Source organism: Sanguibacter inulinus (assembly GCF_013415325.1).
Classification (GTDB): domain Bacteria; phylum Actinomycetota; class Actinomycetes; order Actinomycetales; family Cellulomonadaceae; genus Sanguibacter; species Sanguibacter inulinus.
The window spans coordinates 1-57,671 of record NZ_JACBYE010000022.1 but is presented as its reverse complement, the minus strand read 5'-3'; the positions used below and the strand labels follow the sequence as shown (position 1 = coordinate 57,671).

47 protein-coding genes and 2 pseudogenes (1 of these 49 running past the window's edge) are annotated in these 57,671 nt (G+C 70.0%); 24 read left to right on the top strand and 25 right to left on the bottom strand.

Annotation, left to right across the window (positions count from 1 at the left end; genetic code table 11):
* The 4 genes and pseudogenes from HZZ10_RS10440 to HZZ10_RS10430 all read left to right on the top strand — a co-directional run.
* Window positions 1–315 carry the 3' end of a polysaccharide biosynthesis protein gene (locus HZZ10_RS10440; protein WP_179913453.1) on the top strand. It extends 729 nt beyond the left edge of the window, so the window shows 315 of its 1,044 coding nt (coding positions 730–1,044); its start codon lies off the left edge, out of view; it ends in the stop codon at window positions 313–315.
* The gene (locus HZZ10_RS19165; protein ID WP_218928651.1) at window positions 312–1,415 is read left to right on the top strand and encodes a polysaccharide biosynthesis C-terminal domain-containing protein; all 1,104 of its coding nucleotides are present in this window, start codon (window positions 312–314) and stop codon (window positions 1,413–1,415) included. Before HZZ10_RS10440 ends, HZZ10_RS19165 begins: the two co-directional genes overlap by 4 nt.
* A gap of 4 nt (window positions 1,416–1,419) precedes the next feature.
* Window positions 1,420–2,559 carry a non-hydrolyzing UDP-N-acetylglucosamine 2-epimerase gene (wecB, locus tag HZZ10_RS10435; RefSeq protein WP_308507549.1) on the top strand — a complete coding sequence of 380 codons (1,140 nt, stop codon included), beginning with the start codon at window positions 1,420–1,422 and terminating at the stop codon, window positions 2,557–2,559.
* A gap of 172 nt (window positions 2,560–2,731) precedes the next feature.
* Window positions 2,732–4,024, top strand: a pseudogene (locus HZZ10_RS10430) (ISL3 family transposase).
* Between the two features lie 4 nt (window positions 4,025–4,028).
* On the opposite strand, the gene HZZ10_RS10425 reads toward HZZ10_RS10430, so the two are convergent.
* Window positions 4,029–5,207, bottom strand: coding sequence for an O-antigen ligase family protein (locus tag HZZ10_RS10425; RefSeq protein ID WP_179913451.1), 1,179 nt, complete (start codon window positions 5,205–5,207; stop codon window positions 4,029–4,031).
* 158 nt (window positions 5,208–5,365) lie between these two features.
* Window positions 5,366–6,667: a lipopolysaccharide biosynthesis protein gene (locus HZZ10_RS10420; RefSeq protein WP_179913450.1), complete on the bottom strand. Its 1,302-nt coding sequence runs from the start codon at window positions 6,665–6,667 to the stop codon at window positions 5,366–5,368.
* Between the two features lie 567 nt (window positions 6,668–7,234).
* Here HZZ10_RS10420 and HZZ10_RS10415 point away from each other — a divergent pair.
* The gene (locus tag HZZ10_RS10415; RefSeq protein WP_179913449.1) at window positions 7,235–8,125 is read left to right on the top strand and encodes a glycosyltransferase family 2 protein; all 891 of its coding nucleotides are present in this window, start codon (window positions 7,235–7,237) and stop codon (window positions 8,123–8,125) included.
* Window positions 8,126–8,172: 47 nt separating this feature from the next.
* Here the strand turns inward: HZZ10_RS10415 and HZZ10_RS20055 are convergent, their stop codons facing one another.
* The 7 genes from HZZ10_RS20055 to HZZ10_RS10380 all read right to left on the bottom strand — a co-directional run bounded on the left by HZZ10_RS20055 (window position 8,173) and on the right by HZZ10_RS10380 (window position 17,346).
* Window positions 8,173–9,339 carry an O-antigen ligase family protein gene (locus HZZ10_RS20055; RefSeq protein ID WP_179913448.1) on the bottom strand — a complete coding sequence of 389 codons (1,167 nt, stop codon included), beginning with the start codon at window positions 9,337–9,339 and terminating at the stop codon, window positions 8,173–8,175.
* A gap of 318 nt (window positions 9,340–9,657) precedes the next feature.
* Window positions 9,658–11,754 carry an acyltransferase family protein gene (locus tag HZZ10_RS20050; protein ID WP_179913447.1) on the bottom strand — a complete coding sequence of 699 codons (2,097 nt, stop codon included), beginning with the start codon at window positions 11,752–11,754 and terminating at the stop codon, window positions 9,658–9,660.
* A 37-nt stretch (window positions 11,755–11,791) separates the two neighbouring features.
* Window positions 11,792–12,628, bottom strand: a complete 837-nt coding sequence (locus HZZ10_RS10400; protein WP_179913446.1) for a glycosyltransferase — start codon at window positions 12,626–12,628, stop codon at window positions 11,792–11,794.
* Entirely contained in the window at window positions 12,625–13,584 is a 960-nt protein-coding gene (locus HZZ10_RS10395) for a glycosyltransferase (protein ID WP_179913445.1), read from the bottom strand. Before HZZ10_RS10395 ends, HZZ10_RS10400 begins: the two co-directional genes overlap by 4 nt.
* Window positions 13,581–14,882 carry a nucleotide sugar dehydrogenase gene (locus HZZ10_RS10390; protein WP_179913444.1) on the bottom strand — a complete coding sequence of 434 codons (1,302 nt, stop codon included), beginning with the start codon at window positions 14,880–14,882 and terminating at the stop codon, window positions 13,581–13,583. The genes HZZ10_RS10395 and HZZ10_RS10390 overlap by 4 nt, the downstream gene beginning before the upstream one ends.
* Window positions 14,883–15,085: 203 nt before the next feature.
* Complete coding sequence (locus HZZ10_RS10385; protein ID WP_179913443.1) at window positions 15,086–16,225, bottom strand: glycosyltransferase family A protein; 1,140 nt, start codon at window positions 16,223–16,225, stop codon at window positions 15,086–15,088.
* Complete coding sequence (locus tag HZZ10_RS10380) at window positions 16,222–17,346, bottom strand: glycosyltransferase (RefSeq protein ID WP_179913442.1); 1,125 nt, start codon at window positions 17,344–17,346, stop codon at window positions 16,222–16,224. The genes HZZ10_RS10385 and HZZ10_RS10380 overlap by 4 nt, the downstream gene beginning before the upstream one ends.
* A gap of 93 nt (window positions 17,347–17,439) precedes the next feature.
* On the opposite strand from HZZ10_RS10380, the gene wecB (HZZ10_RS10375) reads away from it, so the two are divergent.
* Both wecB (HZZ10_RS10375) and HZZ10_RS10370 read left to right on the top strand, forming a co-directional pair.
* Window positions 17,440–18,510, top strand: a complete 1,071-nt coding sequence (gene wecB / locus HZZ10_RS10375) for a non-hydrolyzing UDP-N-acetylglucosamine 2-epimerase (protein ID WP_179913441.1) — start codon at window positions 17,440–17,442, stop codon at window positions 18,508–18,510.
* A 272-nt stretch (window positions 18,511–18,782) separates the two neighbouring features.
* Window positions 18,783–19,676, top strand: coding sequence for a M15 family metallopeptidase (locus tag HZZ10_RS10370; RefSeq protein WP_179913440.1), 894 nt, complete (start codon window positions 18,783–18,785; stop codon window positions 19,674–19,676).
* A 98-nt stretch (window positions 19,677–19,774) separates the two neighbouring features.
* Here HZZ10_RS10370 and HZZ10_RS10365 read toward each other — a convergent pair whose 3' ends face one another.
* The 10 genes from HZZ10_RS10365 to HZZ10_RS10320 all read right to left on the bottom strand — a co-directional run bounded on the left by HZZ10_RS10365 (window position 19,775) and on the right by HZZ10_RS10320 (window position 31,709).
* Window positions 19,775–20,905 carry a glycosyltransferase family protein gene (locus HZZ10_RS10365; RefSeq protein ID WP_179913439.1) on the bottom strand — a complete coding sequence of 377 codons (1,131 nt, stop codon included), beginning with the start codon at window positions 20,903–20,905 and terminating at the stop codon, window positions 19,775–19,777.
* On the bottom strand, window positions 20,902–22,053 hold the full coding sequence (locus tag HZZ10_RS10360; protein ID WP_179913438.1) for a glycosyltransferase family protein: 1,152 nt from the start codon (window positions 22,051–22,053) through the stop codon (window positions 20,902–20,904). The genes HZZ10_RS10365 and HZZ10_RS10360 overlap by 4 nt, the downstream gene beginning before the upstream one ends.
* A complete protein-coding gene (locus HZZ10_RS10355; protein WP_179913437.1) occupies window positions 22,050–23,228 on the bottom strand; it encodes a glycosyltransferase in 1,179 nt (392 codons plus the stop codon). The genes HZZ10_RS10360 and HZZ10_RS10355 overlap by 4 nt, the downstream gene beginning before the upstream one ends.
* Window positions 23,225–24,361: a glycosyltransferase gene (locus HZZ10_RS10350; protein ID WP_179913436.1), complete on the bottom strand. Its 1,137-nt coding sequence runs from the start codon at window positions 24,359–24,361 to the stop codon at window positions 23,225–23,227. Before HZZ10_RS10350 ends, HZZ10_RS10355 begins: the two co-directional genes overlap by 4 nt.
* A complete protein-coding gene (locus tag HZZ10_RS10345; protein ID WP_179913435.1) occupies window positions 24,358–25,842 on the bottom strand; it encodes a glycosyltransferase in 1,485 nt (494 codons plus the stop codon). Before HZZ10_RS10345 ends, HZZ10_RS10350 begins: the two co-directional genes overlap by 4 nt.
* On the bottom strand, window positions 25,839–27,647 hold the full coding sequence (locus HZZ10_RS10340; protein WP_179913434.1) for an ABC transporter ATP-binding protein: 1,809 nt from the start codon (window positions 27,645–27,647) through the stop codon (window positions 25,839–25,841). Before HZZ10_RS10340 ends, HZZ10_RS10345 begins: the two co-directional genes overlap by 4 nt.
* Before the next feature lie 130 nt (window positions 27,648–27,777).
* Window positions 27,778–28,971, bottom strand: coding sequence for a glycosyltransferase family 4 protein (locus tag HZZ10_RS10335; protein WP_308507548.1), 1,194 nt, complete (start codon window positions 28,969–28,971; stop codon window positions 27,778–27,780).
* A 31-nt stretch (window positions 28,972–29,002) separates the two neighbouring features.
* Window positions 29,003–30,001: a Gfo/Idh/MocA family protein gene (locus tag HZZ10_RS10330; RefSeq protein WP_179913433.1), complete on the bottom strand. Its 999-nt coding sequence runs from the start codon at window positions 29,999–30,001 to the stop codon at window positions 29,003–29,005.
* The gene (locus HZZ10_RS10325) at window positions 30,001–31,113 is read right to left on the bottom strand and encodes a DegT/DnrJ/EryC1/StrS family aminotransferase (protein WP_179913432.1); all 1,113 of its coding nucleotides are present in this window, start codon (window positions 31,111–31,113) and stop codon (window positions 30,001–30,003) included. The genes HZZ10_RS10330 and HZZ10_RS10325 overlap by 1 nt, the downstream gene beginning before the upstream one ends.
* Window positions 31,113–31,709, bottom strand: a complete 597-nt coding sequence (locus tag HZZ10_RS10320; RefSeq protein WP_179913431.1) for an acyltransferase — start codon at window positions 31,707–31,709, stop codon at window positions 31,113–31,115. The genes HZZ10_RS10325 and HZZ10_RS10320 overlap by 1 nt, the downstream gene beginning before the upstream one ends.
* 88 nt (window positions 31,710–31,797) lie before the next feature.
* Between HZZ10_RS10320 and HZZ10_RS10315 the strand changes: the two genes are divergently transcribed.
* From HZZ10_RS10315 to HZZ10_RS20165, 5 genes and pseudogenes are all read left to right on the top strand, one after another.
* On the top strand, window positions 31,798–32,508 hold the full coding sequence (locus HZZ10_RS10315; RefSeq protein ID WP_179913430.1) for a glycosyltransferase family 2 protein: 711 nt from the start codon (window positions 31,798–31,800) through the stop codon (window positions 32,506–32,508).
* 55 nt (window positions 32,509–32,563) lie between these two features.
* The gene (locus tag HZZ10_RS10310) at window positions 32,564–33,010 is read left to right on the top strand and encodes a DUF2304 domain-containing protein (protein WP_228087386.1); all 447 of its coding nucleotides are present in this window, start codon (window positions 32,564–32,566) and stop codon (window positions 33,008–33,010) included.
* 10 nt (window positions 33,011–33,020) lie between these two features.
* A pseudogene (locus HZZ10_RS10305) lies at window positions 33,021–34,028 on the top strand (LCP family protein); the annotation flags it as partial.
* Window positions 34,029–34,034: 6 nt separating this feature from the next.
* Window positions 34,035–35,234, top strand: a complete 1,200-nt coding sequence (locus HZZ10_RS10300; RefSeq protein ID WP_308507547.1) for an LCP family protein — start codon at window positions 34,035–34,037, stop codon at window positions 35,232–35,234.
* Window positions 35,235–36,102: 868 nt separating this feature from the next.
* The gene (locus HZZ10_RS20165) at window positions 36,103–36,972 is read left to right on the top strand and encodes an LCP family protein (RefSeq protein ID WP_373367328.1); all 870 of its coding nucleotides are present in this window, start codon (window positions 36,103–36,105) and stop codon (window positions 36,970–36,972) included.
* A gap of 93 nt (window positions 36,973–37,065) precedes the next feature.
* On the opposite strand, the gene purE is transcribed toward HZZ10_RS20165, so the two are convergent.
* A complete protein-coding gene (gene purE / locus HZZ10_RS10290) occupies window positions 37,066–37,596 on the bottom strand; it encodes a 5-(carboxyamino)imidazole ribonucleotide mutase (protein ID WP_056136735.1) in 531 nt (176 codons plus the stop codon).
* Window positions 37,597–37,654: 58 nt separating this feature from the next.
* The gene (locus HZZ10_RS10285) at window positions 37,655–38,791 is read right to left on the bottom strand and encodes a 5-(carboxyamino)imidazole ribonucleotide synthase (protein WP_257152696.1); all 1,137 of its coding nucleotides are present in this window, start codon (window positions 38,789–38,791) and stop codon (window positions 37,655–37,657) included.
* A gap of 132 nt (window positions 38,792–38,923) precedes the next feature.
* Between HZZ10_RS10285 and HZZ10_RS10280 the strand changes: the two genes are divergently transcribed.
* Window positions 38,924–39,550 (top strand): GtrA family protein, encoded by a 627-nt coding sequence (locus HZZ10_RS10280; RefSeq protein WP_218928650.1) that lies wholly within the window; start codon window positions 38,924–38,926, stop codon window positions 39,548–39,550.
* On the opposite strand, the gene HZZ10_RS10275 is transcribed toward HZZ10_RS10280, so the two are convergent.
* Both HZZ10_RS10275 and HZZ10_RS10270 read right to left on the bottom strand, forming a co-directional pair.
* Entirely contained in the window at window positions 39,528–40,853 is a 1,326-nt protein-coding gene (locus tag HZZ10_RS10275) for a sensor histidine kinase (RefSeq protein WP_056136731.1), read from the bottom strand. The genes HZZ10_RS10280 and HZZ10_RS10275 overlap by 23 nt on opposite strands.
* Window positions 40,854–40,932: 79 nt before the next feature.
* Window positions 40,933–41,616 carry a response regulator transcription factor gene (locus tag HZZ10_RS10270; protein ID WP_012865871.1) on the bottom strand — a complete coding sequence of 228 codons (684 nt, stop codon included), beginning with the start codon at window positions 41,614–41,616 and terminating at the stop codon, window positions 40,933–40,935.
* A 257-nt stretch (window positions 41,617–41,873) separates the two neighbouring features.
* Between HZZ10_RS10270 and HZZ10_RS10265 the strand changes: the two genes are divergently transcribed.
* The 4 genes from HZZ10_RS10265 (at window position 41,874) to HZZ10_RS10250 (ending at window position 47,495) form a co-directional block, all read left to right on the top strand.
* Window positions 41,874–43,133, top strand: a complete 1,260-nt coding sequence (locus tag HZZ10_RS10265; RefSeq protein ID WP_179913426.1) for a sensor histidine kinase — start codon at window positions 41,874–41,876, stop codon at window positions 43,131–43,133.
* Window positions 43,130–43,843, top strand: coding sequence for a response regulator (locus HZZ10_RS10260; protein WP_056136728.1), 714 nt, complete (start codon window positions 43,130–43,132; stop codon window positions 43,841–43,843). Before HZZ10_RS10265 ends, HZZ10_RS10260 begins: the two co-directional genes overlap by 4 nt.
* A 212-nt stretch (window positions 43,844–44,055) precedes the next feature.
* A complete protein-coding gene (locus HZZ10_RS10255; RefSeq protein ID WP_179913425.1) occupies window positions 44,056–44,883 on the top strand; it encodes an ABC transporter ATP-binding protein in 828 nt (275 codons plus the stop codon).
* The gene (locus tag HZZ10_RS10250; RefSeq protein ID WP_179913424.1) at window positions 44,883–47,495 is read left to right on the top strand and encodes an FtsX-like permease family protein; all 2,613 of its coding nucleotides are present in this window, start codon (window positions 44,883–44,885) and stop codon (window positions 47,493–47,495) included. The genes HZZ10_RS10255 and HZZ10_RS10250 overlap by 1 nt, the downstream gene beginning before the upstream one ends.
* A gap of 115 nt (window positions 47,496–47,610) precedes the next feature.
* Here the strand turns inward: HZZ10_RS10250 and HZZ10_RS10245 are convergent, their stop codons facing one another.
* Window positions 47,611–48,081, bottom strand: a complete 471-nt coding sequence (locus tag HZZ10_RS10245) for a hypothetical protein (protein WP_179913423.1) — start codon at window positions 48,079–48,081, stop codon at window positions 47,611–47,613.
* 331 nt (window positions 48,082–48,412) lie between these two features.
* Between HZZ10_RS10245 and HZZ10_RS10240 the strand changes: the two genes are divergently transcribed.
* Complete coding sequence (locus tag HZZ10_RS10240) at window positions 48,413–48,661, top strand: WhiB family transcriptional regulator (protein WP_012865865.1); 249 nt, start codon at window positions 48,413–48,415, stop codon at window positions 48,659–48,661.
* A gap of 393 nt (window positions 48,662–49,054) precedes the next feature.
* Here the strand turns inward: HZZ10_RS10240 and HZZ10_RS10235 are convergent, their stop codons facing one another.
* Entirely contained in the window at window positions 49,055–50,527 is a 1,473-nt protein-coding gene (locus HZZ10_RS10235) for a sensor histidine kinase (protein ID WP_056137130.1), read from the bottom strand.
* 152 nt (window positions 50,528–50,679) lie between these two features.
* On the opposite strand from HZZ10_RS10235, the gene HZZ10_RS10230 reads away from it, so the two are divergent.
* The 6 genes from HZZ10_RS10230 (at window position 50,680) to HZZ10_RS10205 (ending at window position 57,645) form a co-directional block, all read left to right on the top strand.
* Entirely contained in the window at window positions 50,680–51,192 is a 513-nt protein-coding gene (locus HZZ10_RS10230) for a DUF2505 domain-containing protein (protein ID WP_056136720.1), read from the top strand.
* A 372-nt stretch (window positions 51,193–51,564) separates the two neighbouring features.
* On the top strand, window positions 51,565–52,881 hold the full coding sequence (locus tag HZZ10_RS10225) for an ABC transporter substrate-binding protein (RefSeq protein WP_056136718.1): 1,317 nt from the start codon (window positions 51,565–51,567) through the stop codon (window positions 52,879–52,881).
* Window positions 52,882–53,009: 128 nt separating this feature from the next.
* Window positions 53,010–54,146 carry a carbohydrate ABC transporter permease gene (locus tag HZZ10_RS10220; RefSeq protein WP_056136716.1) on the top strand — a complete coding sequence of 379 codons (1,137 nt, stop codon included), beginning with the start codon at window positions 53,010–53,012 and terminating at the stop codon, window positions 54,144–54,146.
* Window positions 54,143–55,054: a carbohydrate ABC transporter permease gene (locus HZZ10_RS10215; protein WP_056136714.1), complete on the top strand. Its 912-nt coding sequence runs from the start codon at window positions 54,143–54,145 to the stop codon at window positions 55,052–55,054. The genes HZZ10_RS10220 and HZZ10_RS10215 overlap by 4 nt, the downstream gene beginning before the upstream one ends.
* Window positions 55,051–56,538 carry a GH1 family beta-glucosidase gene (locus HZZ10_RS10210; protein ID WP_179913422.1) on the top strand — a complete coding sequence of 496 codons (1,488 nt, stop codon included), beginning with the start codon at window positions 55,051–55,053 and terminating at the stop codon, window positions 56,536–56,538. The genes HZZ10_RS10215 and HZZ10_RS10210 overlap by 4 nt, the downstream gene beginning before the upstream one ends.
* Before the next feature lie 48 nt (window positions 56,539–56,586).
* Window positions 56,587–57,645 (top strand): LacI family DNA-binding transcriptional regulator, encoded by a 1,059-nt coding sequence (locus tag HZZ10_RS10205; protein WP_056136710.1) that lies wholly within the window; start codon window positions 56,587–56,589, stop codon window positions 57,643–57,645.
* Window positions 57,646–57,671 lie beyond the last annotated feature (26 nt).

Sequence of the window (57,671 nt, the reverse complement as noted above, 5' to 3'; positions counted from 1 at the left end):
CGCGCGGTGTCCGAGCTCTTCGGGGCCGGGCCGGACATCCAGGTGATCGGGACGCGGCACTCGGAGAAGCTCTACGAGTCGCTCGCCACTCGTGAAGAGCTCGCCCGGGCAGAGGACCGCGGGGACTACTTCCGCATCCCGGCAGACAGCCGCGACCTCAACTACGCGCCGTACTTCGACGAGGGCGAGAAGATCAGCCCGTCGATGACCGACTACGACTCCCACTCCGCGGAACGCCTCGACGTCGCTGGCGTCAAGGATCTGCTGCTGACCCTGCCTGAGGTCCGGCGCGAGCTGGAGGCATGGCCCGTATGACGACCACAGCCATCACGGGCAGCCGAGGATTCCTCGGTTGGCACACGCGCGCCCGGTCCAGGGCGCTGCACGGCGAGACACCTGCAGGCATCCAGCTGGGTGACGGCTACGACGCTACCCAGGCAGCGGGTGCTGTCGACGGCATCGACCACCTGATCCACATCGCCGGAGTCAACCGGGGTACGGACACAGAGGTGCTCGACGGCAACGTCCGTGCGGCGGAGCGTGCGGTCGCAGCTCTCAGAGCAGCCACCCAGGTGCCGCGCACCCTCACGTTCGCCAACTCTGTACAGGTCGGCAACGGGTCGGTCTACGCCGAGGGCAAGCAGCGCGCCGCGGAGATCTTGGCTGCCGCAGCAGACGATCTCGGTATCCGCTTCCGTGACGTCCTGCTCCCGAACATCTTCGGCGAGCACGGCGTCCCGTTCTACAACTCGGTCGTCGCGACCTTCTGCCACCTGGCTGCTCGCGGAGACGCGCTGACGGTCGCACAGGACAAGCCGCTGACGCTCCTGCACGCCCAGAAGGCCGCGGCGGTCCTCCTCGACCCGGAGGCCCCGGCAGACGCCGGACCTGCCCAGGGGGCGCACGTCCGCTCAGTCATCGAGATCAAAGATACGATCGAACGGTTCGCCGCGATCTACCGCGCGGGGGACATCCCACCTCTGTCCGGCTCCTTCGACGTCGAGCTGTTCAACACGTACCGCTCCTTCGCCTTCGACTCTCAGACTCCGATCGCGCTGGTCAAACGCACAGACGACCGGGGCTCGCTCGCCGAGACCGTCCGCGTCATGGGCGGCCAGAGCCACACGTTCTTCTCGACGACCAAGCCCGGGGTCACCCGCGGCCAGCACCACCACCTCCGCAAGATCGAGCGGTTCGTGGTGCTCGCGGGGACGGCAAAGATTTCGTTGCGGAAGGTCCTCACCGACGAGGTCCGCACGTTCCAGGTGGATGGTGAGAACCCCGTGGCGATCGACATGCCGACACTGTGGGCGCACAAGATCACGAATACCGGAGACACTGTCCTGTTCACGCAGTTCTGGGCCAACGAGATCTTCGACCCCGAGGACACCGACACGCACCCTGAGGAAGTCTGATCCTGTGAGAGACCGCCTGAAAGTTGTCACTATCGTCGGGACCCGTCCCGAGATCATCCGTCTTGCGCGCGTCATCGCCGCGCTGGAGGAGCACACCGAGCACGTCCTCGTGCACACGGGCCAGAACTACGACTACGAGCTCAACGAGGTCTTCTTCGAGGACCTTGACCTCCGTCGCCCAGACCACTTCCTCAACGCCGACACCTCGTCCCTCGGTGCAGTCCTTGGTGACATCCTCAAGTACACCGAGAAGGTGCTCCGAGAGGAGCAGCCGGACGCGGTCGTGGTGCTCGGAGACACTAACTCGTGCATCGCCGCGCTCATGGCACGACGGATGAAGATCCCCGTGTACCACCTGGAGGCAGGCAACAGGTCCTTCGACCCGAACATCCCAGAAGAGATCAACCGTCACCTGGTGGACCACGTCGCGGACTACAACCTCGTCTACAGCGAGCACTCTCGACGCAACCTCCTCGCGGAGGGTCTGCACCCGAGCCGGATCATGCACATCGGGTCACCGATGAACGAGGTGCTCGGCCACTACCGAGGGCAGATCGACTCCAGCGACGCTGTCGAGCGGCTCGGGCTCAAGCCGCAGAAGTACTTCCTCGCCAGCCTGCACAGGGAGGAGAACGTCGACGACGCCGAACGGCTCGCAGCAGCGATCGAAGCGCTCTCCGCGGTAGCGACGCACTACGAACACCCAGTCCTGCTCTCCACCCACCCCCGGACCCAGAAGCGCATCGACCTCCTGGGGATCACCGAGGTCGCAGGTGTGATCTTCCACCGCCCCTTGGGCTTCCATGACTACAACGCGCTGCAGCTCTCGGCACGCTGCGTCCTCTCAGACAGCGGCACCATCAGCGAAGAGTCGACGATGCTCGGGTTCCCGGCAGTGACTCTCAGGGACGCCATCGAGCGCCCCGAGGCGATCGACACCGGAGCGATTGTGCTCGCTGGGGTCCGCCGTCAGTCGATCCTGAGTGCGATTCATGTGACTCTCGAGCAGTGGTCTACTCAAGGTCGCCCTGCGCTCCCGGCCGACTACCAGGTTGTCGACTCAGCACGGCGCACGGTCAACTTCATCCTCTCGACCGCTCCGACGCATCAGACGCGCGCTGGAATCCGCCGGACCGAGGGATAGGCGGACGCTCCCAGGCCAGAATCGCTGAGCTGGCGGGCCCCGTACTCGATGACTCACCTATACGGGCGCATCGCATTTGAGGATGTAGCAGCGACGGCGCGTCGCTCCGCGGGTAGGCGTCGAGGCCTTCCGAGGATGGGAGTTCTCACGCTGCCAGCAGATAGATCTCGACGTGCTTGACGCTACCTTCGCCTGCCCTGACCTGGCCACGCTCGGCCGCCTGGATGAGCTCGGCCTTGAGGTCGACGGCCAGCGCCTCGAACCTGGCCGCGCCGAACTGGCCTGCCGCGTTGTGCGGCAGACCAGTGGGGCTGGTGGTGCCGCTGTGAGGGCTCACCGCGCGACACGTTGACCTGACGGCTGGCGCACGAACCGCTGGGCTGGCGACCCGCGACGCCGCTGGTCACAGTCCGCCGGTGTCGGTGCGCCGGGGTAGGGGCACGTCCGCCGCCAGGACACCAGCCGCGCCGCCGGACCCCGGGCGAGGCTGTCCCGGCGGGCGATGCGGTGGGCACTGGAGGGCCTCGCGGTCCAGCACCTCACGGTCGCGCGGCTCGCAGAGGCCCTAGCGAGTGTCCTGGAAGACCGTCAACGACGCCGTCCTGGACGAGGGCCGACGCGTCCCCATCGACGGGCCCGGACCGCTTCGACGGCGTTGCGGTGATCGGCGTCGACGAGCACGCCTGGCGACACACCCGCCGCGGTGACACGCATGTCACGGTGGTCATCGGCCTCACCCCAATCCGCTACCGGACCGGAACCTCACGGCTGCCGGACCTGGTTGAAGGTCGCTCCAACCAGGCTTTCAAGGCCTGGCGCAAGGGCGTCGAGGTCGTGGCCATGGATGGGTTCTCGGGCTTCAAGACCGCCACCGCCGAGGAGCTACCTGACGCCGTCGCGGTCATGGACCCATTCCACGTGGTCCGCCTCGCCGGCCACGCTCTCGACCACTGCCAGCGGGACCAGCAGGGCCTTAACGGGCACCGCGACCGCGCCGGCGACCCGCTCTACCGCGCCCTGCGGACACTGCACACCGGCCACGACCTGCTCACCGACCGCCAGCGACAGCGGCCGACCACGCTGTTCGCAGCCGAGGACCACGTCCAGGTTGAGGCCACCAGGGGCATCTACCAGCGCATGATCAGCGCCTACCGTGAACCCGACCCGCACCCGCACCCGCGGAAAGCAGGTCATGACTAGCCTCAGCGAGTCCGTCACCACCGGCGTCCCGGCCGTGCTGACCGGGCTCCGCACACTCGTGCGAACCCTGGCCAAGCGGGCCGTGCGCGTGCTGGCCTACTTCGACCGCCCCGGCACTAGCAACGGCCCCACCGAAGCGATGAACGGCCGACTCGAACACCTACGCGGCTCGGCTCTGGGCTTTCGCAACCTGACCAACTACAACGCCAGAGGCCTGCTCGAGACCGGAAGGTTCAGACCACGACTGCACCCTGGCCTGCGATGAGCCCCTATGGCTCGACAGCTGCGGCATGCTCTCCTCGCCCCAGGCCCTTCTTGCCCTTTCGGTACCACCGTGACACCAGGAAGCCCAAGGTCAGAAGGAAGAAGAACGTTCTCGCGTTGAGGTCTCCCGAGAGGTTGACAGCGACGAGTTCCGAGCATAAGAGAACCACTATCAGCATCGAGGCCCGGCTCAGCTCCGAAATCCGGTAGAGCGAAATTAGCACATAGGCGATCAGACAGACGAACGCGATGGTGATTGGAATGCCCAGCTCGCTGGCGATCTCCAGGAAAAGGCTGTGGGGGTAGCTGTACTGCTCTGGAGCACCAGCAGCGGAGGCCCAGTTGCCAAAACCCACCCCTAGTGGATGTTCGACGACTACTGGGGGTGTGATCTCCCAGAGGAGACGCCTGTAGTAGTTGGACGCGCTCGCCGAGTCCGGATTAGTCAGTCTGCTCTGCGAGAAGATCGGGAGGAGCCGCATCATCGCGACGCCGACTGCGGCGACCCCGAACAGCAGGAGCAGGCGAAAGCCCCTGCCCGAACGCCCCAGGAAGGCCAGCACCACGCAACCGACCGCAAATCCGAGCACAGGTCCGCGCGAACCCGTCACAAAAGCCCCCGCGAGCAGCAACACGATCACAGGAATACAAGCCCACCGACTGTAGACGCGCGTCCGCCAGAACCAGAGGACCATCAGGGCGGCCGCTACGAGGGCTCGAGCCAGCCAGATCGGACTTGAGTCGAACCCGCCGGCCCGCCCGCTCCCGCTGTACTCGAAAAGAGCCATCACGGAGAGCAACGAAGAATACAGCACCCACGTCTTCGCGAAGATCGAGACACTCTCTTCGTCACGCAGAAGGCATGCAGACATGGCGGTGGCCAACGTCAGAGTGACGAATTTCAGCAGTTTCTCGACACCGTAGTCGGCGCCAGGAGCGACGAAGATCGCATGCGCTGCGAAGATTCCGAAGACAGGCACGACGATATAGATCACCTCGTGCACCCTCGGCAAGGCGCGCCACAGGTCATAGACCACCAGTGGCGCCGCCACGACCGCAGCCGCTACGACCACATTGAGGCCCATGAACTCTGGGAGCAACCCTCCGAGCAGGAGGATAATGATCACCAATGATCGAAGCACCCGGTCTCGCGTCGTCAAGGCCTGTAGGTGGATGGATCGCATAGAGGCAATGGTACGGGACCCACTGTAGGGCAGCCGAGAAGGTGCCACCGTGCGAGCCAGCCCGGCAGGCAGGCGGTTGCGGACAGGCGGCCCCTACATCCCGGGTCCGACCACGACGCCGACACCCTGCAGACTGACGACCTCGAGGACGGAGCTACTCAGTTCTGCCGTGGTCGTTCGTCCTCTGACGAGTCGGCGACGGGCCTGGAGGCGGCAGCCAGACAGAGGAACCAGAGGGCCCCATAGCACATCACCGACGCGATGCTGAAGGCCCACGTTGCGTCGACAGCAGAGCCGCCGTAGGCATGCACAGCGATGATCGCGGAGGAAACGATGATCACCCGTGAGACGTCCCACATGAGCTGCAGCCGCTGACGGCCGGCGATGATCAGTGTCTGAGAGACCGGAGCGACGACGAACTGCGCAACGAACGCCGGAGCGAAAGCACTCAGATATGCAGAGGCGCCTTCCCACTCGGTGCCAAAGATGGCGCCGAGCAGAGATCCAGGAATCAACGCCATCCCGACACCGATGGGCAAGGCAATGATGACGAGCCAGGACGTCGCCCGCACGAATGGTCTGCGGCTGTCCCCTGCGCCACCCCGGAGGCGCGCAGCAGCCTCCCCCACGTAGACCTGTCCAATTGCCTGACCCACCAGCGCCTGGGGTGCCGCAACCAGGCGCTGGATCAGCCCCAAGAAGCCGATCGCCGGAGCGCCGAAGACAGCGCCGATCATCAGATAGGGCGCCTGGGTCCCCAGGACGTTAAACAACGAGGAAGGCGCGAGAAAGAGCGGAAAGCGCTTGTACTTCTTGAAGATTTCCCGCAATTTTGGCACCCGCCCGAGATCACGCGACTCAGTACGCACGAGTGGAGCGAGGAACCCGACTGCCAGCAGCTTCCCGAGAATCTGACCCCAGATCAAGCCCGACCCCACACCCAGTACACCGAAACTCAGCTGACCCAGCGCAGTCCCTCCACTCTGGATCAAGCTTCTCGCTCCAACGGCACCATACCGTTGGCGCCGGATGGCAAACTGAGTACCTAGCTCGTACAACCCGAACGCGATCACAGCGGGAACCAAGACCCAGAGCTGCGCTCCGCCTCCGTCCGGGAGGAGCTTCCAGGGGATGACCAGCTCCACCGCGATCAGAATCGGGATCACGAGGAAGGAGAAGAAGAGCGTCGAGGCGACGCCGGCCCGCGCGACCCCGAGAGCGTCTTCGGCGGTCATGGCCAGTGGGATCGCAGCTTCGAACCGGAGCGTCGCCGCGACTGACATCACGGCGATCACAGATATCAGGATCGTGTAGTGGCCGAACTCTTGCGGAGTGAACAGTCGTGTCAGGACCGGAGAGATGGCAATGAGGATCAGCTGGCCTGCACCCACCCCAGCGGTGATCGAGAGCGACGCCCGAGCGACGCCAGAGATCTTCTTCCCAACTGCGGCTCGCTTCACGAGACACCGCCTTCCTCATCCGCCGCGCTCGACGGGCTCTCACCCAGGACCGTCACTCCTCGCACCCGAGATCTACAATGAACACGAAATACACAACGCCCCTCGTCTCCCACAATAGTTCTGGCGGCACGTCCGCGCTTTGACAAACCCTGCCGACAGCGAACCCTCGCCTCGCTCGACTGAAGGTCCGTAAAGATCGCGGACACCGCGCACGTGAAAATGATACCTGCGCGTTCACGAGGGTTTCGGCCCATACCGCTCGTTCCCCGCCAGGATCCGACGCCACATGGCTACCGCTGAGCGGCCGTCCATCGCGGGGTCGCAGCAGAGGAATGATGCCCGTCGTCGATCGCACACTCCGATCCGCGGACAGTCCGACCCGCCAGCACTCCGTCTGCCACCCGCAGCCTTCCGCGGTGAAGTATCGCACAAGGCGCTACCCGCCGCCGTGGACCCGGTCCTCGGGAACCGGGCCCTTCTGGGCCGTGGGCTGGACGCCGATTCGGGTAGTCTCTGTCAGGGCCGAAACGTCCAGACCAGACACTCGCAGAGAGCAGACGATCGCCCATGACCACCATCTCCATCCTCACCGCTGTCTATAACGAGTCGCTCTACGTGGCAGACATGATCGCCAGTGTCCTCGCTCAGACGCACGAGGACCTCGAGCTCGTCATAGTGGACGACGGCTCGACGGACGACACCGTGGCGCGAGCGCGAGCGGCAGCGGGTTCGGACCCGCGGGTGGTCATCATCGCCGAGGGAGAGAAACTCGGGAAGGTCGGAGCCTTCAACCGTGCGTACGCCGAGAGCTCGGGGGGGGCTGTGGTGCTCCTCGGAGGGGACGACATCGTACCGCCAGACTCGCTGGAGCACCGGCTCGACGTCCTCGACGGCGCGGCCGAGGGAACCCCGGCCGATGCCGCGTTCTTCAGGCTCAAGACCTTCTCGACCAATCCCAAATTCGACGGCATGGTCCTTCCGCGAAAGGACACCGGGAACCGCTCGGGGGGCACCGTCATCATGCGCCGAGAACTGGCCGACAGCGTCTTCCCCATCGACGAGAGCCTGGTAGCAGAGGATATCTGGATCGCCCTAGTGATCGATCATCTGGCTCAGACGGTCCGCTCTTCAGGGCATGTGGTCCTCAACTATCGGATTCATGCTCACAACTCGAACCCTCGCCATCTCCCGTTCGACAAGATGACTCAATCCTTGCACCGGCGCATGCTCCCGTATCGGCTCATCCGCGAAAGTTCCAGATTTTCGCTCAGCCGCGAAGAAGAGCAGCGATTCCGTGTCCGCGAACAGCTGGAGGCTCTGCGCGTCGACGGACGAGGCCTGGCAATCCTCCGCCTCGGATCGGCACCGCTCGTGGAGAGGCTTCGGGCCTTCTCGTCCAGCGGTCCGCGTGTCCACGCCCTGAGGTCCCGCCTGTACAGGCTCTTCTCCGGCTGGTGAGGGCAGTTTTCTCGCCCGGCTGCACGGGAGCGCGAGCCGAGGTCCACTCAGCCGCCGACGGCTCTGCGTCGGCCGATGCGTTGGGTGGCCGCCGCCGCCGAGACCACGACGAACCACCCGACCGGCACGGCGAGCATCGGCTCGGTGAAGCCGGATAGGGCCACACCGAGCACACCCAGCAACCCCCACCTCGCCGCGCTGTACTCAGTGTCGTCCACGGGTGTGAAGATCCACCGACCTGACAGGGCGAAGATGGCGACCACGGCGACGACTCCCAGCACTCCGAGCTGAGGAAGAAGGTCGAACAAGATGCTGTGGCCGTGCGCGAGCCTCTGCCCTGACAGCTGGTCGATCTGCGCCTTCACGGCGCTTGGGCTGGCGGAGAACCAGGAGTAGCTCCACACGGCACCGAAGCCATAGCCTCCCCAGGGCGACTGCGACCAGACCTCCACGATGGCGTCCCACAGCGGTCCTCGCCCCGAAAGATCTGATCGCCTCCCGAGCAGCGCGGCCACGCTGCTAAGCGTCGCAAGCGCCGCCGCGGCGGAGGCGACCACGACAGCGTATGCCGCCATCTTCGCCCACTTGCTCCCGAAGGGGTCCCATCGCCGTGCGGCGGTCAGCATCACGGCCGCGACAGGTAGGACGACGGCCGCGACGATGCCCGTCCCGGACCGGGTCGTCAGGAGCAGGAAGACCATCGACGCGAATGCCATCGTCCACCGGACCCGCGCAAAGAGCCCCCTTGCCTGGAAGCAGAGGAGAGCGCAGATCCCTAGGACCAACGTGTACGAGATCACGTTCCGATTGCCGTGGAAACCTGCCACCGGGGTTGCGGCATTCGGCACCTGCGCCCCCGTCTCCTGCAACCACAACGTCCAGAAGGTCGCTCCCGCCACGAGGAGGGCACCCCACACGATCCCACGGACGAGAGTCTGCACCGTCGAGTTCGCCACCGCCAGGCAGGCGAAGACGGCGATCAAGCAGTACAGACGCACTGCCCGAAGCGTGTCCGACGGTTCTACGGACCAGAGCGCGCTCGCAAGACAGATCCCCAGGAAGGCTGCGACGGTCCACGGAACCGCAGGGAACTTCACACGTCGGAGATCGAGAACCACGACCACGAGGCTCAGAGCGGCCAGCCGCCAGAGTGATTCTGTGAGACTCGGGAACAGCTCGCGAGGATGCGAGAGAAGGAAGAACCCGATCGCCACGAGCGAGGACCACACCCATCCGCGTAATGATCCTGTATCTGCGGGCTGGCGGATGCTGCGAGTCGTGTCGCGGCGCGGTCCCACGTGTCGGGCGCGCTCGGCCAGGCCCGGTCGACTCAGGCTCACCGTTCACGACGCACTGAGAACTCAGTGCCGACGCGCAGGTCTCTCATACCGTCCACGGTCCTTCCATCGCATTTCCTCCTGATCTGCTCGACCGACGAGTCCTCTGCCGGCAATTTGCCGATCCTACGCGATGGTGTGCCGGCGCACTGTCGGCTCTGCCCCGAGGACGTTCTTCGTTGGTCCAGAGGTCTCTCACCACCACCCCGTAGCCCTCCCCCACGTCTCGTCGAGCGGTGTCGAGAGCGTGCGTCCGAAGGTCGCGGTCAGGTGGTTGCTGTCGATGTACGCCTGGACGTTCCCGATCACGGTGTAGCAGGTGAGGTCGTCGCAGAAGGAGTCGCTGAGGTCTAGGGCGTAGAGGAGGTCGATGCTCTCGGCGAGCTCGCTGAGCGGGTCGGGCGTCGACAGCACCTCGTCTCTCGGGACCGTGCACTCGGTGGCTCCGTCTGCTTCGACGCACTCGGCTCCGTCGAAGGGCAACCAGGGGTTGTCGCGGATCGCTATGACCATGACCTCGTTGTCGAACAGCTCGTCCCAGGCAGCCCGGTAGGAGACCGGGACCTCGTCGCCGTCCGCGTCCCCCGCCACCGGACGGGTTCCCGTGAGCATCACGGCATCGACGCCCGAGTCGATCACCTCCTGGACCACCTTGCGCGACCAGACATCGCAGGAGGACTCTTCCTCTCGGTCGTCGTCCTCGCCGAAGAACTGCACGGGGCAGCCCTGCTTGAAGTACGTCTGGACCTCGACGTCTCGTGCTGCTGCGACGGCGTCGACGGCGGGCAGGAAGTTCACGGAGTGCGACCCTCCGACGAGAGCGACGGAGAGCGCACCGCCCTCGCTGCCGAAGGTGCACGAGAAGAGCCTGCTCTCGTCGGGCCCTGCGGCACACCCTTCTCGATCGCTGGCTGGCCAGTCCTCCCGCGCGACGACAGCGTCGGGGAACGGCGCGACGTCAGCCTCGGTCGGCCAGAGCACGGGGTCGAGCCTCGTCAGGGCGCCCGGGTACACCTGCGCGTCGATCGTGCCTCCTCCGAGAACGGCACGGCGCTCGGCCGCCATGTGCGCCAACCAACCCCCGGCAGCGCCGACGACGAAGACGAAGCTCGCCGTGCCAACGACGAGGGCCGTGGTGAGTCGGGCAGGCCTCCACCTGCGGCGCCCACCAGCGCCCTGCGGGACACCTCGGCCCTCTGGACCCCTCGCCCGCCAGGAGAGGCCTTCCCGAGTCGCCCAGGCCAGCGCCGCAGAGAGCACGAGAACACCTGCCCCGGCCAACCAGCCCGGAGACCGCCCGTCGCGCAGAGCGACGACCAGCACGAGCACGGGCCAGTGCCAGAGGTAGAAGTGGTAGGCATACGCCCCGGCGGTCACGAGCGGGCGCGACGACAGGACGGCGCCGACAGCCGTAGGTCGCTCTCCTGCGCCGCCGAGGATGATGCCTGCCGCCCCGAGCAGCGGGAGCAAGGTCAGAGGCCCGGGGAACACCGCCCCACCATCGACCAGCACACCCGTGGCGACGATGAGCGTGAGCCCGGCCGCCGAGAGGACGGACCGGAGCCAGAAGGCCATGTCCCGGACGGGACGGGTGACGATCACGAAGGCGAGGAGCGTCCCCGCCAGGTACTCCCAGAGCCGTGCTCCGGTGTCGTAGTAGGCAGAGGCCTGGTCGACCGCAGTGATGTAGGCCGCGTACGCGAAGGACAGGGCGAAGAGCCCGATGACGACACCGAGGTAGACCTTGGGGGTCGCCCTGCGGCCGAGCACGAGGGTCAGCACGAGGAGCACGAGCGGCAGCGCGAGGAAGATCTGCCCCTGGACGGACAACGACCAGAAGTGCTGCGTCATGCTCTGCGAGACGTCCGCCGCACCGTAGGCCTGGCCGGTCGTCGCCAGGTACCAGTTCTCGACGTAGAACAAGGAGGCGAGGGCCTGCTCGGCCGTGTCGGACATGCGTGTCCTCGGGAGCACCAGCCAGGTGCTCACGACGACGGCTACCAGGACGATCGCCGCAGGTGGGACGAGCCGTCCGAGCACGCGGCGGTAGTACGGCAGGAGCGAGGGTGGCCGTCGTTGCGCGTACGACCGGACGACAGACGCACCGACGAAGAACCCCGACACCATGAGGAACACGTCGACACCGCCGGAGACCCGCCCGACCCAGACGTGGTAGACCGCGACGAGGACTATCGCGACGGCCCGCAGGCCTTCGATGTCCGCTCGGAAGCCTGGCTTCTCACGGCCTGCGCGGGCCTCTGGACGCTGGGCAGTGGCAGCGGGGTCGGTCACTGGTCGATTCTCCGGGCTCTGTTCCGCCGATGCGCAGCTACCCGGGCCCCCGCCGGACGAACGCCCGGTAACCGGTCTTGCGGATCGACTCTGGTACGAGTCTGTAGATCCCCCTGATCGCGCAGTTGCGCAGATACTGGGTGCGGGTGAGGAATCCGACCGAGAGCAGACGGCGTTGCAGACCGAGCTCGGACCGGAGGATGCCCCGTCCGCCACGACGAGCATACGCGCCGGCGCCGATGCGGTAGAGGACGAGGGGCTCGGCGAGGTTCGCCGGAGCGGCTCCGGCGAGCAGCATCCGCGCGAAGAGCCAGTAGTCCTCCATGAGGGCGAGGTCCTGGTAGCCGCCCGCGTCCGCGACGGCACCGCGGCGGTACACCACCGTCGGATGGTTGAAGGGCGACACGAAGCGTGCGCGCTGCTGGATCTCCTCCGCCCCGACAGGCGGGACCCGGACCAGGCCTGGTTCGTGCTCGTCCTCGAACTCCTGGATCGCCGACCCGACGATGTCCAGCCCTGCCTCCACGAGAGGCACCTGTGCGGCGAACCGTCCCGGCCGTGAGATGTCGTCTGCGTCCATCCGGGCGACGATCTCGTGCGAGCACTCGGCGAGCCCGGCCTCGAGCGCCCCCGCGAGCCCGACGTTCTCGGGGAGCTCGACCACGCGGGTCGGGACCACGGGCGACCCGGCGGCCGCGAGCAGCTCCTGGCGCATCGCCTCGCCGACGGGACCGTCTCTCACGATGACGACCTCCGCCGGCCGCAGGGTCTGCTCGACCGTCACAGAGTCATACGCCCGCCTGAGGTACTCGGGGCGGTCGCCCGCGTAGACCGGCAGGAGGACGGAGAAGGGTGCGGCGCCCGCTGCGGTCACGGTCGCCGACCCTGGAGTCTCGCGACTGCGCCGGAGACCGGGAGGCCCGACAGCACCACGGTGGTGCTCCGGGGTGCCTTCAGCACACCGTCTCGCAGACCCTGGAGAGCCGCCCGGGCGAGCACACCGCGCTGGGTCGACCGGCCGAAGGTCCGGACCCACCGGCGGACGGCAGCTCCCGAGTAGAGGATGCGTTCCGGCCCGGAGAGCGCCGTCGACCGCGTGATCATCCAGATCTTGTTGCGGACCTCGTAGTAGAACCGGGGGCCGGGGTCGGCGTCTGTCGCTCCGAAGGTCTTCGTCCGGTGCTCGACGACGCTGCCCGGGACGTAGAGGCCGGTCCCGTGGCGCAGCAGGCGGCACGAGTACTCGAAGTCGTCGTTCCAGATGAAGTAGTCCGCGATCGGCAGCCCGTGGTACCGGACGGCCTTCGTGTTGACGAGCATCGAGACGAAGGACGACGACCGGACGGGGCGCGCCCCGGCACGGTCTGCGACGTCCATGAGCTCGGTCGACACGCGCGGTCGCTTCCGCGGGGTGTTCATCGGGTGGTCGCGCCCGTCGTGCCACACCACACGGCTGCCGAGCAGCGCGACTGGCCCTTCGTACGAGTCAACGGCCCGGAGCAGCTCGGCGAGGGCGTCTGGGGTGGGGATCGTGTCGTCGTCCATGAGCCACACCCAGTCGGGGGCCCGCTCGGTCGGCACGTCGAGCGCGGCCGCCATGCCTGCGGCGAACCCGCCGGCACCGCCGGTGTTGCGGTCGAGAGTGATCACGCGTGCTCCGACCGGGTGCTCGGCCGCGACACAGGCGGAGTCATCGTCCGAGCTGTTGTCGAGCACGACGACCTCGTCGGCCGGTCGAGACTGCGCCGCTAGAGCATCTAGGGCCGCGATGAGCAGGTCGCGCCGGTTGTACGCGACGAGGACGACGCTGACACGAGGTCGCTCGCTCAAGCTGGGACCCCGGTCCCGATGACGATGCGGGGCACACCCGTCCACAACGCGGCGTCGGTCGACCGGCGTCCGTCGACGAGGAGCCGCAGCCCCGGGACCTGCACGGGCGTCAGGGTCGTGTACTCGGCGTGGTCGGCCTGGACGATCGCCACGTCGGCGGCCTCTCCGTAGTGGTACGCGTCGAAGCCGAGCGCGACGAGCTCCTCGTCGCTGTACAGCGGGTCGTGGACCACGACCCGGGCACCCCGGTCGCGGAGGGAGTCGACCGTCGCGAAGATGCCGGAGAACGCGGTCTCCTTCACACCGCCGCGGTACGCGGCGCCGAGGACGACGACGCGCAGCCCGTCGAGCGACCCGAGCAGGCTCTCTGCCTGGGCGACGACACGCTCGGGCACCGCGGCGTTGACCGCACGGGCCTCCCGGACGATCGACGCGTCGGGGTCGACCGAGAGGTACAGGCGCGGGTACACCGGGATGCAGTGCCCACCGACCGCGATCCCCGGACGGTGGATGTGGCTGAAAGGCTGCGAGTTGCACGCGTCGATGACGGAGTACACGTCGATGCCGACCTTCTCGGCGAAGGCTCCGAACTGGTTGGCCAGCCCGATGTTGACGTCGCGGTAGGTCGTCTCGGCGAGCTTGGCCATCTCGGCGGCCTCGGCCGACCCGAGGTCCCAGACGCCGTTGGCGCGAGGGAGGTCGGGGCGCTCGTCGAAGGTCAGGACCGCCTCGTAGAACTCGCGTGCGCGGCGCGCACCCTCTTCGCTGAGCCCGCCGATGAGCTTGGGGTACTTGCGCAGGTCGGCGAAGACCCGTCCGGTGAGCACGCGCTCCGGCGAGAACACGAGGTGGAAGTCCGTGCCCTCGGTGAGCCCGGAGCCCTCCTCGAGCATCGGCTTCCAGCGGCCCCGGGTCACCCCGACAGGCAAGGTCGTCTCGTAGGAGACGAGCGTGCCGGCGGTGAGGTGCGCGGCGAGCGACCGAGTGGCGGCGTCCATCCAGCCGAAGTCGGGCGCTGCGGTCGCCTCGTCGACGAACAGCGGCACCACGAGCACCACGGCGTCAGCACCGGGGATAGCGTCGGCGTAGTCCGTGGTGGCGCGCAGACGACCGGAGGGCACCAGCTCGGCGAGCTTCTCGGCGAGGTGCGCCTCGCCCGGGAACGGCTCGGTCCCGGCGTTGACCAGGTCGACCACGGTCTGGTTGACGTCGACACCGATGACGTCGTGCCCCTGGTCGGCGAACTGGACGGCCAGCGGGAGACCGATCTTGCCCAGGGCGACAACTGCGATGCGCATGCAACATCCTCACGACGAGCGGCTTGGCCCCGCGCAGGATGGCGGCAGGGCTCCCAGCAGGATACTGCTGCACACCCTCCGGGCATCATCGGGCCTGCGGACTCCCGGGTCTGCAGGGCTCCCCAGGGCCGCGGCCCCCCGGGCGCGAGCGTCGTCTGCAACGGCGACATCATCGCAGGGGGCGACTCCCTGGTCGCGTCGGCTCAGACGAGGACCGACGCCGCCATGAGCCGGATCGGCGCCTCGCGCGCCGCGATCCTGCGCAGGTCCCGCGGGACGAGCGTCGCCGGGCGACCGTGGCGACGCCGGGCACGCCCGCGAGCGAGCATCTCGTCGACGGGGACAGACACGTCGAGGACCGCGTCGAGGACTGCCCTGTCAGCCCGCGACAGGACGGCTTCGCACCCAGGGGCAGCGTCGAGGACAGCCCTCGCGACGCGGGCCAGCGCCGCCCGCTCGGCACGGTCCCAGAACTCCGCCTCGCGGTTGCCGAGGACGCCGAACACGTGGATGCGCAGCATCTTCGTGCAGACCGCAGCCCGTTGCCTCGCCGTGTAGCCGTGGAACCAGTCGGCCTGCACGATCCGCAGCACGAACTCGAGCTCGTCTGCCACGGGCCGGGAGACGTAGGTGATCCGGTCACCGGCATCGTCCTGGACGAGGTAGGCCGGGCCGCGCCTGTCGAAGGCGATCGGGGCGCCGCTGAACCAGAGCCGGGTCACGACCTCGACGTCCTCGCCGACCTCGAGCCCCGGCGTGAAGCGCAGGGCGAGGCGGTCGAGGGTCGCTCGCTCGATCAGCCCGAGCGGTGCGGACCTGTAGCTGAGGCGGTCCCGCACACCGTCGAGCCCTGTGCTGCGGAAGGGTCTCGCCGGAGGCGTGGGGACGACGGCACCCGTCCCGGCCCCATCGGCCCCGGCGTGGGCGAGCCGCGCGACGACGACGGCCGCTCCGGTGCGCCTCTGGAGGGCGACCCACGAGTCCAGGGCCCCCGGGGCGAGCCTGTCGTCCGACCCCATGACGGCCACGAAGGGCGCGGTCGCGGCGTCGAGCCCGAGGTTGAACGGCCCGGCCGGGCTCCGGGTGCCATCGCTCAGCGCGAGCACCCGCACGCTCGACCAGGGTGGCACGACCACGGGCTCCAGGTTCGCCTGGATGAGCGCTGGTTCCACGTGGTGAGCGACGACCGTGACCCGGACCGGCGTGCGGCAGTCGAGGACCGACGTCACGGCCCTGGCGACGGGGCGCTGTGCGGTGTGCACAGCGATCACGAGGTCGACCACTGGCTCTGTGCCGTCGGCTGTGCTCGCATCGTCCGGGCTCGAAGGCTCTGTCGGGCTCATCGGCTGCGCTCCTGGACCGCGAGCGCGTACGCGTCGGTGTAGCCGCGCTGGACGGCCTCGGCGGAGAACCTGTCGCCGATCGTCCCGGCGATGTCCTCGGCGCTCAGACCGGCCGTCACTTCCGCTACCCGCTGGACTGTCGAGGCGTAGGCGTCGACGGTCTGCTCCGCGACGAGCGCTCCGACGTGCGGCTCGATGTACTCGCCCTGGCCACCCGTCGCCCCGACGACCACGGGGCGACCGTGCACGAGCGCCTCCGCGGCCGAGACGCAGAAGTTGTCCGCCTTGGTCGGGAGGAAGAACAGGTCGGCGGCGTCGAGGGCTGCGCCGACGCCGGCTGTGTCGACCGACCCGAGGAGGGTCACCTGGTCGGAGACCCCCAGGCTGGCCGCGAGCGCCAGCACGTCCTCGCGCAGAGGTCCGCTGCCTGCCCAGGTGAGCCGCGAGGCGAGACCGCGGCGCCCGAGCTCCGCGACCACCTGGACGGCCAGCAGCGGGTCCTTGCGGTCGACGAGCCCGCCGACCCCGACGAGCTCGAGCGGTCGCCCTTCGAGCGGCCGTCGCGGTGCTAGGTCGTCGACGGGCGGGACGATGCAGGGCACGAGGGACGTCGGTCCTCGCCGCACAGCGCGGACAGGTCGCGCGAGATAGTCGCAGACCGCGGTGACGACGTCGGGGCGGCGCAGCAGCTGCTTGAGCCCTGGGAGCGCGAGCCGCCACGCGCGAGGCAGCGTGGAGGGGGTGGTCAGACCGGACCAGTGCTCGGTGTGCACCCAGGGGCGGTCTGGACGCCGGACCGTGAACGGCAGGAGCGTGGGGAACGCCATCGTGTGGACGAGGTCTGCGCGGTCGATCATCGGGTCGAGGGCACGCCGGGCGGCTGCCACCTGGTCCGGGCGCTGGGGCGACATGACGAACCTGCGGACGGTGATCCCGTCGCGGTCGACAGTGTCGGCGCCGCCGGCCTCGACGGTCGAGCGGTCGGCCAGGTGCGGTGCGACGAGGTGCACGACCTCGACGTCGTCGTGCCGGGCGATCGCCCGGACGTCCTTGTCGACGAAGGTGCCCATGGTCGGGGAGGCGTCGCTGGGGAACCAGGTCGTCACGGCGAGGATCTTCACGTCGGCGACGCTACCAGCGGGCTCGGTTGCTAGAGCCCGTCGCGCGTCGGTCGGCGCGGGTACGGGGAAGGCCCCTGCGTAGACTCGTCGACCGTGAAGATCCTCTCCGTCGTCGGTGCCCGTCCGCAGTTCGTCAAGCTCGCCCCGATCGCGCACGCTGCGGCCGCGCGCGGCGTGGAGCACGTGATCGTGCACACCGGTCAGCACTACGACCCCATGCTCTCGGACGTGTTCTTCACGGACCTCGGCATCCCGGCACCTGACGTGCACCTCGGCGCCGGGTCGGGCTCGCACGGCCAGCAGACGGGTGCGATCCTCTCGGCGATGGACGCCGTGCTCGAGGAGGCACGCCCCGACTGGGTGCTCGTCTACGGAGACACCAACTCGACGCTCGCCGGGACGCTGTCTGCCGTGAAGATGCACCTGCCCGTCGCGCACCTCGAGGCCGGGCTGAGGTCTTTCAACCGCGCGATGCCCGAAGAGCACAACCGTGTGCTGACCGACCACGCCGCCGACGTGCTGCTGGCCCCGACCGAGGTCGCACGCCAGCACCTGGCCGCTGAAGGTCTCGCCGAGCGGACCATCGTGGTCGGTGACGTGATGACCGACGTCCTGCACACGGTGCGCGACTCGCTCACCGGTGCCCCTGCCTCGGTGCTCGCGAGCGCCGGCGTCGAGGCCGGCGAGTACTACGTCGCGACGATCCACCGCGCCGAGAGCACCGACGACCCCGAGCGTCTCGCGGAGATCGCGCGCAGCCTCAAGGCGCTCGACAAGCCTGTCGTGCTGCTCGCGCACCCGCGGCTCGTGGCCCGTTCCGAGTCCTTCGGCATCGACTGGTCCGGCGGCTCGGTCCGCCTGCACGCCCCGCTCCCCTACCCGGAGCTGCTCGCGGCGACCATGTCGAGCGCGGGTGTCGTCACCGACTCGGGCGGCCTGCAGAAGGAGGCCTTCCTGCTGCGCGTCCCGTGCACCACGGTCCGCACGGAGACCGAGTGGGTCGAGACCGTCGACCTCGGGTGGAACGTGCTGGCGATCACCGCGGAGGAGATCCTCGCGGGCGTCCAGCGGCCCGCGCCGACGCCGACCGACGAGACGCCGTACGGCGACGGGCATGCGGCGGAGCGAGTCGTCGACGAGCTGCTGCGCCGTACGCACGGCTGACCTTCAGGTCTCTTCGCCGGCGTCGCCGCATCACCCGACCTGGCGTTCCGTCACCTCCTCGGAGACCTCGCGACCCTGTCGGCTCCGTCGGCCCCGTCGATCTCGCAACCAGACGCCCTGCAGCCCACGCCGGCTGCGGGGCGTCTGTCGTCCCCGGACCAGCCCCGGTCGCAGGGCCGAAGTAGGGCCTCGGACTTCGAACGCATGTTCGACATGATTCAGGAGTCAGAGCCGGTGGGACCACCACCGGCACCCACACCTGAAGGAGTGAGATGAACGATCTCCACAGAGCCGCGGCGACAGCCGTCCTCGCGGCAGCAGGACCCTGGGGCGGCCACAGCAACGGGAACATCCCGCTCTCAGCGCTCACCACGCTGAGCTGGGCACCAGGACACCGTCTGCGCAGCGACGCTGCCGCAGCGTTCGAGTCGCTCAACCAGGCCTACCGCGCCAGGTTCGGGACCAGCATCTCGATCACCGACTCGTACCGGACCCTCGCCGCGCAGCAGCACCTCTACGAGACCAAGGGCCCAGGCCTGGCAGCCGTGCCCGGCACCTCCAACCACGGGTGGGCCCTCGCGGTCGACCTCGGCGGAGGCATCAACAGCTTCGGCACCGCCCAGCACGTCTGGATGGTCGCCAACGGCCCCGCCCACGGATGGATCCACCCCCCGTGGGCCCGCCAGGGCGGCGGCCGCGAAGAAGCCTGGCACTTCGAGTACGAAGGCACCACAACCACCCCACCTACGTCCGAGGAGGACGACATGACACCCGCACAGGCAGCACAGCTCACCACCATCCTCGACCTGCTCACCCCCGGCGTGGAGGGCGTCAAGTTCGACGGCGACATCTTCAGCCGCATCAAGGCGATCCAGTCCGACGCCTCGACGGCACGTGCGCAGACCGGGCCGGTCAGCCGCGGCGGCAAGGACGTCTCGATCCGCCAGGAGATCGCCGACACGAAGACCACCGTCCTCGGGCTGGTCTCCGACATCTGGGGCGTGAAGCCGACGGGCACCTCGACCTTCGGCGAGATGCTCATGCACATCAAGATGCGCCTGAGCAACGGCACTGCTCCCCAGGCCGCCGGTCTGTCGGAGGTCGCCGACCTGCGCAAGGAGATGCTCGCGGGCTTCGCGGAGATCAAGAAGTCCCTCTCCGCCTGACGCTCTCCCGGTGCGCCTAGCCGCCGGGCGGGCGCACCGGGGCAGCTCTACCTCTTGATGGGGAGCATCTGCCCGGCGGAGCTCTCAGAGAGACACTGCTACGAGGGTCCCTGCAGGAGCCTCTCGACGGCGTCGGTCCACCCCTGAGACTGGACCTCGGCCGAGAGCTCCCGCGCACTCGTGGCGGACGCCTGCCGCCACCGCCCCACGGCGGCAGGCGAGAGCCCGTCCAGCACCGCGGCGAACCCCGCCGCGGTGAAGTCAGCCGTCACCGCACCGAAGCCTCGTGCCTCGACCTCGCGAGCCATCTCTGGGCTGGGTCCGACGATCACGCCGAGCCGGGCCTGGACGTAGTCGAAGAACTTGTTCGGCAGAGTCCACTCGTAGTTGACGTTGACCGGCGGGAGCACGAAGACCCCGATGTCGTAGCCGTTGAGCGTCCGCACCAGGTCGCGGTACGGGACAGGGTCGAGCACCCGCACACGCGTCGACCCCGCGCACCGCGCACGGAGCTCGTCGCGGTAGGCCTCGTCGTTGGGCATGAGCAGCAGGTCGAGCGTCACGGGCGTCGTGGACTGCTCGACGCCGTCGATCATCACCTCGAGGTGCCTGTTGCGCTGCGCGTTGCCCGAGTGGACCAGCCTGACGGGCGAACCCACGACACCCGGGGCGAGCTCCGCGTACGGCGCGGCGTTCGTCACGACGCCGACGGGGAACCCGAACTCCCTCGTGTACCGCTCCGCGATGCCCTGCCCGACCGTCGTCACCGACGCCGCCCTCGACACGAACCTCCGGCAGATCCACCGGATGTACGGCGCGACGAACCAGCGCCAGCGCGGCAGCTCGCTGTTCTGCCCGGGGGCGTACTCGTGCAGGTCGGCGTGCACCCCTCGTCGTGGCTCGAGCGACAGGGCGAGCGGGACCGTGTCGACGTCGTCGGCGAGCACAGCGTCGAACTCCCCCACGGGGAGCACGCTGCGTGCGTAGGCGACAGCAGCGTTGCCCCAGTACACGCGCGAGTACTGCCGGGCCAGCAACCACCGCGGGTCTTTGCGCCAGGCCAGCAGGCCGGCCGGGACCTCGTGGTGCTCGACGACCCCCTCGGGTGCCGGGCCGTAGCCGCAGGTCGTCACGTCGTAGCGGTCGGCGAAGAGCCGCACCTGCTTGAGGACGCGCGCGTCGTCGGCGATCGGCGAGAAGGACAGGATGAGCAGGGACGGGCGGCTCATGCGGCACCTCCCTCGACGAGCGCGTCGACAGCACGCTCCCACCCGGCGACCTCGATCTCGGCCGAGAGCTCTCGGGCGCGGGCGTGCGCCGACTCCTTGAGTCCTCGGACCGTCTCGCGGTCGAGGGACGTGAGCACCTCCGTGAGCGACTCGACCGAGAAGTCGGGCGACACGACCCCCACCCCCCACTGCTCGACGCGTCCCGCCATCTCGGGCGACGGCCCTACGACCACCCCGAGCCGCGCCTGCACGTAGTCGAAGAGCTTGTTGGGCAGCGACCACCGGATGTTGAAGTTGACGAAGGGGAACACGGCGAGCCCCACGTCGTAGCGGTTGAGAGTCTCGACCAGCTGCGCGTAGGCGACGGGCTCGTGGAACCTGACGCGCCCGCGAGGGTCGGCGGCGGCGCGCTCGCGCAGCTCGAGCAGGTGCGCGGGGTCGTTCGGCATGAGGAACAGGTCGAGCGTCACGTCGGCCGGTGTCGCGTGCACGGCGTCGACCAGCAGGTCGAGCCGCCTCTTGCGCTGCGCGACACCACTGTGGACGAGCCTGAGCGGGCCCTCCTCAGGTGCTGGCACAGCGCCGGGCTGGAGGTCGTGGAACGGCGCCGCGTTGGTCACGACACCTGGCTCGACGCCGAAGACCCGCCGGTACTCGGCCGCGATGCCGTCGGCCACCGTGGTGACCGACGCCGCACGCGTGACGTACCGGCGGCAGATCCACGCCTTGTACGGCGCGATCCGCTTCTTCCACGCCGCGTTCTCGTCGTGCTGGGCCGGTGCGTACTCGTGCAGGTCGGCGTGCACGCCGTAGGTCGGCGCGAGGCCCACAGCGACGGGGACCGCCTCGACGTCGTTGGCGAGCACGACGTCGAAGCGCCTGCCGCGCAGCGACCGGCGTGCCCACGCGACCGCAGACGTCGACCAGTACGCCCTGCTGTACCAGCGGGCGGTGATGAGCCTGCCGTCGACGTCGGTCGCCGAGAGCCCAGCAGGGACCTCGACATGGTCGACCACGCCCGCAGGAGCCGGCCCGAAGCCGCAGGTCGTCACGTCGTAGCGGTCCTTGAAGAGCTCGACCTGCTTGAGCACCCGGGCGTCCGCGACGATCGGCGAGAAGGACAGGACGAGCAGAGTGGCTCGGGTCACGGTGACTCCGTCCGAGATCGGCGGGTGAGGGAGGCGTAGCGCTCGGAGAGCTCGGCTGCGCTGCTGCGGATGCTGCGGCGTGCCACGGTGAAGTCGCGCGCGGCGCGGGACAGGCGCCGCCGATCGGTGGCCGCCAGACGCAAGATGTCGCCGACGGCACCGGCGAGCGCGTGGGTGTCACGCTCGGGGACGAGAGTCCCCGTCGTCCCGTCGTCGAGCATCTCGGGAGCGCCGCCGCTCGCGTAGACCACGACAGGCACACCGCAGGCCTGGGCCTCGAGCGTCACCAGACCTGCTGCCTCGCGCCACTCACCGTCCTGCTGCGTGGGCAGGACGAACACGTCCGCCCGGCGCATGGCGTCGCGGACGCCGGCGCGGTCTCGCATCCCCTCGAGGGCGATGTGCGGGTGCTCGGCGGCGGCCGCGCGCACGAGAGCCTCCTGAGACCCGGCGCCGACCACCCGGAGCCTGTGCGGGACGCTGCGCGCGAGCTCGACCGACGCCTCGATCGCGTCAGCCACACCCTTGCGCCGCTCGAGAGCTCCGAGGAACAGCACCTCGGGGAGGTCGTCGCGCCCATCGTGGCGCCGTTCGCCGCCGGTCGCCCCGAGAGGCTCGGCGGCGTCGGGGCCGGCCGGGGTGAAGAAGTCGGTGTCGACGCCCTGGTAGTGGACCTCGATCTTCTCGGCCGGATAGCCGCGGCGCACCGCCTCCCCCGCGAGCCACCCGCTCACGGCCAGCAAGGTGGTGGCCCGCTCCCCGCAGGTACGCAGGTTGCGGGCCGTCACCCAGGTCCAGAAGTCTCGGACTGCATCGGACCGGCGGAACACGTCGTAGCCGTGGAGTGTCGCCACGAAGGGCAAGCCCAGGTCGCGGGCGGCGCCGGAGCCCGCGAGGCTCCACGTGCCGAAGTGCTGGTGCACCAGGTCCGGGGCGAAGTCTCGCACCGCGCGGCGCTGGCGGCGCACCGCCGCGAAGGCCGCCGCGCTCCCCCGCAGGCCCGGGACCCCGTAGGGGGTCGAGGTCTCCACGAGCGGCTCGACAGCAGGGTCGTCGACCTCGGCCGAGAGCGCGAACAGCCGCCCGTCGACGTCAGGCATGTGCAGCAGGTGGTTGACCACGAAATAGGTCGGTGGGATCCGCACGGGTCCCGTCGTGACCGCGACCCGCGTCATCGCCAGAACCTGTCGGCGACGTAGTAGCGCAGCGTGCTCTCACGGTCGAGAGCACCGAGCACCCCGGGCGGCAGCAGGCGCGCGACCCGACCCGCGCGTGTGCGGGCCGCCGCAGCGGCGACGAGCGACTGCGGGGTCGAGGCCGGGTCGAGGCAGGCGTCGAGGACCAGCCGGTCCGCGGCCGAGAAGGGGCGCAGCACCCGCGGGGCGACGGCGACGAGGCTGCTCACGACGTCGCGCAGGTAGTCGGCCTCGCCGTCAGCCCAGAGGTCGACCGCGTCGCGCCGCCCGACGTTGTCGAGCACGTGGATGCGCAGCACCTTGATCGCGACAGCACGCTGGTACGCCCGTGGGAGCCTGGCGAACCAGTCACGGGCCAGCAGCGCCGTGTAGGGCGCCAACGACACCGCGAGCGGGCGGACCGTCGTGGTCACGCGCGTCTGGGCGTCGACGCCCACCACGTACGCCGGGTCGTCCCACGCGAGGTCGATACGCTCGGCGAGGTCCCACAGACGCACGGTGAACGCGATGTCTCCGCCCACCTTCATGCCCTCGTCGAGACGCAGCCCGAGGTCGCTGAGCGACTCCCGACGCATGAGCCCGAGCGGGGCCGTGCGGTAGGCCATCCGGTCCTTGACGGCGTCCAGCCGGGTCGTCCGGCGGGGACGGACCCGCGGGGTGTTGATGGGCGCCCCGCCCTGCATCGTCATCCGGGCGAGGACCATCTCGGCGCCCGACTCCTCGGCGCGGGCGCGCCAGGCCAGCAGCGCACCGGGCTCGAAGAAGTCGTCCGAGCCGATGATCGTCACGTAGGGCGCCGTCGCCGCGTCGATCCCCGCGTTGTACGGACCTGACGGGCTGCCGAGACCGTCGCGCACCTCGAGCAGGCGCACGGAGCCACGGAGGTCTTCGGGGAGCACGGCGGCGACCTCGGACGCGTCGAGCTCGTGGCACGCGACAGTGACGCGCAGACGCCCGTCCGGGACGACCTCGTCCCCGGGCAGCGCGAAGACCGACCGGACGGTCCGGGCCACGGGTCTGCTGAGGTCGTGCAGCGCGACGACGACGTCGACGAGCGGGGTCGGTGCTCCCGCAGCGTCGAAGCCCCCGGCCGCCACGAGCCGAGCGGTCACGACCGGCCCGGGCGCTCGAGCGCCGCGACGGCCAGGCGGAGGAGCCCGTCGACCTCGTTCTGCCAGGTAAGGGTCCGGGCAGCGGCCGCCGAGGCCGCGCGGTACGTGCCGGCGTCCGCGATGACGGCGGCGATCGCGTCGGCGGTGGTCTGCGCGTCGTCGATGTCGAAGACCTGACCTGCACCCGTCGCACTCACCACCGAGGCGATGTCCGGCAGGTCCGACGCAGCGACGGGCAGCCCCGCGTGGATCGACTCGAAGAGCTTGTTGGGCAGGCTGAACCGCTGGTTGAGCGTCACGGGGCGGCTGAAGATCACGGAGGCGTCGGCGTCGCGCAAGGTCGCGGGGACCTCGTCCGACGGCACGATGCCGACGAAGTGCACCCTGTCTTCCAGTCCCGCCGCGGCCACCCGGGCGTCGAGCACCGCCCTGTAGGCCTGAGATCCGCGTCCGAGGAGCACGAGGTGCGTCGAGGGGTCGAGCAGCTCGAGAGCGTCGAGGGTCTGCTCGATCCCGCGGTTGATCGTCACGGCACCGCAGTAGGCCACGACCCGCGTATCGGCGCCGAGCCCGGCGAGCTCGCGCAGGCGACCCGTCGCCGCGGGGTCCGAGACCACGGGCGCCGGTCCCACCGGGACGTTCCGCACGAGGGTCGGGGCTGCCGCGAGCCTGAGCTCACGGTGGAGCCAGTCGACGATGCTGCCCGACACCGTCGTCACCCCGGACGCACGCGGGGCGAGCCGCTTCTCGACCCAGGCCTCCCACCGACGAGCCACCGGCCGGGAACCCGTCTTGACACGCGCGGTCCAGATCTCATGCGCGTCGAAGATGTACGGCGTCCCGAGGGATCGACCGGCGAGCCACGCGGGGAGCAGGGTGTCGGCGTCGTTGGCGTGGACGAGGTCTGGGCGCCAGCGCCGCAGAGACCGGACCGCACGCAGCTGGAAGGACCCCAGCCGGACCGTGTAGTGCATCCGCATCCACAGGCCGACCACCCGTGCCTTGAGACCGGCGGGGACGGCGGGCGTCGAGCGCGGCGTGCCGTGGGTCGTCGACCCTGCCGACGGACCGAGGTCACCGTCCTGAGGGTTGCGGGTCTGAGCGGTCGCCTCAGACCGCGCGTCGCTGGTCGTCGGAGCGGTCGGCCCGGCCGTCGCCGATCCTCGGGAGCCTCGACGGAGAGCACCGCGGGCACGCGCCACGACCTGGCGAGCCGTGCTGCCCAACCGTGGCAGCGTGTGGTCGAGCTCGACCAGGGGCAGCCGCTCGACCTCGATCCCGCCGTCGAGCACGGTCAGGCCTGGCTCCATCCCCTCGAAGGTCCCGAAGGCCACGACCCGCACCTGAGCGCCGGCAGCGGCGTAGCTGTACGCCGTCTTGAGCACCCGGGTGTCGACCGAGAAGTCGTTGTAGACGAGCAGCGCGACGCGCGGGGCGCGCCCGTCGACGCTCGGCAGCTGGCGCAGGTTCTCGAGCCTCACAGGATCCCTCCGCCGACCTCTCCGGCCAGCCCGGCGAGAGCCGCCTGGGCTGCGAACTCAGGGACCGCAGCGACGAGCTCGTCGAAGGTCCCCCGGGCGACGATCCGCCCGTCTTTCATGAAGCACACCTGCTGGCTGGTCCGGATCGTCGAGAGCCTGTGGGCGACCGAGATCACCGTGATCTCCCCCGCCAGCTCGGCGATGGCCTGCGACACGTCCGACTCCGTCTTGGTGTCGAGCGCGCTCGTCGCCTCGTCCATGACGAGCACGAGCGGGTCGACGTAGAGCGCCCGCGCGATACCGATGCGCTGGCGCTGCCCTCCCGAGAGCGCCATGCCCCGGTCGCCGATACGCGCGTCGAGACCTCCCTCACGGGCCTCGATCACGTCGAGCAGCTGGGCACGGCGCAGCGCGTCCCGCACCCGCTCGCGGTCGTAGTCCTCGGTCCACGTCAGGGCGACGTTCTGCGCGACGCTCGCGTCGAAGAGCGACACGTCCTGCGGCACGTATCCCACGCGCGAGCGCCAGGCTGCGAGGACGTTCTCGAGCGGCTCGCCGTCGAGCTCGATCTCCCCCTCCGACGGGACGAGCAGACCGAGCAGGATGTCCACGAGGGTCGTCTTGCCCGAGCCTGACGAACCGACGAGGGCGAGCGAGCTGCCCATCGGCAGGGACAGGTCGACCCCGGTGACCGCTGGGGTGCTCGAGCCCGGGTAGGTGAACTGGACACCGCGCAGGTCGAGGCTCAGCGGCTGCTCGGCGATCGGGTCCTTGCCGACCCGCTCGGCGTTCTCGATGTAGGACTTCGACGCGGTGATGTCGTTGATGACAGCCCGGACGTGCGGGATCGTCGAGGCGGTCTGGGTGACCACGGCCTGGAAGGCCGTGAGCGCTGGGACCATGCGGAAACCGGCGACGCCGAAGAAGGCCACAGCACTGATGGCTGCGGCCTCGCCGCCGGTCGCGTAGGTCACCGCTCCGATGAGCAGGAAGCCCCCGACGAGCGCAGCCTCGAGCACGTAGCGCGGGAGCCCGCCGAGGAACGAGAGGTTCGAGCGGGCCCGCGTCGTGTGCAGCCTGTTCGAGTGCACCACCCGAGCCACCTCGGGAGCCTGCCCCCGCAGGGTGATCTCCTTGAGGGCGCCGACCATCTCGGTCATGAGGCTCGCGACCCTGAAGGAGTAGTCCCGGTTGACACGTCCGGCGATCAGCGCACGCTTGGACACCCCGAAGTACAGCGTCCCGGCGATGACGCCGAGGTACAGCAACGTGATCCCGGCGGTGAGCGGCTGGACGATGATGAGCATCGTCAGGACCGCGAGGAAGGTCGTCACGAGCGACGGGAGCGTCGACACCGGGAGCAAGAACCCCGAGGTCGCGTTGGCGATCCCGACGTCGGCGAGCCGGACGAGCTGCGCGGTGTTGCGCTTGAGCCGCTCTGTCCACGGCGCACGGATGTAGGCGTCGAAGAGCTGGTCCCCGATCTCGAGCTCGTAGACGGCGAAGCGACGTGTCGCGACCCACTGGAGCGCTACAGCGACAACTCCCTTGAGCACGATGAGCAACGAGATCGCTGCGAGCACCCAGACGACAGAGTCGCGCTGGATCTCGCCGACCAGGGGCAGCGGGATCCCCGAGCCGTCGGTGTCGACCATCGCCGCGAGGGTGATCGCGAGCAGACCGAGCGCGGCGATGTCGAGGAGCGCGAGAGCGCTCGTGGCGACCACGTAGAACCCCAGGAAGCGTCGCGCCTTCGCCGGCAGCAGAGGCAGCACGTCCTGCAGGGTGCGCCAGATGAGTTTCACTGTGCTGGGGTCCTTCGGGTGAGGGCTGGTGGCCGGGGCTCGCTGTCAGGTGGGACGTCCGGCCGTCGACCAGACGCTGCGACGGAGGCCGTCGAGGCACGGTCGGAGCCCCACCATGGTCACACGCCGCTCAGTCGGGACGGGTCGCAGACCGTACGACGGCGGCTGCGAGGTCGCCGGCCCTCTCGGACGACGCGTTGCTCCGGACCCACTCTCCAAGACGCCGCCGGGTGCCAGCGTCCGGACCTCCCGCGACGAGCATCGCCGTCATCGCCGCAGCAACCTCCTCGACGTCGTACCCGGTGACGGTACCGAGCCGGTTCTCGCTGATGACGGGTCCCGCCGGCCCAGGTCCGGCGTACAGCACAGGGGTCCCGCAGGCGACGGCCGCGAAGACCTTGGTCGGGAAGGCGAAGTCGTAGCCCTGGCCAGGGCGCAGGCTCACGAGCGCACCGTGCGCTCCTCGGAGCCACGCGGCGGCGCCCTCGGGTGGCGCGGCCTCGACGAAGGACACGGCGCCGGTGCTCTCCGGCCCCAGACCGAGCGCCTCGGCTGCCTCTCGCATCGCGGGCCACGCGCTGCCCTGACCGAGGAACACCACACGGGCGTCAGGGACCGTCTGGCGGACGCGGGCGAGGGCGTCGACGAAGATCTCGGCCCCCTGCCACTCCGAGGCGGTCCCGGCGTACAGCAGGTAGGGCGCACCGTCGGCCTGCGGCTCGACGGGCCCGTCCGGGGTGAAGACCTCGGTGTCGATGCCGTTGCGCACCACAGTGATCCGGGAGTCTTCGACGCCGAGCACCCGCAGCCTGTCGGCCACGCCCTCGGACACGGCGACGGTCGCACGGGTACCCCGCAGCGCCCAGCCCTCGAGAGCCGTGAGCAGCCGGACGACCACGCGAGGCGCGCCGGTGCTGGCGGCTGCGTCGGACCAGACGTCCGCCGCGTAGTAGACGTAGGGGACGCGGCGCAGCGCGCAGACCGCGCGCACGACGACGCCTGTCGTGGGCGGCGGCTCGCTCACCACGACGTCAGGGCGTCGCGCGACGAGCAGGCGCAGGACCAGCGGCAGGTCGAAGCTCATGTACTGCACGTAGCCGCGCACCACACCTGAGGCATCACGCAGCACGGGCCAGCGAGACAGCGTGACGCCGTCGGGCAGGTCGACCCCTGGGCCCGAGGGCGCGGACCGCGCCACGGCGTCGGTGGGCCGGACCGTCAGGACCGAGACCGTCGCCCCGAGACGGCGCAGCGCTCCGGTCAGCGCCCACAGCCGGAACGACGCCGCCGCCGGCTCGGGAGCGAAGATCCTGCTCGCGAGCACGACGTGCGGACGTCGTCTGTCTGTGTGCCGTCTACCCAAGGTCGATGCTCTGCCCAGTGCGGGCCGACTCGACCATCGCCTCGGCGACACGCAGGGTCTGGAGGCCTTCTTCGAGCGTGACGACGTCCTGTCGGATGCCCAGGACGGCATCCCGGAAAGCCTCGTGCTCCACACGCAGCGGCTCACGCTTGTGCAGCGCGAAGCGCACGACGTCCCCCTCGGAGACACCGCGGAACGCCGCGATCGAGTCCCAGGCCGTGGCGATGGTGCCGTTGGCGTAGAAGGTCAGGTCGGCGCTGCCGGTGTCCACGACGAAGGCGCCGCGCTCACCGGTGACCACGGTGACCCGCTCCTTCATCGGGGAGAGCCAGTTGACCGTGTGGTTGACGATCACACCGTTGGCCAGGCGCCCTGTCGCGAGCACCATGTCCTCGAACTCGCGTCCGCTGCGGTGAGCGGTCTGGGCCGAGATCGACGCGTAGGTGCTCTGCGCGACCCAGGCGGTGAGGTCGATGTCGTGCGTGGCGAGGTCCTTGACGACGCCCACGTCGGCGATGCGGGCAGGGAACGGGCCCTGACGGCGGGTGACGATCTGGTAGATCGCCCCGAGCTCGCCCGCAGCGAGCCGCTTGCGGAGCTCCTGGAGCGCGGGGTTGAAGCGTTCGATGTGCCCGACGGCACCGACCAGCCCTGCCGAGACGAAGGCGTCGACGATCCGCTGCCCGGCCTCCCCGGTGCTGGCGATCGGCTTCTCGATGAGCGTGTGCACACCCGCCGCGGCGAGCGCCAGGGCGATGTCCTCGTGGTAGACCGTCGGCACGGCCACGACAGCCGTGTCGATGCCCGCCGCGATCAGCGACTGGATGTGGGGCAGCACCTCGAGGCCGCCGGCCACGCCGTGCGGGTCGCCCGCCGGGTCGGCGACAGCGACGAGGTCGACGCCCTCGGTCTCGCGCAGCACACGGGCGTGGTGACGCCCCATCGCGCCCAGGCCGATGAGCCCTGCGCGCAGCGTGCGCTGTGCGCTCATCAGGAGCCCGCCTTGACCGTCGCGGTGACCGCGGCGACGACGCGCTCGAGGTCTGCGTCCGTCAACGAAGGGTGCACGGGGAGCGAGATGACCTGCTGGGCCGCCTCTTCGGTCTGCGGCAGGTCGAGCCCGGGCGCGAAGTGCGCGAGGGAGGGGAGGCGGTGGTTGGGGATCGGGTAGTAGACGCCCGAGCCGACCTGGTGCTCCTCGCGCAGCGCGGTGACGATGCGGTCGCGGTCCTCTGCGACGCGGATCGTGTACTGGTGGTAGACGTGCACGGCACCCTCGCGGACCGTCGGCACGGTGACCCCCTCGAGCCCGGCGAGACCGGCGTCGAGGTGCGCGGCGTTGGCCTGGCGCTGAGCCGTCCAGCCCTCGACCTTGGTCAGCTGGACGCGGCCGATCGCCGCGTGCAGGTCGGTCATGCGTGCGTTGAACCCGACGACCTCGTTCGCGTACTGCGTCTCCATGCCCTGGTTGCGCAGCAGGCGGACGTTCCGCGCGATCTCGTCGCTCGCGCACGAGACCATGCCACCCTCGCCCGAGGTCATGTTCTTGGTCGGGTACAGGCTGAACATCGCGAAGTCGCCGAAGGCGCCCACGGGCGTCCCGTGCAGCTGCGCACCGTGCGCCTGGGCCGCGTCCTCGTACAGCGCGATGCCGTGCTCGTCCGCGATCACGCGCAGCTCGTCCATCGCGGCCGGGTGCCCGTAGAGGTGCACGGGCATGATCGCCTTGGTGCGCTCCGTGATCGACGCGCGCACCGAGGCGGGGTCGAGGCAGAAGGAGACCGGGTCGATGTCCGCGAACACCGGGGTCGCTCCGGTCAGCGCGACAGAGTTGCCCGTCGCGGCGAAGGTGAAGGACGGGACGATGACCTCGTCGCCCGGGCCGACCCCTGCGGCGAGAAGGCCGAGGTGGAGTCCGGAGGTGCCGGAGTTGACGGCGACGCACTGGCGTCCGCCCACGAGCCTGTCGGCGAACTCCACCTCGAAGGCCTTGACCTCGGGGCCCTGGGCGACCATGCCCGAGAGCAGCACACGGTCGACCGCGGCCCGCTCGTCGTCCCCGATGATCGGCTTTGCTGCTGGGATGAACTGAAGGCTCACCATCACACGACCTCTCTCAATGTCTCGTCCTCGACAGCCTGGTACACACGTCCGGTGACGGGGCAGGACCATCGTCCGTCGCCGTCCTCGACCAGGGGGTGGCCGGCGTGCCCGACCCAGCCGCGCCGCTTGGCAGGGACACCCGCCACGATCGCGAAGTCGGGGACGTCCCGCGTCACGACGGCTCCGGCGGCCACCGTAGCCCACGCGCCGATGCGCAGCGGGGCGACGCAGACGGCCCGGGCCCCGATGGACGCACCCGTCCCGACGTCAACGCCGACGGCGTGCCAGTCCGACGTGTCCTTGATGGAACCGTCAGGGTTGACGGCCCGGGGGTACTGGTCGTTCGTCAGGACTGCGGCCGGGCCGACGAACACACCGTCTGCCAGCGTCGCAGGCTCGTAGACCAGCGCGTAGTTCTGGATCTTGCAGTCGGAGCCCACCTGGACCCCGGAACCGATGTACGCACCACGTCCGACGACGCACCGTTCTCCGAGGACGACACCGTCACGCACCTGTGCGAGGTGCCAGACCTGCGAACCGTCTCCGATCACCGCCGTCTCGTCGACGTCTGCGGTAGCCAGGATCTTGGTCGCCATACATAGTCCCCGTCTGTCCAGGAATGGAGCGCGAGTGCTGTTCACGCGCGTCGTGAGCCTATCGGAGATCGGGTGGGAGACTGGTGCCATGCAGGAAGCCCCCGCGGACCTCGTCGCGCCAGTCCTCCGTCGCTACGAGGACGCATGGCTCGTCATCCCCCTCTACAACGAGGCCACCGTCGTCGCCGACGTCGTCGCCGGGGCACTGCCGACCTTCCCGAACATCGTCTGCGTCGACGACGGGAGCACCGACGGCTCCGCGGCTGCGGCGCGCGCGGCAGGCGCGACGGTCCTCAGCCACGCAGTCAACCTCGGGCAGGGGGCCGCGTTGCAGACCGGCATCTCCTTCGTCTGCCAGCAGCCCGGCGTCCGCGCGCTGGTCACCTTCGACGCCGACGGTCAGCACCAGGTGCAGGACGCCGCAGACATGGTCGACCTCATCGCCTCGGGCGAGACCGCGATCGTCTTCGGTTCCAGGTTCCTCGACGGACGGACGAAGCCGGGTCTGGTCAAGAAGGTCGTGCTGACCTTCGCGGTGTGGTTCACCAAGCAGAGCACCGGCATGCGGTTGACCGACGCGCACAACGGGCTGCGGGCCATGCGGGTCGACGCGGCGAAGAAGGTCGACCTCCGTCAGGACCGCATGGCCCACGCGAGCGAGATCGTGCTGCAGCTGGGACGGACCGGCCTCCCATGGCGCGAGCATCCCGTCCACGTCCTGTACACCGACTACTCGCGCGGGAAGGGGCAGTCGATCTGGAACTCGGTCAACATCCTCGTCGACCTCCTCTTCAAGTAGAGGCCCCCGAACCCCGCACGGACCTGCACCCTCCCGACCCGACCGAAGGAGTCTCATGGGCGGACAATCGATGCTCATCCAGCTGATCCTGCTGCTCTCCGTAGGAGTGGTCGCGGCTCTGCTCACCCGCTCGACCGCTGGCGCGCGCCACCAGGCGATCCGCCGGCTGGCCCTGCTGGCATTCGTCCTCGCCGCCGTGCTGTCGATCGTGTTCCCCGTGTGGCTCTCGAGAGCCGCGAACCTCGTCGGCGTCGGGCGAGGGACCGACCTCCTGCTCTACGGCCTGGTCATCGCCTTCCTCAGCTACATCGCGACCAGCCATCGACGGATGAACCAGATGTCGCGGAGCATCACGTTGCTCACCCGTGAGCTGACCCTGTCCGAGGCCCGCGCCGAGCACCTCGGCGACCACGGCTGCACCTCCGCACCAGGCGAGCCTCCCTCTTCGACCTCACCTTCACCCGCGTCCGCATCCTCCTCCACGCCACCTCCACCGTCCTGACCCCAGGACTCCGGTGACCTTCCTCGTCATCGCCTCCGACGACCGCAGCGGAGAGAACGCCGCGCTCGGGGGCGAGAGTCCCGGCATGCGCTCGGACACGACGATGCTCGTCCACCTGTCCGGCGACAGGACCCGCGTCGACGTCGTGTCGATACCGCGCGACACGCTCGTCGACGTCCCCGCCTGCCCGACCACCCACGGCGAGATCCCCGCCAGGTCGGGCGTCATGTTCAACAGTGCCTTCGCCTTCGGATGGGACCGAGGACAAGACCTCGAGTCCGCCGCGGCGTGCACGGTCCGTGCGGCCGAGGCCGTCTCCGGGGTCCGGATGGACGGGTTCGTCGTCGTCGACTTCGCGGGCTTCGTCGCGATGGTCGACGCCCTCGAGGGCGTGCCGATCACCCTCGACCAGGCCATCGACGCACCCGAGGCCGACCTGCTCCTCCCTGCCGGCCCTCAGGTGCTCGACGGCCGCCAGGCCCTGGGCCTCGCCCGCGCTCGTTCAGGTGCGGGTCTCGACGGCTCCGACCTCCGGCGTATCGACCGGCAGCACGATCTCGTCGACGCGATGACCGCGCGGCTCGTCGAGCAGGACCTCCTGACAGACGCACCACGGCTGCTGAGGTTCCTCGACGCCGCGACGTCGTCGCTGTCCGCGAGCCCCGGGCTCAGCTCCCTGCAGGACCTCGCAGGTATCGCGATGTCGCTCAACGAGGTCGCGGCAGACGACGTCGTCGTCCTGACGCCTGAGGTGGCCCGTGCGCCCAGCAACAAGAACCGGGTCGTCTTCACAGGGGGCCGCCGACGCCGTCTGGGACCGTCTCCGGCTAGACCTGCCTGTCGACGGACGGGCCGGGTGAAAGTGGTCGCGCCTGGTACCGACCCTCCTCGATCAGCCCTGGACCAGGCCTCCGCTCCCGTATTCTCTGGCTCAGCCGTGGGGAAGCTGTCTCCACAATCCCTCCACCCACCTGACGCTGGGGCTTCCCCGGCCCCGACACGGTGCCCCCTAGGATGACTGATCGTGACCTCATCTGATGCGCCCGAGCGCGCGACCCGACGCAGCCAGCAGCACGTCTCGCGCGTCCAGCCCGCGCACGCGGTGTCGTTCCGGCGCCACAGGGTCGCGAAGGTTGTCGCCCTCACCCTCACCGGAGTCTTCGCCTTCGCCGCGACGGCCGCCGGAACGGTCTACTACAAGATGCAGAACAACATCACGCAGGTCGACACGGAAGACCTCCTCGCGGAGGCCGAGCGCCCGGCACCCCCGACCCCGGACCCTGACGACCCGTACGCCAACGCGCCCGTCAACATCCTGCTGATCGGCTCGGACGACCGCAGCGGCGAGAACGCGAGCCTCGGGGGTGAGGCGCCAGGGATGCGGTCCGACACGACCATGATCCTGCACATCTCTGGTGACCGGACCCGCGTGGAGGTCATCTCGATCCCCCGCGACACCCTCGTCGACACCCCCGAGTGCCAGACGACGAACGGCACGGTACCCGCCCAGCGCGGGGCCATGTTTAACAGCGCCTTCGCCTACGGGTGGGACAAGGGCCAGGATCTCGCCTCCGCGGCCACCTGCACGATCCTCACCGTCGAGAAGTTCTCCGGCACGTTCATCGACGGGTTCGTCGTGGTGGACTTCGCGGGGTTCGTCTCGATGGTCGACGCTCTCGGCGGGGTGCCCATCACCATCGACGAGCCGATCGACGCCCCGCAGGCCGACCTCGTGCTCGAGGCCGGACCGCAGACCCTCAACGGGACCCAGGCTCTCGGTCTGGCGCGTGCACGCAAGGGCGCAGGGCTGGACGGCTCCGACCTCAAGCGCATCGAGCGTCAGCAAGACCTGCTGACTGCGATGTCAGCTGCGGTCCTGGGGCAGAACCTGCTCACGGACACGCCCAAGCTGCTCCAGTTCCTCAACGCCGCGACGTCGTCGCTCTCCGCGAGCCCGGAGTTCAGCTCGCTCCAGAACCTCGCTGGTCTGGCGCTGTCGCTCAAGGGCGTGAACATGGACAACATCACCTTCATGACGCCGCCGCTCGCCGACGCACCGACGAACAAGAACCGCGTGATCTTCACCTCGGGTGCCGAGGACGTCTGGGAGCGCCTGCGCAACGACCAGCCGATCGAAGACCCCGACCCGACCGAGGCTCCGGTCGAGGAGGGTACCGATGTCGTCCTGGACGGCACAGCCGACCAGGCGGTGCCCGCACCGTGACGGCGGACGTGCTCGCCCGCAGGACCGGCGTGCCGCTCCACCGCCGACACGGCCGCACTGACGCGCGCCGCACACATGCTCGTGGTTCCATGAGCACGACTCCCCTCGCCGGGCACGACGGGCGCGCTGCTGGCCCGTCCGCCCTCCGGAACCTCTGACCTGGAACCGCATGTCACCCGACCCCACGCCCAGGCGCACACCGCCGCCGAGCTTCACACCGCAGTCCGGACGCCCCACGCGCCCGTCGGTCCGTGACGCCGCGATCGAGGTCCCGGACTCCGGCGAGCAGCCGCTCTCCCCAGCGCCCGTGGCGCCGCGGGCACCACTGAGCACCAACGCGCCGCGCCCCGGGGCCTCGGGCCGGGTTCCCGCGCGGGTGCCGCGCCCGCCAGAGCCGTCGTCCCCGTCGCGCCCTGCGACCATCCCGCCGGCGCGCCCCACGAGCCGACCCGCCCGTGACGCCGACGGCGCAGGGGTGGCCGCCGCGAGCCGGACCCCCACGAGCGGCACGGGCACACCCGTCTCCTACGCCCCGGCATCCCGCACGGCCCGACCCGGGGCGACCGGTGCCGCACGCACCAGCTCTCCCCAGCTCCCTGCGGTGGCCCGGAAGGTCTCGTCCTCGGCTCAGGCAGGGTCCCGGCCCGCGTCAGCACGCCCCGGCTCCGCTCGACCGACGACCACCCCGGCGCGGCACCCGGCCCCCGGCGGCAGACCTCCCGGCGGCCGTCCCCCGGGTGCCACCCCTCCAGGTGCGGCTCCTCTCGGGGCCGCGAAGCGCGGCGGCACCCGACCGCGCTGGCGGCGGATCATCCCCCTCGCCCTCGCGCTCCTCCTGATCCTGGTGATCGCCTGGCCTGTCGGCCTGATGATCTGGGCCAACGGCAAGATCAGCCACGTCGAGGCCCTCTCGGGCGCGGCGAACACCCCCGGCACCACCTACCTGCTCGCAGGGTCCGACTCGCGGGCCGACGGCGGTGTGTACGACGACGGCACCGAGGGCGCCCGCACCGACACGATCATGGTCCTGCACGTCCCGGACTCCGGCCCGTCGGCGCTCATCAGCCTGCCGCGCGACTCCTACGCCGAGATCCCCGGTTTCTCACCCAGCAAGCTCAACTCGGCGTACTCGTGGGGCGGGGCTCCCCTGCTCGTCCAGACCGTCGAGGGCATGACGGGGCTGACGATCGACCACTACGTCGAGGTCGGGCTCGCCGGCATCGAGCAGATCGTCGACGCCGTCGGTGGCGTCGAGCTCTGCCTGGACTACGACGTGGACGACCCCAAGAGCGAGCTCGTCTGGGCCGCCGGGTGCCACGTCGCCGACGGCAAGACCGCGATCGCGTTCTCGCGGATGCGCTACTCAGACCCGCAGGGCGACATCGGACGCGCCGAGCGCCAGCGCCAGCTCATCTCTGCGGTGAGCGCCAAGCTCCAGGACAAGTCGATCGTCGTGAAGCCGACCATGCAGACCGCGCTGATCGACGCCGGACTCGGGGCTGTCACCGTCGACGACGGGACGGGGATCATCGACATCGGCAAGCTCGCGCTCGCCTTCCGGAGCGCGAACGGGGCCGACGGCATCACCGGGACCCCGCCGATCTCGACGATCGACTACCGTCCCGGCAACGTGGGTTCGACGGTGCTGCTCGACCCAGACCTCAGCCCGCAGTTCTGGAAGGACATCCAGGACGGGACGCTGCCGCCAGGTCCCGTCGGCGGCATGCCACAGTCCTGAGCACCGACACGTCGCACGACGCGTCAGCGGGCCCGGTCCGGGTCGACCTCGGACCAGGCCCGCTCGCAGAGCCTGAGGTTCGGTGGAGGAGCGTCAGACGCTGAAGCCGGTCCGCCTGTCACGCCCGGCGCGCAGGCGCGCGCCCTTCTCCTTGGCCTGCTCGCTCAGCGCGGCCTGGAAGGCGACCATCCGCTCGCGCAGCGCGAGAGACTCGTCGTCGGTCGCGCTCGCGAGGATGCGGGCCGCCAGCAGACCGGCGTTGCGCGCCCCGCCGATCGACACCGTCGCGACGGGGACCCCGGCCGGCATCTGCACGATCGACAGCAGCGAGTCCATGCCGTCGAGGTAGGCGAGCGGGACAGGCACGCCGATCACCGGCAGAGGCGTCACCGCGGCCAGCATGCCGGGCAGGTGGGCAGCTCCCCCGGCGCCGGCGATGATGGCGCGCAGACCGCGTCCGGCGGCCTCGCGGCCGTAGTCGATCATCTCGGTCGGCATGCGGTGGGCGGACACGACGTCGACCTCGACCTCGACACCGAGCTCGGCGAGCGCGTCGGCTGCGGCCTGCATGACAGGCCAGTCGGAGTCGGAGCCCATGACGATGCCGACGACGGGGTTGCTCATGCGATTCTCCTCAGGGACGGTGCTGGTCTGGTGCTGACGTGCTGGTCGTGCCGAGGCGTCAGCCGGGCAGCGTCTCTCCGCGCAGCATCGCCGCCGCGGCGACGGCGCGCCGACGGACCTCGTCGAGGTCCGCGCCGCTGACGTTCACGTGGCCGAGCTTGCGGCCGGGCCGCACCTGCTTGCCGTAGAGGTTCACCCGCGCGTCGGGGAAGGCAGCCAGCACGGCGGGCAGGGCATCGGTGACGTCACCGAGCGCGCTGCCGAGCACATTGGCCATGACGGTCCACGGGGCCGTGGCAGCGGTCTCGCCGAGCGGGAGGTCGAGCACCGCGCGCAGGTGCTGCTCGAACTGGCTGGTGACCGATCCGTCGATCGTCCAGTGCCCAGAGTTGTGCGGGCGCATGGCGAGCTCGTTGACGACGAGCGCCGGCTCGGCGTCGGGGCCCGTGCGGACCTCGAACATCTCGACGGCCAGGACGCCGGTGACGTCGAGCCCCTCGGCGATGCTCAGCGCGACGGCGCGGGCGCGGTCTGCCTCTGCGGGCGTGAGGCCCGGGGCCGGTGCGACCACCTCGGAGCAGACCCCGTCCCGCTGGACGGACTCGACGACGGGCCAGGTGCGGGCCTCGCCGCTCGGACGCCGGGCGACCAGCACGGCGAGCTCACGGGTGAAGGGCACCTTCTCCTCGACGAGCAGCGTCGGTCCACCGATGGCGACAGCCGCGAACCAGTCGGCCACGGCGTCGGCCGAGGCCACGACCCGCACCCCCTTGCCGTCGTACCCGCCGCGGGACGTCTTGACGACGACCTCGCCGCCGCCCCCTTGAGAGATGAAGGCGTCGAGGGCCGCGCGGGCGGCGCTCTCCTCGCGCGGGAGCTCGAGCCAGCGTGGGCACGGCGCACCGAGCTCGGCGATCCGCCGTCGCATGACGATCTTGTCCTGGGCCTGGACGAGGGCGTCTGGGCCGGGGTGCACGGGGGTGCCCGCGGCGACGATCTCGCGCAGCAGCTCGTTGGGCACGTGCTCGTGCTCGAAGGTCAGGACGTCGGCGCCGACGACCAGTGCGCGCAGCGCGGACTCGTCCGAGGCGACACCCACCGGGGCGTCGACCACCACCTGGGCCGCGCTCGACGCAGGGTCCTCGACGAGCACCCGCAGGTGCACCCCGAGCTCTGCCGCCGCAGGGGCCATCATCCGGGCAAGCTGCCCGCCACCAACTACTGAGATCACCGGAGCTGCCACGAGAGACCACCCTAGTCGACACCGGCACCCGAGTCCTCGGCTGTCGCACAGGTGGACGGCAGGCTTCCGGGATACTCTTCCACGATGACCTCGCACGTCCGTCAGGCCACGTCGCCGGCGGGATCCCCGGACCCGGACGGACCAGCCGCCGCGCCCGAGGGCCGCGCGCCCTCGGCTCCCCCCGCGGGGCGCACCGAGCCTTCCGACCCGGAGGCAGCGTCACAGGTCCCCGCCCTCGAGCCTCGCAGGTCACGGCGCAGCGCGCTCGTCGCGCGGGCCGCAGAGCTGCTGCGCTTCGGGACCGTCGGCGGGGTCGCCTTCGTCGTCGACACGGGTCTGTTCAACCTCTTGCGCTTCGGCCCGGGCGACCTGCTCGCCGACAAGCCGCTGACCGCGAAGGTGCTCTCGGTCGCTGTCGCCACGATCGTCGCGTGGCTCGGCAACAGGTACTGGACCTTCTCAGACCGCAAGACCCAGACGCAGCTCCGCGAGTTCATCGGCTTCGTGGTCGTCAACATCGGTGGCATGGGGATCGCCCTGGGCTGCCTGTGGTTCTCCCACTACGTGCTCGACCTGCGCTCCCCGCTCGCGGACAACATCTCCGCCAACGGCGTCGGGCTGGTCCTCGGCATGGTGTTCCGCTACCTGGCGTACAGGACCTTCGTCTTCACGGCGAAGCCCGCGGGGGCTACCAAGACCGCCGGCGCTTAGAGCTGCTCGAGATCGCGACACCCCGCGGGATCACGACGTCGGGGTTCATGGTCCGCGGGACCCCGGCGAGGAACACCGAGAAGATCGGCGGCTGACGCTGCGTGAGCTCGAGGCGCCCGCCGTCCGCCGCCGCGAGATCGCGGGCGAGCGCGAGCCCGAGCCCTGTGCCCTTTCCGGACGTGACCTCGCGCTCGAAGATCCGTGGTGCGAGGTCGTCGGGCACACCGGGGCCCTCGTCGGTCACCGTGATGACCATCGCCTTGCTCGGACCCGACTGCTTGGCGCGTACCGTCGTGGTCCCGCCACCGTGCTTGAGAGAGTTCTCGATGAGGGTGGCGAGCACCTGGGCGAGGGCCCCGGGGGTCGCCAGGACGTGGATCTCGTCCGACACGTCGATGACGAGCCTGCGGCCCTGAGCCTCGAAGGTCGGGCCCCACTCCTCCTCCTGCTGCTGGAGCACCTCGACGAGGTGCACGGCCTCGGTCGTCCCGCCCGAGGTGCGCGAGCGGGAGAGCAGGTCGTCGACGACCCGGACGAGGCGCTCGACCTGCTCGAGGGAGATCCGTGCTTCTTCCTGCACCTCGGGGTTCTCGGGGGCCGCCATGGCGATCTCCTCGAGGCGCATCGACAGCGCTGTGAGCGGGGTGCGGAGCTGGTGGGAGGCGTCGGAGGCGAACTGCCGCTCGGCGGCGAGCCGACCGGCCATCCGGTCGGAGCTGCGGCCGAGCTCGGCGGCGACGAGGTCGATCTCCTCGACACCCGACGGCTCGATGCGCGGGCGCACCTGACCCGAGCCGAGCTGCTCGGCGGAGGCCGCGAGATAGACGAGGGGCGCGGAGAGGCGGTTCGCCTGCCAGACGGCCATGACGATCCCGGCACCGAAGGCCACGACGGCTGCGGCGACCACGAGGACCACCACCTGCGCGCTGCGCAGGTAGAGCGCCCAGGTCGACACCTCGATCTGCACGATCCAGTTGGACTGCGTGCGGATCGGCCGCGACTCGGTGCGGCCCTCGATGGGTTCGCCGGCGGTGATCTTGTCGCCCACACCGAACACCTGCACGTAGCCCGTGAGGTTGCCGTCGTCCCCGCCGACGTAGCGCTCGAGGAGGTCGGGGGTGATCTGCTCGTCGCGCGCCAGACGGTTCTCGATCGAGCGTCCGAGCTCGGAGGTGCGGGCCTGGAGCGAGCGGATCTCGTTGTCGCGCACGAGGGTCGCGCCGATGAGCGCGAGCGGGAGCCCGAGCAGGATGACGGCGACAGCCACGGCAGACACCGTGGCCATCAGTACTCGACGTCGCATGTCAGTCCTCGCTCATGGGGTCCGTCGGCGCACCGGGGTGGCCGGGCGCTGACGGACCCGCGTCAACCAGCGGGAGGGCTCAGCCCTCGCCGTTCTCGAACCTGAAGCCGAGGCCGCGCACCGTGGTGATGTAGCGCGGCGAGTTGGCGTCGTCACCGAGCTTGCGGCGCAGCCAGGACACGTGCATGTCGAGGGTCTTGGTCGAGCCGATCGGCTCCGAGCCCCAGACCTCGCGCATGAGCGCGTCGCGGACGACGACGGTGCCAGCGCCCTGGACGAGCACGCGGAGCAGCTCGAACTCCTTGGTGGTCAGGTGGAGCTCGCGCTCGCCCTGGAAGGCACGGTGCGCGGCGACGTCGACCTTGACGTCCTGCGCGTGGAGCTCTTCGGCCTCGGTCGGGTCGCCGTGGGTGCGACGCAGCAGCGCGCGGACGCGGGCGAGCAGCTCGGCGAGCCTGAAGGGCTTGGTGACGTAGTCGTCGGCACCGGCGTCGAGACCGACGACGAGGTCGACCTCGTCGGCACGGGCGGTGAGGACGAGCACGGGGGTGGTCAGGCCGAGACCGCGGATCGCACGGGCGACCTCGAGTCCGTCCATGTCCGGGAGCCCGAGGTCGAGCACGACCAGGTCGGCGACAGACGCGTTGTCGATCGCGCCTTGACCTGTTCCTTGCACGACCACGTTGTATCCCTCACGTGAGAGGGCGCGCGCCAAAGGTTCGGCAATGGCCGGGTCGTCCTCAGCCAGAAGTACGTGGGTCATTCGCCCATGCTAGGTCATGAAAGCCCCCTGCGGGTGATGAAGTTCGCGCGTGCCCTGGGCGAGTGCATCACACATCGCGTCGGCCGTCGCGGCTCCGGCACCAGGGGCCGCCGGGTCAGAGCGCCGCAGGTCAGGCGTGCCGCCGCGAGACCGGCCGTGCCCCGCGGACGCCGTCAGCCCGCAGGGGCGCTCGCGGCGCCGGGGCTCCGCCCTGGGGCTGACGCCGCTCCCCCCGAGGCCTCTCTAGGCTGTCCCCCATGAACTGGTACGACAGGGCAGGCCGCTGGGCCGAAGAGCACCGCGCGCAGGTCGACGTCGTCGGGACCCTGCTCACGCTGCTCGTCGTCGTGCCGCTGTCGACGGCCATGTCCTCCGGGTACATCGACTACGGGCTCGGCACCGTGGGGACCGCACCCGTCCTCGCGCTCTTCGCGCTGCTGACCGTGGGGCCGCTGGCTGTGCGCCGTACCCGGCCGGTGCTCTCCGTGACCCTCGTCTACACCGCCACCCTCGTCCAGATGCTGCTCGGCATGCCTCTCGTGCTGCCGGCCAACTTCTTCGTCCTCGTGGCCCTGTTCTCCGTCACCGTCTACGGCCCGCGCTGGGCGCACCTCGTCGCCATCGCGACAGGTCTCCTCGGCTCGGCGCTGCTGGGGGCCATGCTCGGCCTGCAGAGCGGCGCCGGGAACACGATCTTCGGCATGATCCTGTCGGTCATCTTCGTGGGGCTGCTCTTCGTCGCGACCTGGGCCTTCGGGCTCGTGCGCCGCGCCCGTCGGGAGACCCTCATCGCGCTGCGTGACAGGACCCGCAGCCTCGAGGTCGAGCGTGACCAGCAGGCCCGCATCGCGACAGCCGCCGAGCGCTCGCGCATCGCCCGCGAGATGCACGACATCGTCGCCCACTCCCTCTCGGTGATGATCGCCCAGGCCGACGGCGGGCGCTACGCGGCCACGGCCGACCCGGAGGCCGCCACCCGCACCCTCGGGACCATCAGCGAGACCGGTCGCGCAGCCCTCGCCGACATGCGCAGGCTCCTCGGCGTGCTCCGCGACGAGCCCGACGACGAGCGGGGCAACGGCGGGGCCGCCGAGCGCACACCGCAACCTGCCGCAGGAGACATCACAGCCCTCGTCGAGCAGGTGCGCGCCTCGGGGATGCGGGTCTCGCTCGTCCGCATGGGCGTCGCCAGGACGCTGCCCCCGGGCACGGGCCTGACGCTGTACAGGATCTGCCAGGAAGCGCTGACGAACATCCTCAAGCACGCAGGGCCGGACCCCTCGGTGACCGTCGTGGTGACGTGGGAACGCCGCAGCGTCAAGGTCGAGATCGACGACGACGGGCGCGGCGCCTCGGCCGACAGCGACGGCGCCGGTCAAGGACTGCTCGGCATGCGCGAGCGCGCCGCGATGTTCGGGGGGACCGTGACCTCGGGACCACGCCCCGGCGGCGGCTTCCGTGTGATGCTTGACCTTCCGCTGCCCGAGCCACGTACCGAGGAGCTCTCCGCACCATGACGACCGCCCTGCCCGACGCCTCACCGCACATCCGCGTCGCGATCGTCGACGACCAGCAGCTCCTCAGGGCCGGGTTCCGCATGGTGATCGACTCTCAGCCCGACCTCGAGGTCGTGGTCGAGGCCGGTGACGGCGCCCAGGCGGTCCGCCTGCTGACCGACCACCCCGTCGACGTGGTGCTCATGGACATCCGGATGCCGACCATGGACGGGCTCGTCGCGACGGCCCAGCTGACAGCGCTGTGGGCCGCGCACCCCGACACGGCTCCGCGCATCATCGTGCTGACGACCTTCGACCTCGACGAGTACGCCCTCGAGGCGATCCGCTCCGGGGCGAGCGGGTTCCTGCTCAAGGACGCCCCGCCCGAGGAGATGCTCGCGGCCATCCGCACCGTCCACTCGGGCGACGCCGTCATCGCCCCCTCGACCACACGCCGGCTGCTCGACAGGCTCGTGACGACCCTCCCGGCAGAGCAGCTCGCCGACTCGGGCAAGGCCTCGGCCGTCGACAGCCTCACCGACCGCGAGCGCGAGGTCCTCGTGCTCATGGCGCGAGGCCGCGCGAACCAGGAGATCGCCTCGGACCTGTTCGTCGCCGAGGCGACGGTCAAGACGCACGTCGGCAGGATCTTGGCCAAGCTGGGTGCTCGCGACAGGGTGCAGGCCGTGGTCACCGCCTACGAGACCGGTCTGGTCCGTCCAGGCGAGTAGCCCGGTCCGTCCGCGGACGGCTCGGACGTCGTCACAGGTCCGCCCGGGGGATGACAGCGGGCAGGGCAAGACCAGCCCTCGGCCCGACGCAGCGGGCGAGGCCCCAGAACTAGCGTGGTGATCACGTCGGGGGCGGGTTCCCCAGCTCGTGCGCTCCTCGGAGCGCGTCCGCTCCCGACGTCCATCGTTCCCCCGCCACCAGGAGACATCTCGTGGACTCGTCCGCAGCACCCCACCCCCGCCCGACGTCCGGCGCGCCCGCCCAGCCTGCGGTCCGCGCCAGGTCCCTCACCAAGCTCTACGGCAAGGGTGCCGGGACCGTGCACGCGCTCGACGGGGTCGACGTGGACTTCGCGGCCGGCCAGTTCACCGCGATCATGGGCCCGTCGGGCTCCGGCAAGTCCACGCTCATGCACCTGCTCGCGGGGCTCGACTCGGCGTCGTCGGGGCAGGCCTTCATCGGTGACACCGAGGTCACGAGCCTCGACGACAACCACCTGACCTCGCTGCGCCGCGACAGGGTCGGCTTCGTCTTCCAGTCCTTCAACCTGCTGCCGATGTTCACGGCCGAGCAGAACATCCTGCTGCCGCTGACCCTCGCAGGGTCGCCCGTGACCGCCGAGGTGAAGGAGTGGCTGAGCACGCTCGCCGTCACCCTGGGAATCCAGGACAGGCTCTCGCACCGTCCCTCGGAGCTGTCGGGCGGGCAGCAGCAGCGCGTGGCGATCGCCCGGGCGCTCATCGCCCGTCCCGAGGTCGTCTTCGCCGACGAGCCCACCGGGAACCTCGACTCGCGCTCGGGCGCCGAGGTGCTGAGCTTCTTGCGACGCTCTGTGCGTGAGCTGGGCCGCACGATCATCATGGTCACCCACGACCCGGCGGCCGCCGCCTACGCCGACCGCGTGGTGCTCATCGCCGACGGCGCGATCGCCGGCGACATCGCCAACCCGACCCCGGAGTCTGTCCTCGCAGGGCTCGACGCGCTGCGCACCTTCGAGACGACCGCTGACACCGGCGCCACCCGGCAGGTGGCCTCCTGATGTTCGCCCTCACCTTCGCCCAGATGCGACGCAGCATCGGGCGGCTCGCTGCCGCCGGTGTCGCGATCGCGATCGGCACGGCCTTCGTGGCCGCCACCCTCCTCGCCTCCGACGTGCTCAAGCGCGCCAGCTACGACTCGGTCGCCGCCCAGTACGGGCAGGCCGAGCTCGTGGTGCGCGCGGCGAGCGGGGCAGGCGGCTACGGCGACGCGACGTCGTTCGCGGCCGACGAGGCCCAGCTCGACCAGATGCGCCAGATCGACGGCGTCGAGGCTGCAGACCCGGTCGAGTCGACCTACCTCCAGCTCCAGAACGGCGCCCGGAGCCTCTACCAGGCCACCATCGCCGTGCCCTCGTCGCCGAAGCTCCAGCCCCTCACTCTCGTGTCCGGCACCTTCCCGGCGTCGAGCGAGGAGATCGCGCTCCCCGCGGACGCCGCCGAGCTCCTCGGCGTGGCTCCCGGCGACACGCTCACGGACCTCTCGTGGGGGCCCTCGGCCGTCGAGAGCACGTCAGCCGTCGACGGCGAGAGCACGACCGCGTCCGACGAGCCTGTCGAGACGACGCTCACCGTCAGCGGGATCGTCGACGACCCCTTCAAGGCCTACGCGATGCAGGGCGGGGCTGCTGTGGTGACCGCGGACACCTTCACGGACCGTCGTTGGCCCGACTCCGACCCCATGCACGTCGACATCGCCGTGCTGCTCGAGGCAGGCGCCGACGAGTCGGCGGTGAGCAGCGCGATCCAGGCCGTCGTCGCCGACCAGGGCATGACGGTGGAGACCAAGGACGCTGCCGCCGAGAGCTCGATCAACGCCGTCACCGGGGACCAGCAGGTCTTCACCCTGACGATCCTCTCCTTCGCGGCGATCGCACTGCTCGTCGCGGCCCTCGTCATCTCGAACACCTTCCAGGTGATCGTCGCCCAGCGGACCCGGACGCTCGCGCTGCTGCGCTGCGTCGGCGCCAAGAAGTCCCAGCTGCGTCAGTCGGTCGTCCTCGAGGCCGCGACCCTCGGTCTGGTCTCGTCGGCGATCGGGCTGGCCGTCGGGTCTGCCTTCGTGCAGATCGCGGTCATGGTGCTCGGTCGGGTCGACCTCGACATCCCGGTCCCCAGCCGTATCTCCTTCTCAGTCGCCGCCGTGGTCTGGCCGCTCGTGGTCGGCACCCTCGTGACTGTCCTCGCCAGCCTCGTCCCCGCGCGGGCCGCGACCCGTGTCGCACCCCTCGAGGCGCTGCGCCCCTCCGAGGCACCGAGCGCGACAGCCGGCGGCGGACGGGTCCGTCTCGTCTTCACCCTGCTCCTCGTGCTCGGCGGCGCGCTCCTCGTGGTCGGCGGCGTGGCTGCCAGCCAGAACGGGCAGGTCGAGGTCGGGCTGCTGGCCGGCGTCCTGGGCGGGGCAACCTCCTTCGTGGGGGTCCTGCTCGGTGCCGTGTTCTGGGTGCCGAAGATCGTCGGCGCGGTCGGTCGGATGCTCTCGTCCGCAGGGCCGAGCACCCAGCTCGCCGCCGCCAACATCACCCGGAACCCGCGCCGCACCGCGGCGACGAGCAGCGCGCTGCTCATCGGCGTGACCCTGGTTGCGATGATGTCCGTCGGCGCCTCGACGGCGCGTGGCTCTCTCAGCTCGACCCTCGACGGCACCTACAACGTCGACGTGCAGGTCCAGGGACAGGCCTGGTCGGCGGGCACCGACGTGGAGCCCCTCTCCCCCACGCTGATCTCCGAGGTGTCCAGCCTCGACGAGGTGGCCGCCGTGGCACCGATCACCGAGGTCCTGGTGCGGACCGAGTCGAACGGCTCGGTGGCCGAGGACGAGACCGTGCAGGTCGTGGACCCGGCCTCTGCCCGGGGCGCGCTGCGCGACCCGTCGATCCTCGACGGTCTCGACGCCACGCACGCCGTGGTCTCGGAGAACTACGCCGACTACTTCCTCCAGGGCTCCTCCACGATCACCCTCGAGGGGGACCGTGGAGAGGTCACGCTCGACGCGGTGGTCGGAGACATCTCCGGCATGAACGTCGTCGTCGACTCGAGCGTCGGCGAGCAGATCGTCTCGTCGACGGCACCGACCTCGGTCTGGGTCAAGGTCACCGACCTCGACGACGCCGGCAGCACGGTCAACGAGATCCGCGACGCGGTGTCGGGGACCTCGGTCGGCGTGGCAGGTGCCGCCGTCGAGCGGGCCACGATGCAGCAGGCGATCGACACCATCCTCGCGGTGGTCGTCGGCCTCCTGGCCATCGCCGTGGTGATCGCCCTCATCGGGGTGGCGAACACGCTCTCCCTGTCGGTCCTCGAGCGACGACGCGAGTCGGCCACGCTCCGGGCCATCGGGCTGAGCAAGCGCCAGCTGCGCTCGACGCTCGCGCAGGAGGGCATGCTCATCGCCGGGGTCGGCGCGGTCCTCGGGGTCGCCCTCGGGCTGCTCTACGGGTGGGTCGGGTCGTTGGTGGTCCTCGGCGGCTTCGCCGACGTGTCGCTCACGGTTCCCTTCGGGACGCTCGGGCTCGTCGTCCTGGTCGCCGTCGCGGCAGGCCTGCTCGCGTCGATCGTCCCCGGACGCTCGGCGGCGAAGACCTCGCCGGTCGAGGCACTGGCCGTCGACTGAGGTCGGCAGCACCGCAGAGGGCGGGCAGGCACCACGTCTGCCCGCCCTCTGCGTCAGGGTGGCTGCCGCAGGCGCTCGTCAGGTGCCGGTGGGGGCAGGCGCGAACCGCGCCGGCTCAGTCCTGGTCGAGGTCGTAGGTGCGACGACCGGTGAAGCTGGAGACCGGACCGGAGAGCAGCCCGACCAGACCGAGGACCGCGACGACGACGAGCGCCAGACCGAGGCCCGTCGTGCCGCCCTGGAGGAAGCTCACACCGACCAGCCCCGTCAGCACCTGCACGGTGATGACGGGACCCCGCACCCAGGACCGTCCCACGGACACCCCGTAGGCGGCTGCGAGCATCAGCCAGGCCCCTGCCGCGCACGACAGGGTGAGGGCGATCGCGACCGAGACGACCCTGTCCCGCCCGGGGAGGAAGTCGAGGGCGCCGATCACCGCGAAGACGACGAGCGCCAGACCTTCGAGGGCGAGGAGGGCAGACGTGGCCCAGACCGCGGGGTGACGACGCACCTCGAACCAGCGGCCGAGGGCGCCCCGACGCTCGGGCGTGGGCTCAGACGGCTGGGAGAAACCTGAGGAAGTCATAAGTGCTCCAGACGATAGCGGATAGATCACAGTGCTCTCGACCCTGTCCTTGGTCCTGGATCCGACGTCACAGCGCGCAGAGCGTGCCGATCCTCGCGAATCGGCCCAAGATCACCCTTGACCAGCGCCGTCGAGCGTGCTTATAACTCACCTGGCGAGTGCGGCTGACCAAAAATGTGATCAAGACCTCAGTCGTCACGCAATAGAAACCTCCTGGTAACCCTTGTGCCGGGGATGGTTGAGGTGTGAACTGGTTACCAGCAGTCACAAGCCACCCTCTCCCTTTGCCGCGCCCTCCCCTGGGCCGGCTCGCCCCTGCCTAGGAGTTCTCATGGATTGGCGTCACCGCGCATCCTGTCTCGACGAAGACCCTGAGCTGTTCTTCCCCATCGGCAACACAGGTCCCGCGATCCTCCAGATCGACGAGGCGAAGGCCGTCTGCCGTCGCTGCCCCGTCGTCGACACCTGCCTCAAGTGGGCCATCGAGTCCGGCCAGGACGCCGGCGTCTGGGGAGGCCTGTCCGAGGACGAGCGCCGCGCCCTCAAGCGCCGCACGGCCCGCGCCCGCCGCGCCAGCTGACGTCACGCTGAGCCGCACCGCAGACTGAGCACCACCCGCTGAACCACGAGGCCCGGATCCCGCCCAGGGACCCGGGCCTCGCTGCATCCCCACCGGCGCACGCCTCCCCCTCCCCCCGTCGAGGTCGCTCGCGCTCTACCGAGGTCGTACGGTCACCGCCGAGGTCGCACAGATTCCACCGAGGTCGTACGGACACGCCGGATCAGGCCGTCCCGGACTCGATTCTGGCGTGTCCGTACGACCTCGCCGTGGAGCAGACGACCTCGCGGGTGCGAGGGTGGGGCCGGGTGGTCAGGGCAGCGTGATCAGACGGGCCCAGTCAGGCGAGTCCGGCGAGGCCTGCGGTCCGGTCAGGTCAGGTGGTGCGGTCCGTCGGTCCGTCCCGGCCCGTTGTCAGGCCGTCGGGTCATGGGTCGTGACGCCGCGGAGGACGACGGCGACGGCGACGATCGTCCCGCCACCCTCGCGGGGCTCCCACTCGATCGTGCCCTGGAGCTCGTTGGTGACGAGGGTCTTGACGATCTGGGTCCCGAGGCCACCCGACGGCCCCTTGCCCTCACCCATGCCGACGCCGTCGTCCTCGACCGTGACCGACAGGTGCGCCCCGTCCCGCTCCGCCCTGACCTCGACGGTGCCTCCACCGGCTGCCGACAGCCCGTGCTCGACGGCGTTGGTCACCAGCTCGGTGAGGATCAGCGCGAGGGCCGTGGCGTCCTGCGCGGGCACCATGCCGAAGGTCCCCGTCTGCACCGTGCGCACGCTCACGTCGGCCGAGGCGACGTCGGCCGTGAGGCGCAGCGCACGCCCCATCATGTCGTCGAACTCGACCTCTTCGTCGAGGGTCTGCGAGAGCGAGTCGTGCACGAGGGCGATGGTCGCCACACGGCGCATGGCCTCTTCGAGAGCCTCCTTGGCCTCGGGCACGGTCATGCGACGCGCCTGGAGACGCAGCAGCGCCGCGACGGTCTGCAGGTTGTTCTTCACGCGGTGGTGGATCTCGCGGATCGTCGCGTCCTTGGTGATGAGCTCGCGCTCACGCCTGCGGAGCTCGGACACGTCGCGGCACATGAGGACAGCGCCGATGCGCTGGCCGTTCTCCGTCAGCGGGACCGAGCGCACCGAGAGGCACACCCCGTGCGAGTCGACCTCGGTGCGCCACGGAGCCCGCCCCATGAGCACGAGCGGCATGGACTCGTCCACGGGCACCTGGTGCTCGACGAGCTCGGTCGTCACCTCGATGAGCGACTCGCCCACGAGGGCACCGATCACCCCGAGCCTGTGGAAGCAGCTGAGCGCGTTCGGGCTCGCGTAGAGCACCTCGCCCTCGGAGTTGAGGCGGATGAGCCCGTCACCCACGCGTGGTGCACCCCGCCGCGGGCCCGTCGCACCGTCGGGCGAGGGGAACTCGCCGGTCGTCACCATGTTCATGAGGTCGTCGGCGGCCTCGACGTAGTTGAGCTCGAGACGGCTGGGGGTGCGCCCGCTGCCGAGGTTGGTCTGCCGGGCGACGACAGCGATCGGTCGACCCTCGTGCAGGACCGGGACGACCTCCTCGCGGACCGCGTAGGTGCCGAACCACCGGGGCTCGCGCGAGCGCTGCGTGCGCTCCTCCGTGAGGGCACGCTCCAGCTGGGGCAGCAGCCCGCCCGGCGCGAAGGACCCGACGATGTCGTCGTGGTGGACCGTCGCGCCTGTGCTCGGTCGGCACTGGGACACGGCCACGAAACCGCCGTCGGTCGTCGGCAGCCACAGCACGAGGTCGGCGAAGGCCAGGTCGGAGATGAGCTGCCAGTCACCCACCAGCAGGTGGAGCCACTCGGCGTCCGCAGGGTCGAGCGCGCTGTACTTGGACACGAGGTTGCTCATGGTCGACACAGAGGAAGCCTACGCGGGCGAGCGCCCCGCGCGTCGTCCGGACGTGCTCGCCCGCGCACCTCGTCCCCACATCGGCAGACGTACACCCGGGCGCACCGTTCGGTAGGCTCGTGCTCACCCGTCACGGCGAAGGAGCACGACCCATGCGCACGAGCATCACCCTGGACCTTCCCCTGCCGACCGACGCCGCGGTCCGGCTGGTCAACGACCCCGAGTTCATCCGCCACAAGGCGGCGCAGGCCGGGTCGAAGGTGCTCACAGTCGACGTGACCTCGGGCACCGACGGCAGCTACACGTCGGCGGTCCGCAGGGTGATCCCGAGCGACCAGATCCCTGCGCAGGCGCGCTCCTTCGTGGGGTCCGAGCTCGAGATCCGCCAGACCGAGGCGTGGGCCGAGCCGACCGAGGGGGCCGACGGGCGTCGCTTCGGCACGGTCTCGGTCGAGATCACCGGCGCGCCCGTGCGCATGACGGGGTCGATCACCCTGGTGCCCGCTGCCGGAGGCTCGACCATGACCTACGAGGGCGAGATCAAGTCCCCTGTCCCGCTCTTCGGGGCGAGCATCGAGAAGGCTGCCGCCGAGGCCATCCGCCAGGCCCTCACAGCCGAGGCCGCGACGGCCTCCGACTGGATCGCGACCCACCCGCAGGACTGACTCGTCAGGCGGTCGACGACGACCGCCTCCCCGGAGCCAGGGCCGCCCTCTCGAGGGCGGCCCTCTCGTGCGTCTGGGCACCGTCCGAACCGGTCACCCGATAACGATTCAGCAACCTTCCACGCGGTCGGCAATGCTCTGACCTGCGACTATGCACTTTCGAGTGCCCTTGGAACCGCTCTCACCCCGACTGGGCATTGACGTGTGGGAGCGATCCCACCATGATCATCCGTGACGCATGGGAGCGTTCCCACAGGCGGGCTACCTCCTCCACATGCAGGTTCGACGGTCACCCCTCACCGGGGAGTCCGACAGTCCTTCACACGCACGGACGGCACCGCAGCCGGACCGTGGACAAAGGAGTCTTCACCTATGTTCAGCACCCCTCGTTCGCGTCGCCTCACCTCCGTGGTGGCCGGCGCCTCGATCATGGCGCTCGCGCTCTCGGCTTGCTCCAGCGACGACGAGGCCAGCGGCTCGTCGACCAACGCGGACGGCAAGATCGAGCTGACCGTCGCCACCTTCAACAACTTCGGCTACACCGACGAGCTCCTCGCGGAGTACACGGCCGCCAACCCGAACGTCGTCGTCAAGCAGACCAAGGCTGCCAAGACCGAGGACGCTCGCTCCAACCTCACGACGAAGCTCGCCGCCGGCGGTGACGGCCTCGCCGACATCGAGGGCATCGAGGTCGACTGGATGCCTGAGCTCGACATGGTCTCCTCGGCCTTCGCCGACCTGTCCGACCCTGAGGTCGAGGGTCGCTACGTCGACTGGAAGCTCAAGCAGGGCACGGCCTCGGACGGCACGCTCATCGGCCTCGGCACGGACATCGGGCCGGCCGGCATCTGCTACCGCTCCGACCTCTTCGAGGCCGCCGGTCTGCCGACCGACCGCGCCGCTGTCGCCGAGCTCCTCGGTGGCGAGGACGCCACCTGGGACGACTACTTCGCAGCGGGCAAGACCTTCACCGCAGCGAGCGACTCCGCCTGGTACGACTCGAGCAACGCGATCATGCAGGGCATGGTCGGCCAGGTCGAGGCAGCCTACGAGGACCCCTCCACGGGCGAGCCGAAGGACCTCGCGTCGAACACCGAGATCAAGGGCTTCTACGACTCGATCCTCGAGGTCGCCCCTGAGCTCTCGGCGCACCTCGACCAGTGGAGCCCCGACTGGGACGCTGCGTTCCAGAACGCCGGCTTCGCGACGATGCTCTGCCCCGCCTGGATGACCGGTCCGGTCGAAGAGCGCGCGGGCGGCGTCGACGGCTGGGACGTCGCTGACGTCTTCCCCGGCGGCGGCGGCAACTGGGGCGGGTCCTTCCTGACCGTCCCGAAGTCCGGCAAGAACGTCGAAGAGGCCAAGAAGCTCGCTCTGTGGCTGACCGCCCCTGAGCAGCAGATCAAGGCCTTCGCCAACGCGGGCACCTTCCCGAGCCAGGTCGCGGCATACGACGACGAGACCCTCACCTCGGCGACGAACGACTTCTTCAACGACGCACCCGTCGGCGAGATCTTCATCAACCGCTCCAACGCCGTCAACCCGGTCCCGCCGTTCAAGGGCCAGAACTACTTCGCGATCAACCAGGCCGTCGGCGACGCCCTGAAGCGCGTCGACATCGAGCAGACCCAGAAGGCCGACGAGGCATGGGACCAGGCTCTGAGCGACTTCAGCAACCTGGGCTTCTGACCTCGCTGCACCACCGCGCCTGACCGCCGCGTCGGGCACGGCGCGCCCCACCCGGGGCGCGGCGTGCCCGACGCGGCACCGCCTCTGCTCATCCGCGCCCCGCTGCGGCGTCTGCCCGAAGGATCCTCATGGCTGTCCTGTCCCCACCCAAGCCCTCGACCGACGAGGAGCGCACACCCCGTCGGATCGCCTTCCGTCAGAAGCGCGGCAAGTGGGATGTGAAGCTCTCCCCGTACCTGTACATCTCTCCGTTCTTCGTCCTCTTCGCGATCACCGGTCTGTTCCCGCTGGTCTACACAGCGTGGGTCTCGGTCCACGACTGGAACCTGCTCATCGGGCAGGGCGAGATGGTGGGCCTGCAGAACTACGTGGACGTGCTCCACCAGCCGAACTTCTGGAAGGCGCTGCGCAACACCTTCTCGATCTTCCTGCTGTCCTCGGTGCCGCAGGTGATCATCGCGATCATCCTCGCCGCGCTGCTCGACGCGAACATCCGCGCGAAGACCTTCTGGCGCATGGGCGTGCTGCTCCCCTACGTGGTCGCCCCCGTCGCCGTCGGCCTGATCTTCGGTCGCCTCTTCGCCGACCAGTCCGGCACGATCAACGCGGTCCTGGACATCATCGGCGTCGACCCGGTCCGCTGGCACGCCGAGATCCTCCCCAGCCACTTCGCGATCGCCACGATGGTGAACTTCCGCTGGACCGGCTACAACACCCTCATCTTCCTCGCGGCCATGCAGGCCGTGCCGCGCGAGCTCTACGAGGCCGCGATCATCGACGGCGCCGGGCGCCTGCGCCAGTTCTTCTCGGTCACCGTGCCGCAGCTGCGCGCGACCATCATCTTCGTGGTCATCACCTCGACCATCGGCGGTCTGCAGATCTTCGACGAGCCGCGCATGTTCGACCCCTCCGGCATGGGTGGAGCGGACCGTCAGTGGATGACGCTCACCATGTACATCTACGAGCTCGGCTGGGGCAACCAGAAGAGCTTCGGCCGCGCCGCCGCGGTCGCATGGATCCTCTTCCTGCTCATCGTGGTGATCGGCATCCTCAACTTCCTCATCACCCGGCGGATCTCGTCCTCGGGCACCCGGGCGGTGGCCCGCGCGAAGAAGAAGTCGCTGCGCGAGGCACCCCCCACGCCCCCGGCACCGACAGCACCCCTCGCCCCCACGGGCGTCGGCGTGCCGGCCGCAGCCGACCCGACCACACAGTCAGACGACCTGCCCGACAACGGCACCACGACCACCGGGAGGACGCGATGAGCTCGGTCCCTGTCATCGCCCAGACCGCCGGCAAGGGCGCTGCTCGCAGCGCCGCCAAGCGGCGCCGCAACAAGGTCGGCGGAGCCGACCGCCGCCCCGGGTGGATCACGTACACGCTGCTCGGCATCGTGCTGCTCGTGTCCGTCTACCCGCTGCTCTACGTGTTCCTGCTCGGGTCCTCCGACCAGCTGACGATCTCGCAGAACCCGATCCCCAGCCTCATCCCGCAGGGCAACCTCTTCGAGAACTTCTCCCGCGTCTTCGAGTCGAACATCCCGCTCCTCAAGGGCTTCGTGAACTCGATGATCGTGGCCGTCCTGCAGTCGCTGTCGGTCGTGGTCTTCTCGACGCTCGCCGGCTACTCCTTCGCGAAGCTGCGCTTCCGCGGCCGTGGCCCGCTGCTCGTCTTCGTCATCGCGACCATGGCGATCCCGACCCAGCTCGGCATCGTCCCGCTGTTCATCGTCATGTCCGAGATCGGCTGGTCCGGCAAGCTGATCGCCGTGATCGTGCCCGGCATGGTGACAGCCTTCGGTGTGTTCTGGATGACCCAGTACCTCGAGAACGCCCTGCCCTTCGAGCTCATCGAGGCGGCCCGCATGGACGGCGCGTCGATGATCCGCACGTTCTGGCACGTCGCCATGCCGGCAGCCCGTCCCGCCGCAGCGATGCTCGCGCTCTTCACCTTCATCGGCAGCTGGACGGCGTTCTTCTGGCCGTTCATCATCCTCAACGGGTCCAACCCGACCCTGCCCATGGTGATCCAGCAGCTCCAGGCGAACTACTTCCAGGACTACTCGCTCATCATGGCCGGTGTGCTGCTCTCGACGCTGCCGCTGATCTTCGTCTTCCTCTTCGCGGGCCGCCAGCTGGTCGCCGGCATCATGCAAGGAGCTGTCAAGGGATGACCACCTCGACCCCCACCCCCGACCAGACCGCGACCACCGCGCCCCTGGTCTTCCCCGAGGGCTTCGTCTGGGGCGCAGCGACAGCGGCGTTCCAGATCGAGGGCGCAGCGCACGAGGACGGCCGCAAGGACTCCATCTGGGACACCTTCTGCCGCGTGCCCGGCGCCGTGCTCGACGGCCACACCGGCGACGTCGCGTGCGACCACTACCACCGCTACGCCGACGACACCCGGCTCATGAAAGAGCTGAGCATCGGCGCGTACAGGTTCTCCTCGTCGTGGGCACGCGTGCGCCCCGACGGCGTCGCCGGTCCGGCCGGGGTCAACCAGAAGGGGCTCGACTTCTACTCGCGCCTCGTCGACTCCCTCCTCGAGCAGGACATCCTGCCGTGGATCACGCTGTACCACTGGGACCTCCCCCAGGCCCTCGAGGACAAGGGCGGCTGGACCAACCGCGACACCGCGTACCTCTTCGCCGAGTACGCCGTGACGATGCACGAGGCGCTCGGCGACCGCGTCGGCGTGTGGACCACGCTCAACGAGCCGTGGTGCTCCTCCTTCCTCAGCTACACCGCCGGGGTGCACGCACCGGGCCGTCAGTCGCGGCCCGACGGCCTCGCGGCAGCCCACCACCTGCTGCTCGGCCACGGCCTGGCCACGCAGGAGCTGCGCGCTCGTGCGCCCGAGGCGAACCTCGGTCTCACGCTCAACCTCACGGTCGCCGAGCCCGTCGACCCGACGAACCCTGACGACGTCGACGCCGCGCGCCGCATCGACGCGCAGTTCAACAGGGTGTTCGCCGACCCGATCTTCCACGGCGCCTACCCCGTCGACCTGCTCGAGGACCTCGACGAGCTCGGCCTGGCCGAGGGTTTCCTCGAGCACGTGCACGACGGCGACCTCGAGATCATCTCGACGCCGATCGACACCCTGGGCGTGAACTACTACCACGGCGAGAGCGTGTCGAAGACCCCGGCCGCACCGACCGAAGAGCTGCACGGCGACGCACCCGTCGCCCGTGAGACCTCGGCCCCGTGGCCTGCCGCCGACGGTGTCTTCTGGCACCCGACGGGCGCGCCCGTGACCGACATGGACTGGGAGATCCAGCCCGAGCTCCTCACCCGCCTGCTGGTGCGCATGCACGAGGAGTACACGGGGCCGAAGGGCATGCGCCTGTACGTGACCGAGAACGGCTGCGCCTACGACGACGTCGCCGGCCCGGACGAGCAGGTCGACGACCAGGACAGGCTCTCGTTCTACGACCTCCACCTGCGCGCGACGCACGAGGCTATCGCGCAGGGGGCCGACGTCGCGGGATACTTCGCATGGTCGCTGCTCGACAACTTCGAGTGGGCCTGGGGCTACAACAAGCGCTTCGGTATCGTCCGGGTGAACTATGAGACCCAGGAACGGACCGTCAAGGCGAGCGGTGCGTGGTACGGCGAGGTCGCCCGGACCAGCACAGTCCCGCCGCGCCGCGCCTGAGGCGCAGCGCACCACAGCACCGGGGCCCACGCCCCACGAGGAGATCCGATGAGCATGCAGGTCCCGACGCTCGAAGAGGTGGCCCTGGCCGCCGGGGTGTCACGCTCGACAGCATCACGAGCGATCAACGGCGGCTCACGGGTCTCCGCCGAGGCGCAGGCCGCCGTCGACGACGCCGTCGCCCGGCTCGGGTTCGTCCCGAACCGGGCGGCGAGGTCGCTCGTCACCCGCCGCACCAACTCTGTCGCGCTCGTCGTCCCCGAGCCCGACGAGAGATTCCTCAACGACCCGTTCTTCGCAGCGACGCTGCGCGGCATGAACTCTGTGCTGAAGAACTCCGACCTCCAGCTCGTGCTGCTCATCGCCAAGCTCGACGAGTCCGCCGGGCGGATCGCGCAGTACCTGCGCAACGGGCACGTCGACGGGGCGATCGTCGTCTCCCACCACCGCAAGGACGGCCTCGAGGGTGCCATCGAGGCGTCCCGGCTGCCCGCGGTCTTCGTCGGCCGCCCCTTCCACCCTTTCCCGGGGCTGCGCTGCGTCGACGTCGACAATGTCGGGGGCGGCAAGATCGCGACCGAGCACCTCGTCGCGCGCGGCTGCCGGCGCATCGCCCACATCGCCGGGCCGGGCGACATGACCGCGGGCGAAGACCGTCTCGAGGGCTTCCACGCGGCCCTGCGCGAGGCGGGCCTCGAGCCCGGCCCCGTGGTCCGCGGTGACTTCACGATCGCGACGGGGGCGTCGGCGATGGACCAGATCCTCGCCGAGGACCCCACCATCGACGCCGTCTTCGCGGCCTCCGACCTCATGGCCAGCGGCGCCCTCCAGTCGCTCGCCGCGCACGGGCGCCGGGTGCCCGAGGACGTGGCAGTCATCGGCTACGACGACCTCGGCGTCGCCGACGACACCGTCCCCGCCCTCACGACGGTCGCCAACCCCGTGGTCCGGATGGCCCGCCTCGCGACCGAAGAGCTCCTCGTGACGCTCGGGGCGATCTCGGCGGAGGACCTCGCCGACCCGTCCGACACCGAGCTCCCACCCGTCGTGGACCCGACAGGCCGCTCCGTGCTCGCCCCCGTCCTGGTGCTGCGAGCCTCGAGCTGAGGTCCTCCGCTCCCCCGCCCGAGCAC

What these genes read in the sequence shown, in the direction of transcription:
- HZZ10_RS19165 (WP_218928651.1), top strand. Translation starts at nt 312, where the DNA reads ATGACGACCACAGCCATCACGGGCAGCCGAGGATTCCTCGGTTGGCAC.
- HZZ10_RS10425 (WP_179913451.1), bottom strand. Translation starts at nt 5,207, where the DNA reads ATGCGATCCATCCACCTACAGGCCTTGACGACGCGAGACCGGGTGCTT.
- HZZ10_RS10415 (WP_179913449.1), top strand. Translation starts at nt 7,235, where the DNA reads ATGACCACCATCTCCATCCTCACCGCTGTCTATAACGAGTCGCTCTAC.
- HZZ10_RS10390 (WP_179913444.1), bottom strand. Translation starts at nt 14,882, where the DNA reads ATGCGCATCGCAGTTGTCGCCCTGGGCAAGATCGGTCTCCCGCTGGCC.
- HZZ10_RS10385 (WP_179913443.1), bottom strand. Translation starts at nt 16,225, where the DNA reads ATGAGCCCGACAGAGCCTTCGAGCCCGGACGATGCGAGCACAGCCGAC.
- HZZ10_RS10370 (WP_179913440.1), top strand. Translation starts at nt 18,783, where the DNA reads ATGAACGATCTCCACAGAGCCGCGGCGACAGCCGTCCTCGCGGCAGCA.
- HZZ10_RS10365 (WP_179913439.1), bottom strand. Translation starts at nt 20,905, where the DNA reads ATGAGCCGCCCGTCCCTGCTCATCCTGTCCTTCTCGCCGATCGCCGAC.
- HZZ10_RS10355 (WP_179913437.1), bottom strand. Translation starts at nt 23,228, where the DNA reads ATGACGCGGGTCGCGGTCACGACGGGACCCGTGCGGATCCCACCGACC.
- HZZ10_RS10330 (WP_179913433.1), bottom strand. Translation starts at nt 30,001, where the DNA reads ATGAGCGCACAGCGCACGCTGCGCGCAGGGCTCATCGGCCTGGGCGCG.
- HZZ10_RS10325 (WP_179913432.1), bottom strand. Translation starts at nt 31,113, where the DNA reads ATGGTGAGCCTTCAGTTCATCCCAGCAGCAAAGCCGATCATCGGGGAC.
- HZZ10_RS10320 (WP_179913431.1), bottom strand. Translation starts at nt 31,709, where the DNA reads ATGGCGACCAAGATCCTGGCTACCGCAGACGTCGACGAGACGGCGGTG.
- HZZ10_RS10315 (WP_179913430.1), top strand. Translation starts at nt 31,798, where the DNA reads ATGCAGGAAGCCCCCGCGGACCTCGTCGCGCCAGTCCTCCGTCGCTAC.
- HZZ10_RS10310 (WP_228087386.1), top strand. Translation starts at nt 32,564, where the DNA reads ATGGGCGGACAATCGATGCTCATCCAGCTGATCCTGCTGCTCTCCGTA.
- HZZ10_RS20165 (WP_373367328.1), top strand. Translation starts at nt 36,103, where the DNA reads ATGATCTGGGCCAACGGCAAGATCAGCCACGTCGAGGCCCTCTCGGGC.
- purE (WP_056136735.1), bottom strand. Translation starts at nt 37,596, where the DNA reads ATGAGCAACCCCGTCGTCGGCATCGTCATGGGCTCCGACTCCGACTGG.
- HZZ10_RS10285 (WP_257152696.1), bottom strand. Translation starts at nt 38,791, where the DNA reads ATGATGGCCCCTGCGGCGGCAGAGCTCGGGGTGCACCTGCGGGTGCTC.
- HZZ10_RS10280 (WP_218928650.1), top strand. Translation starts at nt 38,924, where the DNA reads ATGACCTCGCACGTCCGTCAGGCCACGTCGCCGGCGGGATCCCCGGAC.
- HZZ10_RS10275 (WP_056136731.1), bottom strand. Translation starts at nt 40,853, where the DNA reads ATGCGACGTCGAGTACTGATGGCCACGGTGTCTGCCGTGGCTGTCGCC.
- HZZ10_RS10270 (WP_012865871.1), bottom strand. Translation starts at nt 41,616, where the DNA reads ATGACCCACGTACTTCTGGCTGAGGACGACCCGGCCATTGCCGAACCT.
- HZZ10_RS10265 (WP_179913426.1), top strand. Translation starts at nt 41,874, where the DNA reads ATGAACTGGTACGACAGGGCAGGCCGCTGGGCCGAAGAGCACCGCGCG.
- HZZ10_RS10260 (WP_056136728.1), top strand. Translation starts at nt 43,130, where the DNA reads ATGACGACCGCCCTGCCCGACGCCTCACCGCACATCCGCGTCGCGATC.
- HZZ10_RS10250 (WP_179913424.1), top strand. Translation starts at nt 44,883, where the DNA reads ATGTTCGCCCTCACCTTCGCCCAGATGCGACGCAGCATCGGGCGGCTC.
- HZZ10_RS10245 (WP_179913423.1), bottom strand. Translation starts at nt 48,081, where the DNA reads ATGACTTCCTCAGGTTTCTCCCAGCCGTCTGAGCCCACGCCCGAGCGT.
- HZZ10_RS10240 (WP_012865865.1), top strand. Translation starts at nt 48,413, where the DNA reads ATGGATTGGCGTCACCGCGCATCCTGTCTCGACGAAGACCCTGAGCTG.
- HZZ10_RS10235 (WP_056137130.1), bottom strand. Translation starts at nt 50,527, where the DNA reads ATGAGCAACCTCGTGTCCAAGTACAGCGCGCTCGACCCTGCGGACGCC.
- HZZ10_RS10230 (WP_056136720.1), top strand. Translation starts at nt 50,680, where the DNA reads ATGCGCACGAGCATCACCCTGGACCTTCCCCTGCCGACCGACGCCGCG.
- HZZ10_RS10225 (WP_056136718.1), top strand. Translation starts at nt 51,565, where the DNA reads ATGTTCAGCACCCCTCGTTCGCGTCGCCTCACCTCCGTGGTGGCCGGC.
- HZZ10_RS10220 (WP_056136716.1), top strand. Translation starts at nt 53,010, where the DNA reads ATGGCTGTCCTGTCCCCACCCAAGCCCTCGACCGACGAGGAGCGCACA.
- HZZ10_RS10215 (WP_056136714.1), top strand. Translation starts at nt 54,143, where the DNA reads ATGAGCTCGGTCCCTGTCATCGCCCAGACCGCCGGCAAGGGCGCTGCT.
- HZZ10_RS10210 (WP_179913422.1), top strand. Translation starts at nt 55,051, where the DNA reads ATGACCACCTCGACCCCCACCCCCGACCAGACCGCGACCACCGCGCCC.
- HZZ10_RS10205 (WP_056136710.1), top strand. Translation starts at nt 56,587, where the DNA reads ATGAGCATGCAGGTCCCGACGCTCGAAGAGGTGGCCCTGGCCGCCGGG.